General features: G+C 69.5%; 55 protein-coding genes, 1 tRNA gene and 1 pseudogene (1 of these 57 cut by a window edge). 33 read left to right on the forward strand and 24 right to left on the reverse strand.

What is annotated here, in order from left to right; all coding sequences use genetic code 11:
- From prfA to LOKHON_RS01395, 3 genes are all read right to left on the reverse strand, one after another.
- A protein-coding gene (gene prfA, locus LOKHON_RS01385) for a peptide chain release factor 1 (RefSeq protein ID WP_017929393.1) crosses the window boundary here: on the reverse strand, positions 1 to 84 show its 5' end (the start). 972 nt of this gene lie to the left of the window's left edge; 84 of the gene's 1,056 nt are visible here — the first part of the coding sequence; its start codon is at positions 82 to 84; its stop codon lies beyond the left edge, outside the window.
- Between the two features lie 42 nt (positions 85 to 126).
- On the reverse strand, positions 127 to 600 hold the full coding sequence (locus LOKHON_RS01390; protein WP_026147581.1) for a DUF1499 domain-containing protein: 474 nt from the start codon (positions 598 to 600) through the stop codon (positions 127 to 129).
- 98 nt (positions 601 to 698) lie between these two features.
- Positions 699 to 1,859 carry a M20 aminoacylase family protein gene (locus LOKHON_RS01395; RefSeq protein ID WP_017929395.1) on the reverse strand — a complete coding sequence of 387 codons (1,161 nt, stop codon included), beginning with the start codon at positions 1,857 to 1,859 and terminating at the stop codon, positions 699 to 701.
- 62 nt (positions 1,860 to 1,921) lie between these two features.
- On the opposite strand from LOKHON_RS01395, the gene mazG reads away from it, so the two are divergent.
- Positions 1,922 to 2,770 (forward strand): nucleoside triphosphate pyrophosphohydrolase, encoded by an 849-nt coding sequence (mazG, locus tag LOKHON_RS01400; protein WP_017929396.1) that lies wholly within the window; start codon positions 1,922 to 1,924, stop codon positions 2,768 to 2,770.
- Between the two features lie 75 nt (positions 2,771 to 2,845).
- Positions 2,846 to 3,847 (forward strand): Fe(3+) ABC transporter substrate-binding protein, encoded by a 1,002-nt coding sequence (locus LOKHON_RS01405; RefSeq protein ID WP_017929397.1) that lies wholly within the window; start codon positions 2,846 to 2,848, stop codon positions 3,845 to 3,847.
- A 75-nt stretch (positions 3,848 to 3,922) separates the two neighbouring features.
- On the opposite strand, the gene LOKHON_RS01410 is transcribed toward LOKHON_RS01405, so the two are convergent.
- Positions 3,923 to 5,755 carry an ABC-F family ATP-binding cassette domain-containing protein gene (locus tag LOKHON_RS01410; RefSeq protein ID WP_017929398.1) on the reverse strand — a complete coding sequence of 611 codons (1,833 nt, stop codon included), beginning with the start codon at positions 5,753 to 5,755 and terminating at the stop codon, positions 3,923 to 3,925.
- A gap of 31 nt (positions 5,756 to 5,786) precedes the next feature.
- Positions 5,787 to 6,533 (reverse strand): GNAT family N-acetyltransferase, encoded by a 747-nt coding sequence (locus LOKHON_RS01415; RefSeq protein WP_017929399.1) that lies wholly within the window; start codon positions 6,531 to 6,533, stop codon positions 5,787 to 5,789.
- A gap of 38 nt (positions 6,534 to 6,571) precedes the next feature.
- Here LOKHON_RS01415 and msrB point away from each other — a divergent pair, with 38 nt between their 5' ends.
- Complete coding sequence (gene msrB, locus LOKHON_RS01420; RefSeq protein WP_017929400.1) at positions 6,572 to 6,982, forward strand: peptide-methionine (R)-S-oxide reductase MsrB; 411 nt, start codon at positions 6,572 to 6,574, stop codon at positions 6,980 to 6,982.
- Between the two features lie 8 nt (positions 6,983 to 6,990).
- Here msrB and LOKHON_RS01425 read toward each other — a convergent pair whose 3' ends face one another.
- Complete coding sequence (locus tag LOKHON_RS01425; protein ID WP_051059665.1) at positions 6,991 to 7,461, reverse strand: outer membrane protein assembly factor BamE; 471 nt, start codon at positions 7,459 to 7,461, stop codon at positions 6,991 to 6,993.
- Between the two features lie 92 nt (positions 7,462 to 7,553).
- Here LOKHON_RS01425 and LOKHON_RS01430 point away from each other — a divergent pair, with 92 nt between their 5' ends.
- The 9 genes and pseudogenes from LOKHON_RS01430 (at position 7,554) to LOKHON_RS01465 (ending at position 12,981) form a co-directional block, all read left to right on the forward strand.
- On the forward strand, positions 7,554 to 8,117 hold the full coding sequence (locus tag LOKHON_RS01430; protein ID WP_017929402.1) for a YceD family protein: 564 nt from the start codon (positions 7,554 to 7,556) through the stop codon (positions 8,115 to 8,117).
- A 208-nt stretch (positions 8,118 to 8,325) separates the two neighbouring features.
- Positions 8,326 to 8,532 (forward strand): 50S ribosomal protein L32, encoded by a 207-nt coding sequence (gene rpmF, locus LOKHON_RS01435; protein ID WP_017929403.1) that lies wholly within the window; start codon positions 8,326 to 8,328, stop codon positions 8,530 to 8,532.
- A gap of 141 nt (positions 8,533 to 8,673) precedes the next feature.
- Entirely contained in the window at positions 8,674 to 9,738 is a 1,065-nt protein-coding gene (gene plsX / locus LOKHON_RS01440; protein ID WP_017929404.1) for a phosphate acyltransferase PlsX, read from the forward strand.
- On the forward strand, positions 9,735 to 10,706 hold the full coding sequence (locus LOKHON_RS01445; RefSeq protein ID WP_017929405.1) for a beta-ketoacyl-ACP synthase III: 972 nt from the start codon (positions 9,735 to 9,737) through the stop codon (positions 10,704 to 10,706). Before plsX ends, LOKHON_RS01445 begins: the two co-directional genes overlap by 4 nt.
- A 97-nt stretch (positions 10,707 to 10,803) precedes the next feature.
- Complete coding sequence (gene ihfA / locus LOKHON_RS01450; RefSeq protein WP_017929406.1) at positions 10,804 to 11,106, forward strand: integration host factor subunit alpha; 303 nt, start codon at positions 10,804 to 10,806, stop codon at positions 11,104 to 11,106.
- A gap of 10 nt (positions 11,107 to 11,116) precedes the next feature.
- A pseudogene (locus LOKHON_RS16410) lies at positions 11,117 to 11,290 on the forward strand (MerR family transcriptional regulator); the annotation flags it as partial.
- Positions 11,291 to 11,363: 73 nt separating this feature from the next.
- Positions 11,364 to 11,702, forward strand: a complete 339-nt coding sequence (locus LOKHON_RS16415) for a hypothetical protein (protein ID WP_036082243.1) — start codon at positions 11,364 to 11,366, stop codon at positions 11,700 to 11,702.
- 66 nt (positions 11,703 to 11,768) lie between these two features.
- Positions 11,769 to 11,845: transfer RNA gene (locus LOKHON_RS01460), tRNA-Pro, on the forward strand.
- Positions 11,846 to 11,904: 59 nt separating this feature from the next.
- Entirely contained in the window at positions 11,905 to 12,981 is a 1,077-nt protein-coding gene (locus LOKHON_RS01465; RefSeq protein WP_017929408.1) for a 2'-deoxycytidine 5'-triphosphate deaminase, read from the forward strand.
- A 57-nt stretch (positions 12,982 to 13,038) separates the two neighbouring features.
- Here the strand turns inward: LOKHON_RS01465 and scpB are convergent, their stop codons facing one another.
- The 7 genes from scpB to LOKHON_RS01500 form a co-directional block, all read right to left on the reverse strand.
- Positions 13,039 to 13,665, reverse strand: a complete 627-nt coding sequence (gene scpB, locus LOKHON_RS01470; RefSeq protein ID WP_017929409.1) for an SMC-Scp complex subunit ScpB — start codon at positions 13,663 to 13,665, stop codon at positions 13,039 to 13,041.
- Positions 13,662 to 14,477, reverse strand: a complete 816-nt coding sequence (locus LOKHON_RS01475) for a segregation and condensation protein A (protein WP_017929410.1) — start codon at positions 14,475 to 14,477, stop codon at positions 13,662 to 13,664. Before LOKHON_RS01475 ends, scpB begins: the two co-directional genes overlap by 4 nt.
- Positions 14,477 to 15,472, reverse strand: a complete 996-nt coding sequence (locus LOKHON_RS01480; RefSeq protein ID WP_017929411.1) for a glycoside hydrolase family 3 N-terminal domain-containing protein — start codon at positions 15,470 to 15,472, stop codon at positions 14,477 to 14,479. The genes LOKHON_RS01475 and LOKHON_RS01480 overlap by 1 nt, the downstream gene beginning before the upstream one ends.
- Positions 15,469 to 16,407, reverse strand: coding sequence for an SPOR domain-containing protein (locus LOKHON_RS01485; RefSeq protein WP_017929412.1), 939 nt, complete (start codon positions 16,405 to 16,407; stop codon positions 15,469 to 15,471). The genes LOKHON_RS01480 and LOKHON_RS01485 overlap by 4 nt, the downstream gene beginning before the upstream one ends.
- A 61-nt stretch (positions 16,408 to 16,468) precedes the next feature.
- A complete protein-coding gene (argS, locus tag LOKHON_RS01490) occupies positions 16,469 to 18,211 on the reverse strand; it encodes an arginine--tRNA ligase (protein ID WP_017929413.1) in 1,743 nt (580 codons plus the stop codon).
- A 337-nt stretch (positions 18,212 to 18,548) separates the two neighbouring features.
- Positions 18,549 to 20,483: a cation:proton antiporter gene (locus LOKHON_RS01495; protein WP_051059666.1), complete on the reverse strand. Its 1,935-nt coding sequence runs from the start codon at positions 20,481 to 20,483 to the stop codon at positions 18,549 to 18,551.
- A 37-nt stretch (positions 20,484 to 20,520) separates the two neighbouring features.
- Positions 20,521 to 21,705: a deoxyguanosinetriphosphate triphosphohydrolase gene (locus LOKHON_RS01500; protein WP_017929415.1), complete on the reverse strand. Its 1,185-nt coding sequence runs from the start codon at positions 21,703 to 21,705 to the stop codon at positions 20,521 to 20,523.
- Positions 21,706 to 21,832: 127 nt separating this feature from the next.
- Here LOKHON_RS01500 and LOKHON_RS01505 point away from each other — a divergent pair, with 127 nt between their 5' ends.
- The 4 genes from LOKHON_RS01505 (at position 21,833) to LOKHON_RS01520 (ending at position 26,305) form a co-directional block, all read left to right on the forward strand.
- Positions 21,833 to 22,159 (forward strand): HesB/IscA family protein, encoded by a 327-nt coding sequence (locus LOKHON_RS01505; protein WP_017929416.1) that lies wholly within the window; start codon positions 21,833 to 21,835, stop codon positions 22,157 to 22,159.
- Positions 22,160 to 22,233: 74 nt separating this feature from the next.
- Positions 22,234 to 24,684 carry a PBP1A family penicillin-binding protein gene (locus LOKHON_RS01510; RefSeq protein ID WP_017929417.1) on the forward strand — a complete coding sequence of 817 codons (2,451 nt, stop codon included), beginning with the start codon at positions 22,234 to 22,236 and terminating at the stop codon, positions 24,682 to 24,684.
- 64 nt (positions 24,685 to 24,748) lie between these two features.
- Positions 24,749 to 25,531: an exodeoxyribonuclease III gene (xth, locus tag LOKHON_RS01515; protein WP_017929418.1), complete on the forward strand. Its 783-nt coding sequence runs from the start codon at positions 24,749 to 24,751 to the stop codon at positions 25,529 to 25,531.
- Between the two features lie 441 nt (positions 25,532 to 25,972).
- Positions 25,973 to 26,305 carry a hypothetical protein gene (locus tag LOKHON_RS01520; protein WP_017929419.1) on the forward strand — a complete coding sequence of 111 codons (333 nt, stop codon included), beginning with the start codon at positions 25,973 to 25,975 and terminating at the stop codon, positions 26,303 to 26,305.
- 48 nt (positions 26,306 to 26,353) lie between these two features.
- On the opposite strand, the gene LOKHON_RS01525 is transcribed toward LOKHON_RS01520, so the two are convergent.
- Both LOKHON_RS01525 and dksA read right to left on the reverse strand, forming a co-directional pair.
- Positions 26,354 to 27,541 carry an FAD-dependent oxidoreductase gene (locus LOKHON_RS01525; RefSeq protein WP_017929420.1) on the reverse strand — a complete coding sequence of 396 codons (1,188 nt, stop codon included), beginning with the start codon at positions 27,539 to 27,541 and terminating at the stop codon, positions 26,354 to 26,356.
- A gap of 4 nt (positions 27,542 to 27,545) precedes the next feature.
- Positions 27,546 to 27,968: an RNA polymerase-binding protein DksA gene (gene dksA, locus LOKHON_RS01530; protein WP_017929421.1), complete on the reverse strand. Its 423-nt coding sequence runs from the start codon at positions 27,966 to 27,968 to the stop codon at positions 27,546 to 27,548.
- A gap of 353 nt (positions 27,969 to 28,321) precedes the next feature.
- Here dksA and LOKHON_RS16280 point away from each other — a divergent pair, with 353 nt between their 5' ends.
- A complete protein-coding gene (locus LOKHON_RS16280; protein ID WP_017929422.1) occupies positions 28,322 to 28,492 on the forward strand; it encodes a hypothetical protein in 171 nt (56 codons plus the stop codon).
- A 21-nt stretch (positions 28,493 to 28,513) separates the two neighbouring features.
- Here LOKHON_RS16280 and LOKHON_RS16030 read toward each other — a convergent pair whose 3' ends face one another.
- On the reverse strand, positions 28,514 to 28,672 hold the full coding sequence (locus tag LOKHON_RS16030; protein ID WP_017929423.1) for a hypothetical protein: 159 nt from the start codon (positions 28,670 to 28,672) through the stop codon (positions 28,514 to 28,516).
- A 169-nt stretch (positions 28,673 to 28,841) separates the two neighbouring features.
- On the opposite strand from LOKHON_RS16030, the gene LOKHON_RS01535 reads away from it, so the two are divergent.
- Complete coding sequence (locus LOKHON_RS01535) at positions 28,842 to 29,525, forward strand: M48 family metallopeptidase (protein ID WP_017929424.1); 684 nt, start codon at positions 28,842 to 28,844, stop codon at positions 29,523 to 29,525.
- Here the strand turns inward: LOKHON_RS01535 and LOKHON_RS01540 are convergent.
- On the reverse strand, positions 29,522 to 30,073 hold the full coding sequence (locus LOKHON_RS01540) for an RSP_2648 family PIN domain-containing protein (RefSeq protein ID WP_017929425.1): 552 nt from the start codon (positions 30,071 to 30,073) through the stop codon (positions 29,522 to 29,524). The genes LOKHON_RS01535 and LOKHON_RS01540 overlap by 4 nt on opposite strands.
- Entirely contained in the window at positions 30,070 to 31,278 is a 1,209-nt protein-coding gene (locus tag LOKHON_RS01545; protein WP_017929426.1) for an RSP_2647 family RNA methyltransferase, read from the reverse strand. The genes LOKHON_RS01540 and LOKHON_RS01545 overlap by 4 nt, the downstream gene beginning before the upstream one ends.
- A 179-nt stretch (positions 31,279 to 31,457) precedes the next feature.
- Between LOKHON_RS01545 and edd the strand changes: the two genes are divergently transcribed.
- Positions 31,458 to 33,260 carry a phosphogluconate dehydratase gene (edd, locus tag LOKHON_RS01550; RefSeq protein WP_017929427.1) on the forward strand — a complete coding sequence of 601 codons (1,803 nt, stop codon included), beginning with the start codon at positions 31,458 to 31,460 and terminating at the stop codon, positions 33,258 to 33,260.
- Here edd and LOKHON_RS01555 read toward each other — a convergent pair whose 3' ends face one another.
- Positions 33,261 to 33,860, reverse strand: coding sequence for a hypothetical protein (locus tag LOKHON_RS01555; RefSeq protein ID WP_017929428.1), 600 nt, complete (start codon positions 33,858 to 33,860; stop codon positions 33,261 to 33,263). It abuts the gene before it with no gap.
- A gap of 104 nt (positions 33,861 to 33,964) precedes the next feature.
- Here LOKHON_RS01555 and eda point away from each other — a divergent pair, with 104 nt between their 5' ends.
- Positions 33,965 to 34,606: a bifunctional 4-hydroxy-2-oxoglutarate aldolase/2-dehydro-3-deoxy-phosphogluconate aldolase gene (gene eda / locus LOKHON_RS01560; protein WP_017929429.1), complete on the forward strand. Its 642-nt coding sequence runs from the start codon at positions 33,965 to 33,967 to the stop codon at positions 34,604 to 34,606.
- An 18-nt stretch (positions 34,607 to 34,624) separates the two neighbouring features.
- On the opposite strand, the gene LOKHON_RS01565 is transcribed toward eda, so the two are convergent.
- Together LOKHON_RS01565 and LOKHON_RS01570 are read right to left on the reverse strand one after the other, a co-directional pair.
- Positions 34,625 to 34,891 (reverse strand): hypothetical protein, encoded by a 267-nt coding sequence (locus LOKHON_RS01565; RefSeq protein ID WP_017929430.1) that lies wholly within the window; start codon positions 34,889 to 34,891, stop codon positions 34,625 to 34,627.
- Entirely contained in the window at positions 34,888 to 37,674 is a 2,787-nt protein-coding gene (locus tag LOKHON_RS01570; protein ID WP_017929431.1) for a bifunctional [glutamate--ammonia ligase]-adenylyl-L-tyrosine phosphorylase/[glutamate--ammonia-ligase] adenylyltransferase, read from the reverse strand. The genes LOKHON_RS01565 and LOKHON_RS01570 overlap by 4 nt, the downstream gene beginning before the upstream one ends.
- 188 nt (positions 37,675 to 37,862) lie before the next feature.
- Between LOKHON_RS01570 and LOKHON_RS01575 the strand changes: the two genes are divergently transcribed.
- From LOKHON_RS01575 to LOKHON_RS01585, 3 genes are all read left to right on the forward strand, one after another.
- Positions 37,863 to 38,324: a DUF2852 domain-containing protein gene (locus LOKHON_RS01575; protein WP_017929432.1), complete on the forward strand. Its 462-nt coding sequence runs from the start codon at positions 37,863 to 37,865 to the stop codon at positions 38,322 to 38,324.
- A gap of 76 nt (positions 38,325 to 38,400) precedes the next feature.
- Positions 38,401 to 38,937, forward strand: a complete 537-nt coding sequence (locus LOKHON_RS01580) for an RDD family protein (RefSeq protein ID WP_342670083.1) — start codon at positions 38,401 to 38,403, stop codon at positions 38,935 to 38,937.
- Between the two features lie 35 nt (positions 38,938 to 38,972).
- Positions 38,973 to 39,812, forward strand: coding sequence for an arginyltransferase (locus tag LOKHON_RS01585; RefSeq protein WP_026147586.1), 840 nt, complete (start codon positions 38,973 to 38,975; stop codon positions 39,810 to 39,812).
- Between the two features lie 193 nt (positions 39,813 to 40,005).
- On the opposite strand, the gene LOKHON_RS01590 is transcribed toward LOKHON_RS01585, so the two are convergent.
- Positions 40,006 to 41,883: a PhoX family protein gene (locus LOKHON_RS01590; protein WP_017929435.1), complete on the reverse strand. Its 1,878-nt coding sequence runs from the start codon at positions 41,881 to 41,883 to the stop codon at positions 40,006 to 40,008.
- A gap of 172 nt (positions 41,884 to 42,055) precedes the next feature.
- Here LOKHON_RS01590 and LOKHON_RS01595 point away from each other — a divergent pair, with 172 nt between their 5' ends.
- From LOKHON_RS01595 to LOKHON_RS01620, 6 genes are all read left to right on the forward strand, one after another.
- A complete protein-coding gene (locus tag LOKHON_RS01595) occupies positions 42,056 to 43,003 on the forward strand; it encodes a YihY/virulence factor BrkB family protein (protein WP_017929436.1) in 948 nt (315 codons plus the stop codon).
- 288 nt (positions 43,004 to 43,291) lie between these two features.
- Positions 43,292 to 45,064 (forward strand): acetolactate synthase 3 large subunit, encoded by a 1,773-nt coding sequence (locus LOKHON_RS01600; RefSeq protein ID WP_017929437.1) that lies wholly within the window; start codon positions 43,292 to 43,294, stop codon positions 45,062 to 45,064.
- Between the two features lie 72 nt (positions 45,065 to 45,136).
- Positions 45,137 to 45,703, forward strand: coding sequence for an acetolactate synthase small subunit (gene ilvN, locus LOKHON_RS01605; protein WP_017929438.1), 567 nt, complete (start codon positions 45,137 to 45,139; stop codon positions 45,701 to 45,703).
- Between the two features lie 74 nt (positions 45,704 to 45,777).
- Positions 45,778 to 46,710, forward strand: a complete 933-nt coding sequence (locus tag LOKHON_RS01610; RefSeq protein ID WP_017929439.1) for a nucleoside hydrolase — start codon at positions 45,778 to 45,780, stop codon at positions 46,708 to 46,710.
- A 122-nt stretch (positions 46,711 to 46,832) separates the two neighbouring features.
- Positions 46,833 to 48,236, forward strand: a complete 1,404-nt coding sequence (locus LOKHON_RS01615; RefSeq protein WP_017929440.1) for a protein adenylyltransferase SelO — start codon at positions 46,833 to 46,835, stop codon at positions 48,234 to 48,236.
- Between the two features lie 73 nt (positions 48,237 to 48,309).
- A complete protein-coding gene (locus LOKHON_RS01620; protein ID WP_017929441.1) occupies positions 48,310 to 49,419 on the forward strand; it encodes a sensor histidine kinase in 1,110 nt (369 codons plus the stop codon).
- A gap of 38 nt (positions 49,420 to 49,457) precedes the next feature.
- Here LOKHON_RS01620 and LOKHON_RS01625 read toward each other — a convergent pair whose 3' ends face one another.
- Entirely contained in the window at positions 49,458 to 50,003 is a 546-nt protein-coding gene (locus tag LOKHON_RS01625) for a peptidylprolyl isomerase (protein ID WP_017929442.1), read from the reverse strand.
- On the reverse strand, positions 49,996 to 50,502 hold the full coding sequence (locus LOKHON_RS01630) for a peptidylprolyl isomerase (RefSeq protein ID WP_017929443.1): 507 nt from the start codon (positions 50,500 to 50,502) through the stop codon (positions 49,996 to 49,998). The genes LOKHON_RS01625 and LOKHON_RS01630 overlap by 8 nt, the downstream gene beginning before the upstream one ends.
- Positions 50,503 to 50,621: 119 nt before the next feature.
- On the opposite strand from LOKHON_RS01630, the gene LOKHON_RS01635 reads away from it, so the two are divergent.
- The 4 genes from LOKHON_RS01635 to LOKHON_RS01650 all read left to right on the forward strand — a co-directional run bounded on the left by LOKHON_RS01635 (position 50,622) and on the right by LOKHON_RS01650 (position 54,152).
- Positions 50,622 to 51,812, forward strand: coding sequence for a phosphoglycerate kinase (locus tag LOKHON_RS01635; protein ID WP_017929444.1), 1,191 nt, complete (start codon positions 50,622 to 50,624; stop codon positions 51,810 to 51,812).
- Complete coding sequence (locus tag LOKHON_RS01640; protein ID WP_017929445.1) at positions 51,809 to 52,636, forward strand: SDR family NAD(P)-dependent oxidoreductase; 828 nt, start codon at positions 51,809 to 51,811, stop codon at positions 52,634 to 52,636. The genes LOKHON_RS01635 and LOKHON_RS01640 overlap by 4 nt, the downstream gene beginning before the upstream one ends.
- 125 nt (positions 52,637 to 52,761) lie before the next feature.
- The gene (locus LOKHON_RS01645) at positions 52,762 to 53,691 is read left to right on the forward strand and encodes a class I fructose-bisphosphate aldolase (protein ID WP_017929446.1); all 930 of its coding nucleotides are present in this window, start codon (positions 52,762 to 52,764) and stop codon (positions 53,689 to 53,691) included.
- Between the two features lie 167 nt (positions 53,692 to 53,858).
- The gene (locus tag LOKHON_RS01650; protein WP_017929447.1) at positions 53,859 to 54,152 is read left to right on the forward strand and encodes an FtsB family cell division protein; all 294 of its coding nucleotides are present in this window, start codon (positions 53,859 to 53,861) and stop codon (positions 54,150 to 54,152) included.
- The last annotated feature ends 111 nt before the right edge of the window (positions 54,153 to 54,263 follow it).

Below are 54,263 nucleotides of genomic sequence, written 5' to 3' on the forward strand. Positions count from 1 at the left end.
GCCGCCCGAGGCCCCGGACGACATCTTGGCCTCGAGAAACTCGAAGCGGGCGGTGATCTGGTCGATCTTGTCCTGTGCGATCATGGATCACCCATCCTCCATCGCCCCGGACGCGTCAAGTGACGCTCAGCGGCGCGGCAACCGCTCGGACAGCGCCGCCATCCACGCCTCGACCCGTTTGCGATTGACGCCCATGTCCGACACGCCGAACCGGTTGCGCGCCCAGATCATCAGCGCCGCCCCCCCCGATTCAGGCACCGCCTTGACGCTGGTATAATCGGGAAACCCGATCAGGGCCGAACGCGTCACATAGGTCGCGCGCCCCTCTGCCGGGCTTTCGAACAAAAGCGTCGTGCGCGGCGTGGCGCGCGCGATTTCGTCGAAGGCCGACAGCAGCGTCGCGGGATCGGTCGCAAAGACCGGCGGCGCGGCATGGGCCGGGCCGGTGCGCACCAGCCAACCGCCCTGCTTAGGCTTCACCGGCACCTGCGCCACCTCCATGGGGTCGACATGCCAGCGATCGGCATCCGAGGGCGCGACCCGCACCCATGTCAGCGGCACGGCCGCGGCGACCAGTGCAGATACAGTCAGAATAGCCATTTTCTTCAATGCCTTGCCTATCAAACTTCCGGCGCGCCCAAGGCGCGGCTTTCCCCAGCCGAACGTCTTGGGCGACGCCGCGTTCCCACCTGCGGCGCTCAGCCGCGCGCGGGCTGCGCCCGTTCGACCAGCCGCGCGAAGAAGGACGCGCCATAAGGCGCGGTGTCGTCGTTGAAATCATATTCGGGGTGATGCACCCCGGCCGTGTCGCCATTGCCGATGAAGAGATAGGCGCCGGGCCGCGCCTCGAGCATGAAGGAAAAATCCTCGGCCCCCATGGCGCGCGGGCTGTCGGGAGCGCTGGCAAGGCCCACTTCGCCCGCCACCTCGGCCGCGAATTCTGCGCGGCCCGCGTCATTGATCGTCGCCGGGTAGCCGAGATTGTAGTCGAGATCGGCGCGCACGCCGTAGGCCATGCCCTGTCCTTCGCAGATCTCGCGCATGCGGCGCATCACCATCGCCTGCACGCCTTTATCGAAGCTGCGCACCGTGCCGTTGATCCAGGCGGTCGCGGGGATCACGTTGTCGGCGCTGCCGGTGTGGATCTGCGTGACCGAGATCACCAGATCCTCGCGCGCATCGTGGTTGCGGCTCACGATGGTCTGGATCGCGGTGACGATGCCGCAGGCGGCGACGACCGGGTCGGTCGCGTCCTGCGGCATGGCGCCATGCCCGCCCTTGCCGGTCACGGTGATGGTGAAATCATCCACCGCCGCCATGATCGCGCCGGGCGCGGTGCGAAAATGGCCCACCGGCAGGCCCGGCTCGTTGTGCAGCGCATAGACCTCGCCGATGCCGAACCGCTCCATCACGCCCTCCTCGACCATGACGCCGGCGCCGCCGCCGCCCTCTTCGGCGGGCTGGAAGATCAGCGCGACGGTCCCTGCGAAATTGCGCGTCTCGGCAAGGTATTTCGCCGCTCCGAGCAGCATGGTGGTGTGGCCGTCATGGCCGCAGCCATGCATCGCGCCGATGTTGGCCGAGGCATGCGGCAGGCCGGTCTCTTCGTCCATCGGCAGCGCGTCCATGTCGGCGCGCAGCCCGATCACCGGGCCGTCGCCGCGACCACGGATCAGCGCCACGACGCCCGATGTGGCGATGCCCTCGTGGATCTCGTCGACGCCGAACTCACGCAGCCTGGCCGCGATGAACGCCGCCGTCTCGTGGCAGTCGAACCCGACCTCGGGCGCGGCGTGAAGCTGGCGGCGCCAGCCCTGCATTTCTTGCGTGAAATCGGCGATGCGATTGACGACGGGCATGGCTGGCGCTCCGGGCTTTGAAATCCTAGCCTGCGGCTTGCCACCGACAGGAGCCACGCGCAATGCCCCAGACCGAGCCCGAGATCCTTCAGCCCGACCTTGATGCCGCTCGCGAAATCGCGCGGCTTTCGGCCATCATGCGGGCGCTGCGCGACCCCGAGCACGGCTGCCCATGGGATATCGAGCAGGATTTCGCGACCATCGCGCCCTACACGATCGAAGAGGCCTACGAGGTGGCCGACGCCATCGCGCGCGAGGATTGGCCCGAGCTGCGCGGCGAGCTGGGCGACCTGTTGCTGCAATCGGTCTACCACGCGCAGATGGCGACCGAGGCCGGGCATTTCGACCTCGCCGCCGTGGCGCGCGCGATCTCCGACAAGATGATCGCCCGCCACCCGCATGTCTTCGGCGATGAAAGCCGCGACCGCACGGCGGATGAACAGACGCAGGCCTGGGAGGCGATCAAGGCGGCCGAGCGCGCGGGCCGCGCCGAGACCGGCGTGCTCGACGGCGTGGCGCTTGGCCTGCCCGCCCTGATGCGCGCGGCCAAGCTGCAAAAACGCGCGGCACGGGTCGGATTCGACTGGCCGCAGACGGCGCAGGTGCTCGACAAGCTGGTCGAGGAGGCGCAGGAGCTGGTCGAGGCGCGCGACAGCCTGAGCCATGACGAGATCGAGGCCGAAATGGGCGACCTGTTGTTCGTCATGGCCAATCTGGCGCGGCATCTCGACGTCGATCCCGAGGCGGCCCTGCGCCGGTCCAACGATAAATTCACAAGACGCTTCAAATACATAGAGGTCGAACTTCAATCTCGCGGCAAGCATCCCTCCGAAAGCGACCTCGATGAGATGGACGCTCTGTGGAACGAGATCCGGCGCGCGGAGAAGCAGCGCGAAAAAGTTTCAAACTAAAAAACTCAGGCATTGACCCGACCAATTCGCTCGGGTTTAAGCGCCACCAATCGCAACACGCAATTGGAGCGTCCCATGACCCTTCGCCCCGTTCTCACCATCGCCGCCGCCCTGGCCGGCACCACCGCGATGGCCGATGTCAACGTCTACACCACCCGCCAGCCCGAGCTGATCCAGCCGGTGGCCGACGCCTTCACCGAAGAGACCGGCATTGCCGTCAACCTCGCCTTCGTCGAGGACGGCATCGTCGAGCGGCTGGAAGCCGAGGGCAAGCGGTCGCCCGCCGATCTGGTGATGACCGTCGACATCGCCAATCTCAGCCAGATCGTCGATGCCGGCGTCACCCAGCCGGTCGAGAGCGAGGTCCTGAACGAGTCGGTTCCGGCCAACCTGCGCGGCGAGAACGGCGACTGGTTCGGCGTCACCACCCGCGCCCGCATCGTCTATGCCAGCCAGGAGCGCGTCGCCGACGGCGAAATCACCACCTACGAGGATCTCGCCTCGGACAAGTGGGAAGGCCGGATCTGCACCCGTTCGGGCCTGCACAACTACAACCTCGCGCTGGTCTCGGCGATCATCGCCCATCACGGCGAAGACTATGCCAAGGAATGGGCGCAGGGCGTGAAGGACAACCTCGCGCGCAAGCCCGAGGGCAACGACCGCGCGCAGGTCAAGGCGATCTGGGCCGGTGAATGCGACATCTCGCTCGGCAACACCTATTACATGGGCAAGATGCTGCAGGACGAAGAGCAGACCGAGTGGGCGAACGCCGTCCGCATCACCTTCCCGACCTTCGAGAACGGCGGCACCCATGTGAACGTCTCGGGCGTCGCGCTGACCCAGTCCGCGCCGAACAAGGAAGAGGCGGTCCAGTTCATGGAATTCCTCGTCTCGCCGCAGGCGCAGGAAGTCTATGCCGAGGCGAACTTCGAATACCCCGTGCTCGACAGCGCCGAGGCCTCCGAGCTGGTGCAGGGCTGGGGCGAGTTCGAAGCCGACGAGACCGACCTGCCGACGCTGGCCGACCACCGCGCCGCCGCGCTGCGGATCATGGAAGAAGTGAACTTCGACGGCTGATCGTCACAAGCGAAAGAAAAGCCCGCCTTCATTCCGAAGGCGGGCTTTTTTCGTTTGAGGATAATGACTTAAAGATCAGGCCCCGGCCTTCTCCTCCAACTCCAGCCATTCGGTTTCAGCCGCATCCAGCGCCGATTGGCGCTCGGCCATCGCCTCGGTCGCCTTGCGGAACTTCACCGGCTCGCGGGTGAACAGCTCCGGGTCGGCGAGCAGCTCCTCAAGCTTGGCGATCTCGCGCGTCAGCCGCTCGATCACGCCGGGCAGCTCTTCGAGCCGGTGCTTTTCGGTGAAGCTGAGGCTCGGCTTCGGCGCCTCGGCCTTCGGCTTGGGCGCGCTCGGGGCGCTTGGCGCGGGCGCGCTGCCGCGCGGCGCGGGGGCATGGTTCACCGGTGCGGCGGCGTTCTTGCGCTGGCTGCGGTAATCGCTCCAGCCGCCCGCATAAAGCGTGGCGCGCCCGTCGCCCTCCATCGCGATCGTCGTGCTCGCCACCCGGTCGAGAAAATCGCGGTCGTGGCTGACCAGAAGCACGGTGCCGTCGTATTCGCCCAGGAGGTCCTGCAGCAGGTCCAGCGTCTCGATGTCGAGATCGTTGGTCGGCTCGTCGAGCACCAGCACGTTCGAGGTCTGCGCCATGATCCGCGCCAGCAACAGCCGCGCCTTTTCACCGCCCGAGAGCGACTTGACCGGCGCGCGGGCCTGGCCTTCGTCGAACAGGAACTCCTTGAGATAGCCGACCACGTGCTTGGGCGTGCCGCGCACCATCACCTGGTCCGAGGAGCCCGACACCGCCATCAGCGGATCATTAGTCAGGCTGTCCCACAGCGTCGCCTCGGGGTCGAGCCGGGCGCGGGCCTGGTCGAACACCGCGATCTCGAGGTTGGTGCCGTGCTTGATGCGGCCCTCATCAGGTTCAACCTCGCCAAGCAACATCTTGATAAGCGTCGTTTTTCCGACCCCGTTGGGGCCGACGAAGGCGATCCGGTCGCCGCGCATCACGGTCAGGTCGAAGTTATCGACGATGCGCTTGCCGGCATATTCCTTGCGCAGGCCAAAGGCTTCGACGACCTTCTTGCCCGAGGTCGGCCCTTCGCCCAATGCCATCGCCGCCGTGCCCTGGCGGCGGATCTGGCCCGCCCGCTCGGCGCGCAGCTCCTGCAGCGCCCGCACCCGGCCCTGGTTGCGCTTGCGCCGGGCCGAGATGCCCTCGACCGCCCAGCGGGCCTCGGACTTGATCTTGCGATCAAGCTTGTGGCGCGCCATGTCCTCGTCTTCCCAGGTCTTGTCGCGCCACGCCTCGAAGCCTTCGAAGCCGGTTTCCTGCCGCCGCACCGCGCCGCGGTCGATCCACAGCGTCGCGCGGGTCAGCGCCTTGAGAAAGGCGCGGTCGTGGCTGATCAGCACGAAGGCGGCGCGGGTCTGCTTCAGCTCGGCCTCGAGCCAGGCGATCGCCTCGATGTCGAGATGGTTGGTCGGCTCGTCGAGCAGCATCAGCTCGGGCGCCTCGGCCATCAGCTTGGCCAGCGCCGCGCGCCGCCGCTCGCCACCCGAGGCGGTGGCCGGATCGCGGTCGGGATCGAACTTGAGCCCCTCGGCCACGACCGAAAGCTTGTATTCCTCGCCCAGCTCGAGGTTCTGCGCGGCCCAGTCGCCCAAGCTGGCGAAGCCCGAGAAATCCGGGTCCTGCTCCATGTAGCCCACCGATGTGGCGGGCGGCACGGCGCGGATGCCGCGATCGGCCTCCACGAGACCGGCCATCACCTTCATCAAGGTGGACTTGCCAGAGCCGTTGCGGCCCACGAGCGCGACCCGGTCGCCGGTCTGGACCGCGAGCGACAGGTCGTCGAAGACCGGATCGCCGCCGAAGGTGAGGGAAATATCGGTGAGCTGGAGAAGGGGTGCGCGTGCCATGCCCGCCAGCTAGAGGGCGGCGCGCGGCTTATCAAGGCCCGAATGCGAGCGCGCGCAACGCGCGGGCGCGCGGCGCCGGGATCGCCGCGACATCGACCATGCACAGCACATGCAGCGTGTTCATCGCGCGGTCGATCACCGCGTGATCGCCCACCACGCCCCCCATGCCCAGATAGCTGCGCAACAAGGGCGGCAGCCCGGCCCGCGCCGCGCGTGGATCGGCGACGGGCCCGCCGAGCGCGACCGCCTCGCCCGCCCGGCGCCCGGGCGCGATCATGCGCGGCGCGGCATGATGCGCGCCGAGCCAGGCCAGCGCCGGGGCGTGCGGCGCGGGGTCGGTTCCGGCGAACGAGGCGCAGCCGAACAGCAAGGTCGCGCGCTGCCGCACCACGATCCGGGTCAGCGCCGCGAGCGCGAGACGCAGCGCCGCGCCGTCGCGCGCCTCGGGGGCGGTGCAGAACCGGCCGATCTCCATCAGCCGCCCCGGCCAGCCCGCCAACGGCGACAGGTCGTAGGACGCGGCACTCGCGGCCTGCGTCACCTCCGCCGGCTCGAAGACTCGCCAGCGCAGCGCGCACAGCGCCCGACCGGCCCCGTCCTCGACCAGCAAATGACGGCTCGTGGCGTCATGGCCGTCCTCGTCGCGCAGCGCCCCGCCCAGCTCCACGAAGCAGCGCGCCCTGAGCGCCATGGCGCGCGCCCGCGCGGCCCCGCGCGGCTCGAACGCGACCATCCCGGCGCGCCGCAGCATCACGCCGCGCTCTGGCGGATCGGCCATGGCTGACTACATAGGGGGGCGAGATCACGGAGGACCAGATGGACAAGATCACCAAACCCGACGCGCAATGGCGCGAGGAGCTGTCCGAGCTCGAATACAAGGTCATGCGCAAGCACGGCACCGAGCGCGCCTTCAGCCACGAGAATTTTCCCAAGGGGCCCGGCACCTTCACCTGCAAGGGCTGCGGGCGCCCGCTCTTCGATGCCGACACCAAGTTCGACAGCGGCACCGGCTGGCCCAGCTTCTACGCGCCGATCGGCCCCGACGCGGTCGGCGAAAAGACCGATCGCAGCTTTTTCATGAAGCGCACGGAGGTGCATTGCGCGGCCTGCGAATCGCATCTGGGCCACGTCTTTCCCGACGGCCCGGCGCCGACCGGGCTGCGCTACTGCATGAACGGCGTGGCGATGGAGTTCAAACCGGCCTCCACGGATGAAAGCGCGGCCTGATCGCCGCGTCATTCGTCGTTGATCAGCGCGCTCGGGTCGAAATTGCCCGCCGCCCCCGCCAGTTGCCGCAGGAAGGTGCCGCTTTCGACGCTGTCCTCGGTGACCCGGCGGGTCAGCGGCACGATGCGCCCGTCGCTGAGGTCGAACCGCTCGACATTGGCGACCCCGCCAGAGGCCGCGAAGCTGATCGCGACGACCTCGCGGCTCACTTCTTCGGGGGCGAAGAAGCCGTAATGGCGAAACACCGACCGCACGTAGTAGAGATCCTGCGCGCCGAGCGCGCCGGTGGTGGTCGGCGGGCCGGCCTTTTCGAGCACCGCCTCGCGGCTTTCGCCGAGCGAGATCGACGACAGCACGGCTTCGGCGGGCACGTATCCGTGGAACCGCTCGGTCGGGCTGCAGGCCGCGAGGAGCGCGATCCCCAGCATGGCGGCGCCGCGGCGAAACCCGCGGCCGATCTTGTCCCGGCCGGTATCCATGCCCATCTGCCCCTGCTCTTGCCTCAAGCCCTTGCGGCTTCTAAAGCCGCTTACAACAACACCAAGCCTATCTTCAAGGAAGGAAGCGGACCATGGCAGACGCGACCCCACTTCCGCGCCGGGTGATCCGCCTGGGCGAGCTGTCCGAACGCCGCGGCACCGAGGCCGTGATCGAAACCGACGCGCCCGCCCGCGCCGCCGTGGCCGCGGCCCTGGGCATCCGCGGCATCCGCAAGCTGCGCTTCGCGGCGCGGCTTTCGCCCGAGGGCAGCCGCGGCTGGCGGCTCGACGGCGATCTCGGCGCCACGGTGGTGCAGGACTGCGTGGTGACGCTCGACCCGGTGGTGACGCGGATCGACGAGACCGTGCTGCGCCGGTATCTCGCCGACGTGACCGAACCCGACGAGGCCGAGGCCGAGATGCCCGAGGACGACACGATCGAGCCGCTGCCCACCGCGGTCGATCTGGGCCAGGTGATGATCGAGGCGCTGGCGCTCGCCCTGCCCGATTACCCGCGCGCCCAAGGCGTGGGCCCCGCCGACATGAGCGCCACCGCGCCGGGCGCCGCACCGATCACCGACGAGGACGTGAAGCCGTTTGCCGGGCTCAAGGGGCTGCGCGACAAGCTTTCGGGCGGAGAAAACGACGACGCATAGCACTGCCCCCTTGCTTTTCGGCGCGGCGGCCGTATTTTCGCGGCCTCTTTCCATTCCACGGCTCGACAGCCCGCTTCTTATCGCCTAAGAGCGGCCGGACGTCGCGGGATGGATCCCCTGACCGGGGCCATGCGCCCACCCGCCAGCCGGGCCGGACCCGTTTCCGCGCCCACTTAGACTAGAGCCAGTATTACTTCGAGGTTGTGACATGGCCGTTCCGCAGAACAAGATCTCCAAGTCGCGCCGCAACCAGCGTCGGGCCCATGACGGCCTGACCGGCGCGAACCCCAATGAATGCACCAGCTGCGGGGAGCTCAAGCGCCCGCACCACGTCTGCCCGTCCTGCGGCAGCTATGCCGATCGCGAAGTGATCGCGCAGGCCGCCGAGACCGAGCTGGACGACGACGCGGCGTAAGCCCCGTTATCCGGGCTTTGGCGCGGGACGGGCTTTGGCCCGGACCGCGCCGCCCCTCGGGGCACGGCCCGGATGTCTGCAGCAGCGACACCGGCGCGCCACCACGACCGCGCCCAGAGCATCGGGGCCGCGATGACGGGCATGTCCCAAGACAGTTCCATCACGCTTTCCGTCGACGCCATGGGCGGCGATCAGGGCCCGGCCGTCGTGGCCGCAGGCGTGACGAAATTCCTTTCCTCCGATCCTTCCGCGCAGGTGATCCTGCACGGCCAGCGACAGATCCTCGAGCCGCTGTTTTCGGGCTCGGACGTCGCCGCCCGGGTCGAGATCGTCCATGCCGACGGCGTGGTGACGATGACCGACAAACCCTCCAATGTGATGCGCAGCGGCAAGTCCACCTCGATGTGGTCGGCCGTCGACGCCCTGCGCGACCGCCGCGCCGGCGCCTGCGTCAGCTGCGGCAACACCGGCGCGCTGATGGCGGTGTCGATGATCCGGCTGCGCAAGGCCGAGGGCGTCAACCGCCCCGCCATCGCCTGCCTGTGGCCCTCGCGCAACCGGCAGGGCTTCAACGTCATGCTCGATGTCGGCGCCGATATCCGCGCCGATCAGGACGATCTTCTGGCCTATGCCATGATGGGCGCCTCCTATGCGCGCAACGGGCTCGGGCTGGAGCGGCCGCGGATCGGGCTGCTCAATGTCGGCACCGAGGAGCACAAGGGCCGGGCCGAGCTGAAGGTCGCCTCCGACATGATCGGCGCCGCCGCCGGGAACGGCGATTTCGACTATGTCGGCTTCGTCGAGGGCGGCGACATCCCCTCGGACCGGGTCGACGTGATCGTCACCGACGGCTTCACCGGCAATGTCGCGCTCAAGACCGGCGAAGGCACCGCCACGCTGATCTCGGGGCTCTTGCGCGAGGCGTTCCTGTCCTCCACCATCTCCAAGCTCGCGGCGCTGCTGTCGCGTGGCGCGATGGGCCGGCTGAAATCCCGGATCGATCCGCGCCAGGTCAATGGCGGCGTGTTTCTCGGGCTGGGCGGCATCGTGGTGAAAAGCCACGGCTCGGCCGACGCCACCGGCGTCGCCGCCGCACTGAGCCTTGCCGCGCGGCTTGCGCGGTCCGATTTTTCCGAAAGGCTGGCGCATCGCATCGCCGGTGTTTCGGCCCTGCATCAGGACGCACCCAAGGAGATCAAGGCATGACCATTCGCGCGGTCGTCACGGGTGTCGGGCACTACCTCCCCGAACGGGTCATGGAAAACGCCGAGTTCGAGGCCTTCGTCGAGACCTCCGACGAATGGATCCGCTCGCGCTCGGGGATCGAGCGGCGCCACATCGCCGCCGAGGGACAGGCCACCTCCGATCTCGCCGCCCGCGCCGCCCGCGCGGCACTGGCCGATGCCGGTGCGGACACCGACGGGGTCGATGCGATCATCCTCGCCACCTCGACCCCCGATTTCACCTTCCCCTCCGCCGCCACCATGGTGCAGCGCGAGCTGGGCATGACGCATGGATTCGCCTTCGACGTGCAGGCGGTCTGCGCCGGATTCGTCTACGCGCTGGCCACCGCCAACGCGATGATCCTCACCGGCCAGGCGAAACGCGTGCTGGTGATCGGCGCCGAGACCTTCAGCCGGATCATCGACTGGACCGACCGCGCGACCTGCGTGCTGTTCGGCGACGGCGCCGGCGCGCTGGTGCTCGAAGCCGCCGAGGGCGAGGGCCTGTCCTCCGACCGCGGCATCCTGTCGGCCGATCTCAACTCCGACGGCCGCCACAAGGACATCCTGCATGTCGATGGCGGCGTCTCGACCGGCGCCACCGGCCATCTGCGCATGGAGGGCCGCGAGGTGTTCCGCCACGCCGTTGAAAAGCTGGCGCAAACCGCGCATCTGTCGCTCGACAAGGCGGGGCTCGGCCCCGACGATGTCGACTGGGTCGTGCCGCATCAGGCGAATATCCGCATCATCCAGGCCACGGCCAAGAAGCTCGGCCTCGGCATGGACAAGGTGGTGACCACGGTCCAGGACCATGGCAACACATCGGCCGCCTCGATCCCGCTGGCGCTCTCCGTCGGGCAGGCCAACGGCCAGATCAAGAAGGGCGATCTCGTGGTGACGGAGGCGATCGGCGGCGGCCTCGCATGGGGGTCGGTCGTGCTGCGCTGGTGACCCCGCGTGACCTCGCTGCAACTGTGACTTCCATCCACTTGAGATTGACTTGAAATTGCCGTCGGCCTTAAAGTTGCGGCAGAGCAGGGAGATCGAGATGGCGGACAAGACATTGACCCGGATGGATCTTGCCGAGGCGGTGCATGAGGAGCTGGGGCTGTCGCGCAACGACAGCGCCGAGCTGGTCGAAGCGGTCCTGGGGCATATCTCGGATGCGCTGGTGGCCGGCGAGCAGGTCAAGATCAGCTCCTTCGGCACGTTTTCGGTACGCGACAAGGCGGCGCGGATCGGCCGCAACCCCAAGACAGGCGAAGAGGTGCCGATCCATCCGCGGCGGGTGCTGACCTTCCGCTCCTCGCACCTGATGAAGGACAAGGTCGCCGCGGGCAACCGGAGCTGAGGCGGCCCGGATGGTGAAATCGGCTCAAGCATTCCGCACCATCGGCGAGGTGTCCGAGGCGCTCGACACGCCTGCGCATGTGCTGCGATTCTGGGAAAGCAAGTTCGCGCAGGTCCGGCCGGTGAAACGCGCCGGTGGGCGGCGCTACTACCGCCCCGAGGATCTCGACCTGCTCTGCGGCATCAAGATGCTGCTGCACGACCGGGGCATGACCATCAAGGGCGTGCAGAAGCTCCTGCGCGAAAAGGGCGTACGCCATGTCGCGGGCGAAGGCCGCAACGCCGATACCGCCCCCGGCACCCCCCGCCGCGCCCCGCCCGGCGCCGCGCCCGGCGGTCGAGGATGCGGTGCTCCTGCTCGACCCCGATTCCGATCTCGGGCCGGGCGCCGAAACCGCCTCGCAATCGCGCCCCGCCGCCGCCCCCGCCCCAAGCCCGGCCCCAAGCTTGGCCCCAACCCCGCAGGCCCCGCTGGCGCTTTTGCATGCCGCCGGTTCCGCCTGCCTGAATGCCCGCGCCGCCCGGATCGCGCCGCTGGTCGCCCGGATCGAGCGGCTGCGCGCGCGGATGATCGATGCCCGCGACGGCAAGCGCTGATTTCGCGATTTTTTTACGCAAACCGGCTTGCCCCCACCCGCCACATAAGGCATTAGCAGCCTCAGTCGGGCTATAGCGCAGCCTGGTAGCGCGTCCGTCTGGGGGACGGAAGGTCGCAGGTTCGAGTCCTGCTAGCCCGACCATTTATGACCGCCCGCCGCCTCAAAGCGGCGGGCGTCGTCATGTCAGGAGGAGCCGTCGCGTGACCGGAGTTCTGCCCCGCCAGGGGATCGCCCAGCTGATCGAAAGCGGCGCGATTCGCGCCGACACCCCGATCCGCCCCGAACAGATCCAGCCCGCCAGCCTCGACCTCAGGCTCGGCCGCGTGGCCTACAGGGTGCGCGCCTCCTTCCTTGCGGGCGATGGCCGCCGGGTCGAGGACCGGCTGGCAGAATTCGAGATGCACCGCATCGATCTCGACCAAGGCGCGGTGCTGGAAAAGGGCTGCGTCTACGTCGTGCCGCTTATGGAGCGGCTCGCCCTGCCCGACGGCATCCAGGCCGTGGCCAACGCCAAAAGCTCGACCGGCAGGCTCGACCTGCTGACCCGGCTGATCGCCGATGGCGGCACCGAGTTCGACCGCATCGCGCCGGGCCATGACGGCCCGCTCTATGCCGAGATCTGCCCGCGCAGCTTTTCGGTGCTGGTGCGGCCCGGCATGCGGCTCAACCAGATCCGGTTTCGCGCCGGGCAAGCCGTGCTCGACGATGCCGCGCTGGCCGATCTGCACGCGCGCGAGCCGCTGGTCGACGGCGAGGCGCTGATTTCCGAGGGCCTGGGCTTTTCGGTCGACCTGTCGCCCGCCCTTGCCGCCTGCGCGGGCTTTCGCGCCAAGCCGCATGCCGGGGTGATCGATCTCGACCGGATCGGCCATTACGAGGTGTCCGAATTCTGGGAAGCTGTGCCGAGCCCCAAGGGCCGCGTCATCCTCGATCCCGGCGCCTTCTACATCCTCGTCAGCCGCGAGGCGGTGACCATCCCGCCCGCCTATGCCGCCGAAATGGCGCCCTATCTTGCCATGGCAGGCGAATTCCGGGTGCATTACGCGGGGTTTTTCGACCCCGGCTTCGGCCATGCCTCGGCGCGGGGCAAGGGGTCGCGCGGCGTGCTCGAGGTGCGCTGCCACGAGGCGCCCTTCGTGCTCGAACACGGGCAGGTGGTCGGACGGCTCGTCTATGAAAAGATGGCCGAGATCCCCGACCAGCTCTACGGCGCCGGGATCGCCTCGAATTACCAGGGCCAGGGGCTCAAGCTCTCCAAGCAGTTCCGCGCGCCCTGATGCGCCACCGGGGCGCTGGGGCGGCCCCGTGGGGCCGCGCCTTGCCGCCGATGGGGCTCAGGCCCCGAACAGGCTGTCCTGCGCCTGTGCGTCCTCTTCCTCGCCGCCCTGCCCCGGCGGCGGCCGGTTGTCGAGCAGCCCCGCTGCGCGCAGCTCGCGCAGGCCGGGCAGGTCGCGCGGGCTCGACAGCCCGAAATGGTCGAGAAAGCCTTCGGTGACCACGAAGGTCACGGGCCGCCCCGGCGTCATCTTGCGCCGCCCCAGCCGGACCCAGCCCATGTCGATCAGCTGATCGACCGTGCCGCGGCTGACGGAGACGCCGCGGATCTCCTCGATCTCGGCGCGGGTGACGGGCTGGTGATAGGCGATGATCGCCAGCGTTTCGGTCGCCGCGCGGCTGAGCTTGCGGGTCTCGACCGCGTGGCGCTCCAGAAGGTGGCCCAGATCCGGCGCGGTGCGAAACGCCCAGGAATCGCCGCTGCGGCGCAGCTCCACGCCCCGCCCCTCGTAGCGCGCGCGCAGATCGTCGAGCGCGCGGGCCAGATCCGTTCCCTCGGGCAGGCGCCGCGCCAGCTCGGCGGTGGCGACCGGCTCGGCGCTGGCGAACAAGAGCGCCTCGACCATCCGCTCGGCCTCGGCGCGCGAGGCGGCGTCGAACTGCGCGGTTTCGGGTTGGTCGGTCATGCGGTGTCCTTCCGGCGGATCTCGATCGGGGCGAAGATGTCGCCCTGACGGATCTCGATGCGGCCTTCCTTGGCCAGTTCGAGAGAGGCCGCGAAGGTCGCGGCGGTGGCCGAGCGGCGTCGGCGCGGCGCGGCCTGCCAGTCCTCGGGGAAATAGGCCGAAATGTCGGCCCAGTCGGCGGCCTCGCCCACCATGGCGCGCAGCCGGTCGAGCGCCTGCTCCATGGTCATCAAATCGCGCCGGTCCATGACGAAGGGACGGAATTCGTCGCGCGTCTTGACCCGCGCATAGGCCTGCATGAGATCGAGCAGGCTCGCGTGGTGCACGGTCGAACGATGCACCGTGACCGCCTCCTCGGCGCCGCGCGCGAACACGTCGCGCCCCAGCCGGGGGCGCGCCATCAGCTGTGCCGAGGCCTCGCGCATCGCCTGCAATCGCTCCAGCTGGAACGCCAGATGCGCGGCGAGATCCTCGCCCGAAGGTTCCTCCGTGGCCGGGTCCGGCGGCAGCAGCAGCCGCGATTTCAGGAAGGCCAGCCACGCCGCCATGACGAGATAATCGGCGGCCAGCTCGATCCTGAGCACGCGGGCCTTCTCGACGAAGCCGAGATATTGCTCGGCCAGCGCGAGGATCGAGATCTGCCGCAGATCGACCTTCTGGGTGCGCGACAGCGTCAGCAAGAGATCGAGCGGCCCCTCGAAGCCCTCGACATCGACGATCAGCGCCTCGGCGGCCCGGCGATCCGCGACCGTGGCGTGGCCGGCATTCGGGCCGGTGTCGGCGCCGCGGGCGACATCCTGTCCGCCATCCATCACGCATCCTCCCCGGTAAGCGCGCCAAGCTCGTCGCGCAGCGCCTCGATATCCGCCAGCTCCGGCGCCCGGCGCTGCGCCAGCGCGGCTTCGGCGCGGCGCGTGGCCTCGGCGCCCATCACCCCGCAGGCGGCGATCACATCCGCCATCTCGGCCCGCTCGCCATTGCAGTGCAGCACCACGTCGCAGCCCGCCGCGATGCTGGCGCCCGCGCGTTCGCCGATGCCGCCCGACAGCGCCTCCATCGACAGATCGTCGGTCATGATCAGACCGTCGAACCCGATTTCCTCGCGGATCATCCGCATCGCGGCGGGCGAGGTGGTGGCAGGCCGCTCGGGATCGATCGCCTCGAGCACGATATGCGCGGTCATGCCCATCGCCATGTCCGACAGCGCCGCGAAGGGCGCGAAATCGCGGGCGCGCAGCTCGTCGAGCCCGACCGCCACGCGCGGCAGCGCCTTGTGGCTGTCGACCCGCGCCCGGCCATAGCCGGGAATGTGCTTGAGCACCGGCAGCACGCCCCCCGCCAGGAGCCCCTCGGCGGCGATACGGGCGGCGGCGACCACGCCGTCGACCGTGTCGCCATAAAGCCGGTTGCGCAGGATGTGATGCGTCTGCGGCTCCACCAGATCGGCGAGCGGCGCGCAGTTCACGTCGATGCCGACCTCGTGCAGCTCGGCCGCGATCAGCCGGTGGCGCAGCCATTGCGCGCGCAACGGATCGGAGGCCCGCGCCATCTGGTCGAGCGCGGGCAGATAGGCGCGCCAATGCGGCGGACGCATCCGCTGCACCCGCCCGCCTTCCTGGTCGATCAGGATCGGGGCGTCGCGGCCCAGGGCCGCGCGCAGCTCATGGGTCAGGCGGCGCAGCTGGTCGGGCGTCTCGACATTGCGCGCGAACAGGATGAAGCCCCACGGATCGGCGTCGCGAAAGAACGCCGCCTCGTCGGCGCCAAGGCGCGCCCCTTCGGGCCCGAGGATCGCGGCGGCGGTCATCGCACCACCACCGGGATGCAGGCGGCGTCCTCGGCCACCAGCGCCGAGCAGAAGCGCCGCGCCTCGGCCAGGTCGGCAAAGCCGGTGGCGCGCAGCCGGAAAAAGGTGCGCCCGCCGCTCATCGCCTGCTGCACCAGACGCTCGCGCCCGGCCAGGAGCTCGCCGAAGCGGCCGTTGAGCCGGGCCCATTCGCGCCCGGCCACCTCGGGGCTGTCGAAGGCCCCGAGCTGCACGAGGCTGGTGCCCGGCGCGATCTTGCGGGTGTCGACCCGCACCGGGTCCAGCTCGGGTTCGGGATCGGGCGCGGCGGCGGCGGCCATCGCCGTGGCGGGGCGCAACGCGGTGGGGCGCAGCGCCGGGCGCGCGGGCGGGGCCGGGCCGGCCTGCGCCGCCTGCGGTTCGGCTGCCGCGATGACCGAGGCGTCCGGCCCCGCCACGGTGCCCGGAACGGCCTCGACGGGCAGGCCCGCCTCAGCGGCGATGCGATCGGCGAGATCGGCGATGTCGCTGGCCGACATCGGGCGGTCGGGGTCGAAGACCGGCGCCGCCCCGGCGAGATCCTCATCCGGGCGCAGCTCGCCCGCTTCGGCGGTCGGCTGGACCATCAGGTCCTCCTCTGTGAGACCGGGCGCCTGCGGGGCGAGCACCAGCCGTTCCTCGGGACCGGCGGCCTCGCCCATCGCGGCGATGTCGTTGACGGCGAGCCCCTTGTGCAGCGCGATCTCGCCGCCGGGGTTCTCGGGCGCCTCGCGCATCGGGCCCTGCATGGCGCGCACCACCGGGATGCCGGTCACGTCGCGCACCCACAGCTTGTAGCCCCACACGGCGATGCCCAGCACCAGCGCCAGAGACAGGATGGCCCCCGCATAGCGGAAGACCAGCGCCAGCCCGGCGGCCAGCCGCCCGGGCCCCTGCGGATCGCTCGGTTGTGCCATCTCAGCCTCTCTGCCCCGGGGGGTGCGCGCCCCTCTCTGCCTTGCCCGACCGCCAGCGCGCTCAGCGCATCTCCTCGACCGGGGTGACGCCAAGGATACCAAGCCCCTCCGCGATCACAACGCCGACCGCCCGCGCGAGCGAAATCTTGCTCTGGGTCGTGGCGGCATCGCCCTCCTGCACGAAGCGCAGGCCCGGCTCGTCATTGCCGCGGTTCCACAGCGCGTGGAAGGCCGAGGCGAGGTCGTACAGATAGAACGCGACCCGGTGCGGCTCGTGGCCCTTGGCGGCGATCTCCACGAGGCGCGGCCATTCGGCAAGGCTGCGCATCAGCGCCAGCTCCGCCTCGTGGTCGAGCGCCGCGAGATCCGCCCCCGCCAGCGTCGCGTCATCGACCGCGATGCCCATCGCTTCGGCCTTGCGCAGCACCGAGCTGATGCGCGCATTGGCGTATTGCACGTAGAAGACCGGATTCTCGCGGCTCTGCTCCAGCACCTTGTCGAAATCGAAATCGAGCGGCGCGTCGTTCTTGCGGGTCAGCATGTGGAACCGCGCCGCGTCCGGGCCGACCTGGTCGACGAGATCGCGCAGCGTGATGAAATTGCCCGCGCGCTTGGACATCTTGAACGGCTCGCCGTTCTTCCACAGCTTCACCAGCTGGATCAGCTTGACGTCGAGCGGCACCTTTCCCTCGGACAGCGCCGAGACGGCGGCCTTCATCCGCTTGACGTAACCGCCGTGATCGGCGCCGAACACGTCGATCAGCTGGGTGAAGCCACGGTCGATCTTGTCGTAGTGATAGGCGATGTCGGGCGCGAAATAGGTCCATGCGCCGTCCGATTTCATGATCGGCCGGTCGACATCGTCGCCATGCGCGGTGGAGCGGAACAGCGTCTGCTCGCGCGGCTCCCAATCCTCGGGGGTCTTGCCCTTGGGCGGCTCCAGCGTGCCGCGATAGATCAGCTCGCGCGCGCGCAGCTCCTCGATCGCCGCCTCGATCCGGCCGGTGCCGTAAAGCGCCTTTTCCGAAAAGAACACGTCCATGGTGACGCCCAGCGCGGCGAGATCGTCGCGGATCATCTCCATCATCGCCTCGGTCGCGATCTCGCGCGCCTCGTCGAGCCAGTCGCTTTCGGGCGCGTTCAGCATCCGCTCGCCCCAGCGCTCTTTCAGCATCTCGCCCACCGGCACGAGGTAATCGCCCGGATAGAGCCCCTCGCCGATCTCGGGCGTCATGCCGCAGGCCTCGCGGTAGCGTTCGAAGGAGGACCGCGCCAGAACGTCGACCTGCGCGCCGCCGTCATTGACGTAGTATTCCTTGGTCACGTCATGGCCCGCGTAATCCAGCAGCCGCGCCAGCGCGTCGCCGAACACCGCGCCGCGGGCGTGGCCGACATGCATCGGCCCCGTGGGGTTGGCCGAGACGTATTCGACATTGACCTTTTCGCCCTGCCCCATGGTCGAGCGTCCGAAACCGGTCTCGGTCAGCGCGGCGCGCACGATGCCCTGCCACAGCGCGGGCGCGAGCCGCAGGTTGATGAAGCCGGGCCCGGCCACCTCGGCATGAGCGATGCGGTCGTCGGCGGCCAGCCGCGCGGCCAGATCCTCGGCGATGTCGCGCGGCTTTTTCCCGGCGGGCTTGGCCAGCACCATCGCGGCGTTGGTCGCCATGTCGCCATGCGCCGGATCGCGCGGCGGCTCCACCGTCACGGCGCCGGTCTGCAGCGCCTCGGGGATCGCCCCGTCGCGCGCCATGGCATCAAGCGTGTCGAGCACAAGCGCCCGGATGTCGGTGAAGAGGTTCATGCGCAGTCCTTTCGGCCTAGTCGTGCCGCGAGATCGGCCCGCGACCCTTTACCATGGCGGTGCCGCGCGTCAACGCGCGCTGCGTTGCCCGTCGCCCGGAACGGGCGCTCACGGCGATGCCCGGAACGGGCGCGTTTGCTCGGACCGGAACGGGCGCGCTTATCCAGACCGGAACGGGCGCTCGGGCGCAATGCCCGGAACGGGCGCTTGGGGAAATGCCAAGCACCGCGGCCTGCGGCAAAGCGCGAACCGGACGCATCTGTCGAAACCCGGCGCCTGCGTCTGGATCGAAACCCGAACCGGGCACCGGGATCGGCTCCCGGCGCCCGGACCCGGATCAGGCGGCGCGGGGCCGCTTGCCGCGCGGCTTGCGGCGGCCCGCGATCGACCATGCCGCACCGGGTCCGGCCTTGGGGCCGGTCTTCGGCCCGCCGCCGGGCTTGGTCGGCTTGTTCTTGGCGGCCTGCCTGGCGATCTCGTGGCCCGCCTCGGGGTCGGTGCCCTTCTCCTCGCCCGGCGGCAGCATCGAGATGATCCGCACGTCGGGCGCGGGGCGGATTTCCTCGTCCTCGCGGATGAACTCGGTGGTGCCCTGCGGCCCGACCCGCGCCACGACCTTGGCGTGCGGCCGCTTGGCGCGCCACTCCTCCAGCCCGTATTCCTCGGTCAGCCGGGTGACGCGGAAGCTCCAGCCATCGCGCATCAGCTGCTCCAGCCCGTTATAGCCCTCCTCGGGGCCGAAGGCGCGCCCGGTCAGGCTCGAGGACAGCGCGTGGCGCGCGCTCTCGTTCTTCTGCCGGGTGATCTGGTAGACGTTGTCGCGGCCGAATTCCGGGCCAAGATCGGTGGCGACCAGCGTGTTGTAGGCGTCGTTCTCGGTCGCCGCGACCACCACGTCATAGCTCACCAGCTCGAGGAAATGTTCGGCCGATTCCGACAGGATGTCGCCCGAATAGGTCGTGATGCCCTCCGAACGGGCGGCACGCAGGTTGTTGTGGTTGGGATCGGCCATCAGCACCGGCACCTCGACCTTGCGCAGCGCCTCGGCCAGCCCGCGGGTAAAGCGCGACCCGCCGATCAAGAGCACGCCCGGCACCACCCCGCCCGACAGGCCCAGCGCGCGGGCAAAGGGCACGAGGGTGAAGCCGTGCACCACCACCGTGAAGGCCACCAGCACGAAGGCCAGCGGCGCCACGACATGGCCGTCGGGCACGCCCAGATCGGCCAGCCGCTCGCCGAACAGGCCCGCCACCGCGACCAGCACCACGCCGCGCGGCCCGGTCAGCGCCACTAGAAGCTGCTCGCGCCACGGCACGCCCGCGCCCAGGAGCGACAGGTAGACGGTGAGCGGGCGCACCACCAGCACCACCGCCAGCACGAAGACCACCGCGCGCCAGTCGAGCGCGGCCAGCGTCTCGAATTCGACCGCCGCGGCCAGAAGGATGAACACCCCCGACACCAGAAGGATCGTCGCGTGCTCCTTGAAACGGCGCAGCTCGGTGTAGGAGGGCAGATCGGCATTGGCGATGCCGATGCCCATCACCGTCACCGCCAAGAGCCCGCTTTCATGCAGCACCGTGTCGGAGACCGCGAAGACCGCCAGCAGAAGCGAGAACAGCACCGGCACCTTCATGTATTCCGGCACCCGCCCCTTGCGAAAGCCCCAGGCGACGATCCCCGCCCCGGCCGCGCCCAGCGCCAGCGCCACGCCGATGCCCAGCGCCAGCTCCCACACCGCGCTGCCGACGGTGACGGCGGTGCGCAGCACCAGCACCACCTCGAAGGCCAGCACGGCGGCGAGCGCGCCGATCGGGTCGTTGACGATCGCCTCCCATTGCAAAAGCGAGGCCGGGCGCCGCGACAGCCGCGCGGTGCGCAACAGCGGCGCGATCACGGTCGGGCCGGTGACGATCATGATGCCGCCGAACACGGTCGCGCTTTCCCAGCTCAGCCCCGCGCCGTAGCGCAGCGCCAGCGCCGAGAACAGCCAGCCCAGCGGCGCGCCGATGAAGACCAGGCGGCTCACCCCCTTGGCCTCGTCGCGCAAGGAACGGAAATTGAGCGTCAGCCCGCCTTCGAACAGGATGATCGCCACCGCGATCGAGATCATCGGCCGGACCAGATCGCCGATGTCGCGCGCCGGCACGAACCAGCCAAGGCCCGGACCGATGGCAAGGCCCGCCGCCAGCATCAGCACGATGGCCGGCAGCCGCAGCCGCCATGCCAGCCATTGCGACCCGACGCCGATCGCGCCGACCAGCGCGAAGGCCATGATCGGGCTCAGCGCCGCCGCGCTGTCCGTCGCTGTTTCAATCGCCACTCCAGGCCCCCGCAACATTGGTCTTTTCCAGAATGTCCGAGCCGGTCAGCCGCGCATGTTCCTGAAGCGCGAAACGGTCGGTCATCCCGGCGATGTAGTCCGCCACGATCCGCGCCAAGGCGATTTCGCCCTGCGCCTCGGCCACGTCCTTGCGCCATTGCTTGGGCAGATGCTCGGGATGGGCCATGAACAGCGGGAACAGGTCGTGGATCACCCCCGTGACCCGTTCGCGCATCACCACCACCTCGGGGGCGCGGTACATGCGATGGAACAGGAACTCGCGCAGCACCTTGAGATCAGCCCAGAGGCCGGGGGTGAAGCGCACCATCATCCGCCCCGCCGCGCGCACCTCGCGCGCCGATTTCGGGTCGGCCTCGGCGAGATTGGCGCGCGCCACGCCGATCACGTCCTCGACCAGCACGCCGAAGAAGCGGCGCAGCGCCTCGTGCCGGCGGCGATAGTAGTTGAGACCGGGATAGAGCCGGTCGACCTCGGCGAAGCAGCCATCGAGGATCGGCAGCTCGGCCAGCTCGTCGGTCGAGAACAGCTCGGCCCGAAGCCCGTCATGCAGGTCGTGATGGCTGTAGGCGATGTCGTCGGCCAGCGCCGCCACCTGCGCCTCTGCGCTGGCATGGGTGTGCAGCTCCAGATCGTGACGGGCGACGTAATCCGCGAGCGCGTAGGGGATCTCGCCGGTCACCGGACCGTTATGCTTGGCGATGCCCTCCAGCGTCTCCCATGTCAGGTTCAGCCCGTCGAAATCGGCATAGTGCCGCTCCAGCGAGGTGACGATGCGGATCGCCTGCGCGTTGTGATCGAACCCGCCATAAGGTGCCATCAGCGCGTCGAGCGCGTCCTCGCCGGTATGGCCGAAGGGCGGATGGCCGAGATCATGCGCCAGCGCCACCGCCTCGGTCAGCTCGGTGTTGAGCCCGAGCACGCCCGAGATCGTCCGCGCCACCTGCGCCACCTCGATCGAATGGGTGAGCCGGGTGCGGAAATAATCGCCCTCATGCTCGATGAAGACCTGCGTCTTGTGCTTGAGGCGGCGAAACGCGCTCGCATGGATGATGCGGTCTCGGTCGCGTTGAAAGGGGGAGCGGAAGGCGCTTTCCTCCTCGGGGTGGAGCCTGCCGCGCGTCGCGCGCGGGTCGGAGGCGTAGGGAGCCATCATGTCGTCCGCCAGCTTGTCGTCACTTGTTCCCTTACCTATATGGGGCAAAAGGCCGCCCGGACAGGGAATTCGCTTGGATTTCCCGGCCCGGCGACCGTCAATGACCCGGCCCGAGATAGGTTCCACCATGCTGACGCTGCCCCCCAAGGTCACCCCCCGCGCCTGGGAGCGCCTGTCCGAAATCGGCGCGCAGGCGCAGGGCAAGGCGCTGCGCATCGCCGTCGAGGGCGGCGGCTGCTCCGGCTTTCAATACGAGATCGCGCTCGACGACCCCAAGGAGGATGATCTCGTGCTCGAAGGGTCGGGCGAGAAGGTCGTGGTCGACAGCGTTTCGCTGCCCTTTCTCGCCGACGCGGTGATCGATTTCGCCGACGAGCTGATCGGCGCGCGCTTCGTGATCGAAAACCCGAACGCCACCTCCTCCTGCGGCTGCGGCACCAGCTTTTCGATCTGACCGGCTGCGACCGCTTGACGCGGTCGGGCCCGCGCCTACCCTCCGGGTGCTGACAGCACCGGAACCCGATATCCATGACCGACGACAAGACGCCCGACCGCCCTGATCACGCCACTGACGGGGCCGGGGCGGAGCCTCTTGCCGCGCCGCGCGGCGACACTGCCCCCGCGCCGCAGGATGCCGACCTGTCGCAGGCGGCGCGGGCCTTTTGGGCGGCGCTGATGCGGGCGCTGGGCCGGGGTGGCCGGGGCCTTGGCCGCGCCGCGTCGACCGGCATCGGCCAGGGCGGCGCGGCGCTGCGCGGCCTGTCCTCCCGCGCGGCCCGAACCGGCACCGCCGCCGTCGACAAGCTGCGCGCCCAACGCGAAACGGCCCGGTCGTCGGGCGGCGATGCCGGGCCCGAGACCCAAGGCGGATCGCAGGACACGGCCCAATCCGCCGCCCCGCGCCTCTCTCTCGGCGCGCGCGCCGTGCAAGGCTGGCGCAACGCCACCGCCCGCCGTCGCGCCCGGCTCGACCAGCGCAAGCTGCGCCCCGCCGCCACGGTGCGGGCGACGCGCTGGGTCTGGCGCACGGTGTTCGGGCTGGCCTTCCTCTTGCTTCTGGGCATCGTGCTTGCGGGTGGCGTGCTGGTCTGGGCGGTGCGCGACCTGCCGCTCGCCGACATGCTGCCCCCGCTCGAAGAGCCGACGCTCACCGTCGAGGATGAGGCGGGCGACACGCTGTTCACCCGCGGCGCCTACCGCGCGGGCTACGTGCCGCTCGACGAGATGCCCGGCCACCTGCCGCAGGCGGTCTCGGCGATCGAGGATCGGCGCTTCCGGGAGCATCCCGGCGTCGACATCGAGGGCATCGGCCGCGCCATGTGGCGCAACATCTCGTCGGGCGGCGTGGTCGAGGGCGGCTCGACCATCACCCAGCAGCTGGTGAAGGTGCTCTATCTCGACCCCGAGCGCACCTACAAACGCAAGCTGCAGGAAATGGTCCTCGCGCTGGGGCTGGAGCGCCAGCTCGGCAAGGACCGGATCATGGAGCTGTATCTCAACTCCACCTATCTCGGCGCGGGGGCCTGGGGCATGCCCGCCGCCGCCCAGCTTTATTTCGACAAGCCGGTGCAGGAGCTGAGCCTCGCGCAGTCGGCGATCCTCGCCGCGACGATCCGCGCGCCATCGGCCATCAACCCCGAGTCCGATCTCGACCGCGCCCGCGAACGCGCAGAGGTGGTGCTGTCGGTGATGCGCGACCTGGAATGGATCGACGCCGCCGCATTCGAGAGCGCCAGCGCCGAGCTGGCGACATTGGAGCCCACGCCGCCCCCGGCCCGCGCGGGCAGCTATTTCGCCGACTGGGTGCTCGACGAGGCGCAGGAGCTGTCGGGCGCCGTCGACGGCCCTCTCAACGTCACCGCCACGCTCGACATGGAGCTTCAGGCCAAGGCCGAGAAGATCCTGCGCGACGCCATCGCCGGCCGCGGCGCCGAAGCCGGGGCCAGCCAGGGCGCGATCGTCGCCATGACCCCGGACGGGCGGGTGCGCGCCATGGTCGGCGGCGTCGATTACGAGACCAGCCAGTTCAACCGCGCCACCGACGCGATGCGCCAGCCCGGATCGACCTTCAAGCTGCCGGTCTATCTCGCCGCGCTGGTCATGGGCGCCGATCCCGACACCCGCCTGCCCGACGAGCCGATCGACATCGACGGCTATGCGCCCGAGAACTTCAACGGCCGATACGCCGGCATGGTCACGCTGCGCGAGGCCTTCACCCGATCGCTCAACGCGGCGACGGTGCGGCTGGCGCAAGAGGTCGGCATCGAGCAGGTGATCGAGGTGTCGCGCCAGCTCGGCATCGAAAGCGATCTCACGCCGACGCCGAGCCTCGCGCTGGGCTCGTCGGAGGTGTCGCTGCTCGACATGACCGAAGCCTATGCCGCGATCCTCGCGGGCCGCGCCCCGATCGCCGCCACCGGCATCGCCAGCCTCAAGCTCGGCGATACCGGGGTCGCGCTGTCGGTGTCGGGCTCGGACCCGAACGCGGTCAAGCTCAACCGCACCCGCAAGCCGATGCTGTCGATGCTGCGCGACGTGGTGCAGAACGGCACCGGCAAACGCGCCGCGATCGACGGCTTTGCCGCCGGAAAGACCGGCACCAGCCAGAACAGCCGCGACGCGTGGTTCATCGGCTTCACCGACCGGCTCGTGGTCGGCGTCTGGGTCGGCAATGACGACAATTCGCCGATGAACGACGTCACCGGCGGCGGTCTTCCGACCGAGATCTGGCGCGAGGTGGTGCTCGCCGCGGGCGGCGCAGGCGCGGCGCGCGCGCCCTCGGCCGAAAGCCAGACGCCGGTGCGGGTGCGCCGCGGCACCGATGTCACATCGACCAATGCCGACCGGCTGCGCCGCACCGCCGCGCAGGAGCAGCCCAATTGCAACGTGCGCGCCTGTTCGCGCGCCTACCGGTCGTTCCGCGCCTCCGACTGCAGCTTCCAGCCCTATTCGGGCCCGCGCAAGCTGTGCACCCGCTAGGCGGCTTGCCCGCCGGGGTTCGCCTGTTACAAACCCGGACGCAAGGTTGCCCAAGGATGCGCGCATGAAACTCGCCACGTTCAACATCAACGGCGTCAAGGCGCGGATCGGCGCGCTGTCGGACTGGCTCGGGGACAAGCGCCCCGACGTGGCGCTGCTGCAGGAGATCAAGTCGGTCGACGAGGCCTTCCCGCGCCAGCATTTCGAGGACATGGGATATACCGTCGAAACCCACGGGCAAAAGGGCTTCAACGGCGTCGCGATCCTGTCGCGCCTGCCGCTCGAGGACATCACCCGCGGCCTGCCCGGCGACGACACGGACGAACAGGCCCGCTACATCGAGGCGACCGTGATGGGCGAAACCCGCGCCGTGCGCGTGGGCTGCCTCTACCTGCCCAACGGCAACCCGGCGCCGGGGCCGAAATACGACTACAAGCTCGGCTGGATGGCGCGGCTGCACGACCGGGCGCGCGCGCTTCTGGCGCAGGAGGAGCCCGCCCTGCTCGCGGGCGACTGGAACGTGATCCCGCAGCCCGAGGACGCCGCCCGCCCCGCGGCCTGGGTCGAGGACGCGCTGTTTCGCCCCGAGACCCGCGCCGCGTTCCGCCGGATCGAGCATCTCGGCTTCACCGACGCGTTCCGCGCGCGGGTGCGCGGGCCGGGGCATTATTCCTTCTGGGACTACCAGGCCAATTCGTGGGAGCGCGACAACGGCATCCGCATCGACCACCTGATGCTGGCCCCGCAGGCCGCCGATCTGCTGCGCGATGCGTGGATCGACCGCGAGGTGCGGGGCCGCGACAAGCCCTCGGACCACGTTCCGGTCTGGATCGAGCTCGACGCCTGACCGATCACACTCTCGCGAGCACGGCATGAGGGGCGCGCGGCGAAATCCGCGCGCCCCTTGTTTGCAAGGACCGGGACGACCCCGAAAATATCGAGGCGAAACAAGGCTGCCCACGCGCACAGACAGGGCCGCGCCGGTGCACACACTGAACTGTTCAGTTCAACGATCATCACCCCTATCTCCCGGTCATCGCAACGAGACACGGCCCGGAGGCCACCATGCACCACGCAACGACACTTCATCTCGACGGCCTGCCCGGCCTTGCCGGGACGATGTTGTCGCAACGTGTCGCAGGGCTCCGTGCTGCGACGACCGGCGACACACCCGCCATGGCCGCACGCCGCGACGGGCCGTAACTCTCTTGCAAGGCGCGCCTGCATGGCCGCCGCGATGACACTTCGCCCCACCCTCCCCGGGGCACCACACCAAAGGAAAAGACCCATGAAAAACCTCATCCTCGCCGCTTTCGTCACCGCCACCGCCGCCCCGGCCCTCGCCGCCACCGACGGCTTCAGCAACCAGCGCAGCGTCGAGAGCGCCGGCTTCGTCGAGCTGGACCTCGTGCGCACCGAGACCGGCGGCCGCGTCGAGATCCTCGACGGCACCAGCCTGACCAACGCCCTGCCGCTGGGCAGCGAAGAGGTCCGCGCCGGTCTCGAAAGCGATGTCCGCGTGAAGCTCGACCACGCGCCGCACCGCAGCAACGTGCTCGCCGTGCTCTACGATGCCGATGGCGAAGTCACCGCGACCCGTCAGCTGCGCGTCCGCGACTGACCCCGGTCTGTTGATGCGGGTTCCCGATCCGGGAGCCCGCCACCTCCCTCAGGAGGTCGGCCCGTCGTCCCCCGTGGCGGCGGGCCTTTCGCGTGTCACGTCATGCGCGTGCAGCCATGCCATGCGCGCCGTGAACCGCGCCGGGGCGATCCGCCCGATCGCGCCGAGCCCGGCATGCGCCACAACCCGCGCCGGGCCCGAAAGGTGATAATTGCGGGCATTGGCCTGCGCCGCCGCGATCGCGCGACGCACGCGCGGCGCCCGCGCCTGCCCGTAACGCTCCAGCGCCGCGTCGAGCCCACCGGGCGCGTCGAGCATCCGCGCCAGAACCCAGCCATCCTCGATCGCGAGATTGGCCCCCTGCGCCAGAAACGGCAGCGTTGGATGCGCCGCATCCCCCAAAAGCGCCAGCCGCCCCGCATGCCAGCGCGCCGGCACCGGGTGACGAAACAGCCCCCAGAGCCGCACCTGTTCGATGCGTCCCAGGATGTCACGCAGATCGGGCGCGGCATCGCCGAACACCGCGCGCAGCCGCGCCGGATCGTCGGCATGGTCCCAGCCCTCGGGCGCCCAGTCCGCCTGTTCGCGCACCGCCACGAGATTGAGCCGCCCCCCCGGTAGCGGATAGGTCACGACATGCCGCCCCGGCAGCATCCAGATCCGCGCCTCGGGCGGGGCCTGGAAATCGTCGATCACGGCGCGCCACGCAACCTGCCCGGTAAACGCCGGCGCGCCCGGCGCGATCAGCGGGCGCAGGACCGAGCGCAGCCCGTCGGCGGCGACGATCAGCTCCGCCTCGACCGGCGGCCCGGCATCGACATCGAGCCGCCCCCGCGCGGGGTCCGCCCCGGTCACGCGGCACCCGGTGACGATCCGCGCGCCCGCCGCCTGCGCGGCCTCGGCCAGCAAATCGACCAGGGCGGCGCGATGCATGAAACGATAGGGATAGGATCCGCCATCCAGCGCGAAACGCGCGATGGCCCGGCCCGAACGCCCGTCGGTGGGGCACACCGCATGGGCGCGGATCGCCGCAGCATCGAGCGCCGGGCCAAGCCCCATGCGTTCGAGCACCGCGGCGCCGTTCGGCGTGATCTGGAGCCCCGCGCCGATCTCGCGCAGCGCGGGCGCCCGTTCGTAAATGGTGACGTCGTGCCCGGCCCGCGCGAGACAGAGCGCCGCGGTCAGGCCGCCGATCCCGGCGCCCGCAACCGCGATCCGCCGGGGCAGGCCGGTCACGGGGTCAATCGTCGCGGTGAACGCGTTCGCGGCGCTCGTGGCGCTCCTGCGCCTCGAGGCTCATCGTGGCGATCGGCCGGGCGTCGAGACGGCGCAGCGAGATCGGCTCCCCGGTGATCTCGCAATAGCCGTATTCGCCCTCTTCGATCCGCCGCAGCGCGGAATCGATCTTGGACACCAGCTTGCGCTGCCGGTCGCGGGTGCGCAGCTCGAGCGCGCGATCGGTTTCCTCGCTGGCGCGGTCCGCGATGTCGGGAATGTTGCGCGTCGCGTCTTTCATTCCCTCGATCGTGTCGCGGCTGTCCGACAGAAGCTCGGCCTTCCAGGCCAGAAGCTTGCGGCGGAAATATTCGAGCTGACGCTCGTTCATGAACGGCTCGTCTTCGGCGGGCCGGTACGTGTCTGAAAGGAAGGACTCGGCTTTCATGTGTGCTCCCGTTGAAGGGCCAGCGCCGGGTCCCCAATCCACCCCGCTACCGGCGTACCCTCTTATGCCGCTCTCCTACCCCTTGCGTCTTCTCCTGTCACCCCTGTTTCTGATGCGTCGTGTCGCGGCGGCAACGCGCACGTCCGCTTTAAAAACAGGGTTTTCGAGAATTCGGGCGCACGCGCCGGAATTGTCGGCACATTAACACGTCTCGCGCTCAGGATGAAGAGCGCGCGACCGCCGCATCGCCGCGACGCCGCGCCGCGGCGGCGGGCGCTGGACAGCCGCCGCGGGCGCGCGCTACTGCGGCCCCTGCGGCCAGCCCCGGCCGCGGCTCATGCGGAGACGTTGCAATGATCCTTCCCCTGACCGGCCTCGTGATCGGCGCCATCCTGGGCGCGTGGCGCGCGCGCCGTCATGGCGGCGGCGCCGCCGACATGGCCCAATGGGGGGCGGCGCATGGCGTGGCGCTCGGAGTGGTGGGGCTGTTCGTGCTGCTGCTGCTGAGCCGGCTTGCCGGCTGATCCGGTACGGGCGGGCCGGTTTCAGCCCGCCCGCTCCTCTGACGACCGCTCGGCCGGCTTGGCCGGCCCGCTCAGCTGTTCGAGCAGTTGGCGCAGACGATCCGGTGTGGCCTGTTCGACCGGAAACGCCCGTTGCATCGCGGCATCCCGGACCTGCTTGTCGAATTGCTCGTAGTTCATGGTTGCCTCGTTTTGTTGGACAACCCCCCTGACACCGGAACAAGATATTTCACCGGGTTTTTGTTCCCGCCCGAACCGTCACGATTGACGCAACCTGTGGCGTTCGAGCCGCAGCCGACCCCCAGCGACGGTGCTTGCCGCGCCCCGCGCGCGTCACCATATTGCGGTCATGCTGAAGTTCTCACCGATCCTTCTGGCGCTGCTTTACGGCTTTGCCGTCTACCAGGTCTCGGCCTGGCGCACGCGCCGCGCGCTCGACACGCAATCGACCGAGCTGGCCGAGCCGCGGCTGCGCAAGGTCTGCGACGCGCTGGCCCGCGCGCTCGACCTGCCGCGGATCAAGGTGCATGTCTATGAAATCGCGCCGGTCAACGGCCTCGCCGCGCCGGATGGGCGGATCTTCCTGACCCGCGGCTTCGTGCAGCGCTTTGCCTCCGGCGAGGTCACGGCCGAGGAGATCGCCAGCGTCGTGGCGCATGAGCTGGGCCACGTGGCGCTCGGGCATTCGCGTCGGCGGATGGTCGATTTCTCGGCCCAGAACGCGCTGCGCACGGCGCTCGCGGCGGTGCTGTCGCGGATCATTCCGGGTGTCGGCGGGCTGATCGCGGGCGGCTTGGCGCGGCTGGTGGCCGCGCGGATCAGCCGGGTCGACGAATACGAGGCCGACGCCTACGCCTCGGCGCTGATGATCAAGGCGGGCTTCGGCACCGGGCCGCAGAAATCGCTGCTCTCCAAGCTCGACACGCTGGCGGGCGTCGGCGGCGCCACCCCCGCATGGCTGATGAGCCACCCCAAGACCGAGGCGCGGCTCAAGGCGATCGAGGCGAACGAGGCGAAGTGGCTCGGCACCTAGCCCGCCGCCGCCTCCACCGCCTTGCCGAACCGGTTCAGCCGCGCCTTCTTGAACAGCTTGCGCGGCGCCCAGGCCTCGCCCGACAGCCGCGTGGCCTCGGCCACCACGGAGGCCGCCACCTCGCCCACCGGGCCGGGGCTGGCCTCGAACAGCCCGAGCAGGAAATTGTCCGGGTCGGCCCGGCTCAGCCCCTCTTCGGCCAGAACATCGCGCGGGAAATCCTTGGCGTTCATGGTGACGATCACGTCGCAATGCCCGGCCACCGCGCTCGCCAGCACGTGGATGTCGCCCGCATCGGGCAGCCAGAGTCGCCGCTCCAGATCCGGGCTGGCCGCCACCTCGGCGCGCGGAAAGGCCGAGCCGAGCATCGCGATCTCGCCCCGCGCGATCGCCTCGCTCTCCGGCCCCAGCCGTGCCGCCGCCCGCGCCCATTCCTCCGAGATCCGCGCGCTCCAGCGCGGCTCGTAGAGCCCCTTGGCGGCGCAGCCCAGAAGCAGCTCGCGCATCACCGTCGGATAAAGGACGCAGGCGTCGAGCAGGCCCCTCACAGCCGGAACACGAGCGCCTTGAGATAGCCGCCCTCGGCCAGCTGCGGCAGCACCGGGTGATCGGCGCCCGCGAAACCGGTGTAGCAGATCGCCCCCTTGCGGCCCGCCTTGCCGATGCCGCGCGCCGAAGCGGCGCGGAATTTCGCAAGATCCGCGGCGTGGCTGCACGAGCACAGCACGAGGTAGCCGCCCTCTTCGACCAGCGGCGCGGCCAGCCGCGCGATCCGCTCATAGGCCCGAAGCCCCGCCTCCAGCGTCGGCTTGGACGGCGCGAAGGCGGGCGGATCGCAGATCACCAGCTCGAAGCGGCGCCCCTCGCGGTCGAGCGCGGCCAGCGTGTCGAAGGCATCGCCCTGCCGCGTCTCGAACCGCTCCGCCAGCCCGGACGCCTCGGCGCCCTTCTGCGCCAGATCGAGCGCGGGCGCCGAGCCGTCGACCGCCAGCGCCGAAGCCGCGCCGTTCGCCAAGGCGGCGAGACCGAAGCCGCCGACATGGGAGAACACGTCGAGCACCCGCGCGTCACGCGCCAGCCCGGCGGCAAAGGCGTGGTTCGGGCGCTGGTCGTAGAACAGCCCGGTCTTCTGCCCGCCCATCAGGTCAGCCATGTAGGTGGCCCCATTCATCGGCACCTCGACCGGCCCTTCGGGCGCGTCGCCGCGCAGCATCCGCATCTCTTCGCCAAGCCCTTCGAGCCCGCGCGCGCGCCCCGAGCCGTTCAGCACGACCCGGCGGATGCCGGTCGCCGCCAAGAGCGCGTCGGCGATGGTCTCGGCCCCGGCATCGGCCCATGCGGCGTTGGGCTGCAGCACCGCGATATCGCCGAAGCGGTCGATCACCACGCCCGGCAGCCCATCGGCCTCGGCATGCACCAGCCGGTAGAAGGGCGCATCGTAAAGCGCCTCGCGGTGACGCAGCGCGCGGGCGAGCTTTTCGGCGATCCAGTCGCCGTCGATCACCGCTTCGGGGTCGCGATCGAGCACCCGCGCCGCGATCTTGGAGCCGGGGTTCATCGTGACCACCGCCATCGGGCGGCGCTCGGCGTCCTCGAGCACCGCCAGAGATCCGGGCGCGAGCGCCTTGGTGCGGCGGTCGAGAACCATCTCGTTGGCAAAGGCCCAAGGAAAGCCGTGGCGGATCGCGCGGGCATCGGCCTTGGGGGTGAGCCGGACGGTGGGATAGGGCGGGAGGTGCGGAAACGGTGTCATGCGCCCTCCTACCCCGCCCCGCGCGCCACGAAAAGCCACCACGCGCGAAACCATGCGCCGCCCGGCCCCGTTTGGACGCAAGGGCATTCCCGCGCCCGGCCCGCCCGCCAGAAAGGTTGTTAGCGCTAACGAACCATGCTAACGCCGGGCCGACACCGATTTTCGACAGGAGCTGCCAGATGGCCCTCAACCGCACGCTCGAAGCCGTGACCGACCGGATCCGCGCCCGCAGCGAAGGCCCGCGCCGGACCTATCTCGACACCATGGCCGCCGCCGCCGCCGAAGGGCCGCGCCGCGCGCACCTGACCTGCGGCAACCAGGCCCATGCCTATGCCGCGACCGGAGAGGACAAGGACGCGCTGGCCACGGGCCGGGCCCCGAATATCGGCATCATCACCGCCTATAACGACATGCTCTCGGCGCATCAGCCGTTCGAGACCTATCCCGCGCAGATCCGCGAGGCCGCGCGCAAGGCGGGCGCGACCGCGCAGGTCGCGGGCGGGGTGCCCGCGATGTGCGACGGCGTCACCCAGGGCCAGACCGGGATGGAGCTGTCGCTGTTCTCGCGCGACGTGATCGCCATGGCCGCCGCCGTCGGCCTGTCGCACAACGTGTTCGACAGCTCGGTCTACTTGGGCGTCTGCGACAAGATCGTGCCCGGCCTCGTCATGGCCGCCGCGACCTTCGGCTACATCCCGGCGGTGTTCCTGCCCGCCGGTCCGATGACCTCCGGCCTGCCCAACGACGAAAAGGCCCGCGTGCGCCAGCAATTCGCCGCAGGCGAGGTGGGCCGCGACGCGCTGATGGCCGCCGAGATGGCGTCCTATCACGGGCCGGGCACCTGCACCTTCTACGGCACCGCCAACTCCAACCAGATGCTGATGGAGTTCATGGGGCTGCACCTGCCGGGCGCGAGCTTCGTCAATCCGGGCACGCCGCTGCGCGACGCGCTCACCGTCGCGGGCACCGAGCGGGCGGCGCAGATCACCGCTCTGGGCAATGAATTCACCCCCGTTTCGGACGTGCTCGACGAACGCGCCTTCGTCAACGGCATCGTCGGGCTGATGGCCACGGGCGGCTCGACCAACCTCGTGCTGCACCTGCCCGCCATGGCCAAGGCGGCGGGCGTGATCCTCGATCTGGAGGATTTCGCCGAGCTGTCGACCATCACCCCGATGATGGCCAAGGTCTATCCCAACGGGCTCGCCGACGTGAACCATTTCCACGCCGCCGGTGGCCTTGGCTACATGATCGGCGAGCTTCTGAACGCGGGCCTTCTGCACCCCGACACCCGCACCGTCGCGGGCGAGGGGCTCGAGCTTTACACGCAGGAACCCAAGCTGTCCGAGGGCCGCGTCACCTATGCCAAGGGCTCGGGCGAGACGCTCAACGACAAGATCCTGCGCCCGGTCTCCGACCCGTTCCAGAAGACCGGCGGGCTGCGCCAGCTGTCGGGCAATATCGGCCGCGCCGTCATCAAGACCTCGGCGGTGGCGCCCGAGCGCCACGTGATCGAGGCCAAGGCCCGCGTCTTCCACGATCAGGAAGCGGTCAAGACCGCCTTCCGCAACGACGAGTTCAAGGAAGACACCATCGTCGTCGTCCGCTACCAGGGTCCGAAATCCAACGGCATGCCGGAGCTGCACAACCTGACGCCGACGCTCGCCGTGCTTCAGGACCGGGGCCTGAAGGTGGCGCTTGTCACCGATGGCCGGATGTCGGGCGCGTCGGGCAAGGTTCCGGCGGCGATCCACGTGACGCCCGAGGCCGCCGATGGCGGCGCCATCGCGCTGATCCGCGACGGCGACATGGTCCGGCTCGACGCGCCCGCGGGCACGCTCGAAGTGCTCGAAAACCTCGATGGCCGCGACCCCGCCCCGGCGGATCTCGCGGGCAATGGCAACGGCGTGGGCCGCGAGCTGTTCGAAACCTTCCGCCGGACTGTCGGCGGCGCGGCCTACGGCGCGGCGGTGGTCGTCTGATCAATCGGTGGTCGCGTGAAACCGTCCCGTCAGGACATGCGGCTGATCGGTGAAGGGCGCGGTGAGGATCGTGCCCGACACCGGCCCGGCCATCGCGCGCCCGCCCGGCCCGCGCAGCGCGGTTTCGATGCCGATGTCGAGACGGCGGTTTTCCCCCGCCAGCGGCAGCTCGGCGCCGAACCCCGCCTCGATCCGGCCCCGCCGCTGCGCGCCGTCGCGGGTCAGCACCAGACGCCCCTGCCCGGGCAGCAGCGGCAGATCGTCGATCCGTACCGGCGCGCCGAGAAATTCGCCCTCGATGTCGTGCAGGCGCCCTTCGATCGGCAAGGTCGCATTGCGATCGGCGAAATCGAGATCGAGCGTCACGCCCCCCGCGATCCGGCCGCTCGGCGTCACATCCGCCTGCCGGATATCGGCGACGAAGCCCCCATCATAGCGGGCGCTGCCGCCCCGTGGCAGGTCGGTGGCCGCGTGGCGCGCGGACAGCCTGTCGAACATCGCCCAGTCGAAGACGGGCGGCGGGTCCGCATCCGTTCCGCCGCCGCCGCATCCGGCCAGAACGATCGCGCCCGCGAGAACCACAGTGCCGCCACGCGCCATTGCCTTCCTCCTCCAGCCATCACAGCGTGGCGCGGAAGGGTTAATCGCACGTTAATGGCGATCAATTCCCAAAAAATTCACCTCAAAGAAGACAGGATCCCGAGATGACACCCGAACATGCCTCCGAACTCACCGCCAAGGTCTGCGCGCTCGCCCCGGTCGTCCCGGTGCTGGTGGTCGAGGACGCGGCCCATGCCGCCGATCTCGCCCGCGCGCTGGTCAAGGGCGGGCTGCCCGCGCTCGAGGTGACGCTGCGCACGCCCTCCGCGCTCGACGTGATCCGGGAAATGGCCACGGTGGATGGCGGCGTCGTCGGCGCGGGCACGCTGCTGTCGGCCAGGGATGTCGAGGCCGCCAAGGAGGCCGGCGCCACCTTCGGCGTCTGCCCCGGCGCGACCGACCGCATTCTCGACGCCTGCGAGGCCAACGACCTGCCGCTGCTGCCCGCCGCCGCCACCGCGTCGGAGGTGCTGCGCCTGCTCGATCGCGGCTACACGGTGCAGAAATTCTTCCCCGCCGAGGTCAATGGCGGCGTGCCCGCGCTCAAGGCGATCGGCGCGCCGATCCCGCAGGTGAAGTTCTGCCCGACCGGCGGCGTCAGCCTCAGGAACGCGCCCGATTACCTCGCGCTGTCGAACACGCTGTGCGTCGGCGGCAGCTGGGTCGCGCCCAAGGAAATGGTGGCCTCCGGCAACTGGGACGGGATCACCAGCCTTGCCGCCGAAGCCGCGGCGCTGCCGCGCTGACCCGCTGCGCGCGGCGGCCTAGCCCGCCGCGCGACCGGCCCGCCCGCCGCGCCGGCGCGGCGGCTGCGCGACATCGAGCCCCTCGACCAGCACGGCGGTCATCGGATGGCCTTCGGGCGCGGTGGCGTGGCGCTCCAGAAGCCGCCGGATCGCCATGCCGCTCTCGGCCCCCTCGGGCAGCGACAGCGCCCAGTCGAGAAAGATCGACCGGCATTCGCCGATCGTGATGCCCTCGATCCTGTAGGCTTCGCGCACCAGCCCCTTGGGGTCGATTTCGTCCGTCATCGCGTCTCTCCCGCCTCTGCGCCCCGCAGGGCCTGTGCGATCACCCCCTCTGCCCGCGCGCTCGCCGCGTCAAGAGCGCGGCGCAGGTCGTCGAGCGTGTCGCAGCCGCTTTCGCGCAGCAACAGCCGCGCGCCGCCCTCGGCCGGGGTCTCGGGCAACGGCCCGCCCCCGGTGAGCAGCCGCGCCACGCATTGCACCCGGCGCAACAGGTCCCCCGTCTCGGTCAGCACCGCGGCACCCTCCTCGTCGATCAGCCCGGCCCCGTGCCCGGCCGCGATCTGCGCGGGCACCTCGCGCGCCGCCGACCCGGCGCGCAGCGCGAGGCTCTGGGCGAACAGCTCCACGTCCTGAAGCCGCCCCGGCCCGTCGCGCAGGTTCCACCCCTCGCCGCCGGGCCGCGCCTCGGCCAGCCGCGCCCGCATCGCCGCGAGATCGGCGGCCACCGTGTCGCCGCCCGCCTTCTGCGCGATCAATTCGCGCCGGAACGTCTCGATCTCCGCGCCAAGCCCCGGCTCGCCCGCCACCGCCCTAGCGCGGGTGAGCGCGAGATGCTCCCAGGTCCAGGCCTCGTCCTGCTGATAGGCGCGAAACGCCGGCAGCGCGGTCGCCACCGGCCCCTGCCGCCCCGAGGGGCGCAGCCGCATGTCGACCTCGTAGAGACGGCCATCGGGCATCGGCGCGGTCAGCGCGGTGATCAGCCCTTGGGTGAACCGCGCATACCATGTCCGCGCCGCCAGCGGGCGCGGGCCTTCCGACGCTTCGACCCCGCCCGCGTCATAGATCACGATCAGGTCGAGATCCGAGGACGAGCCCAGCCGCCCCGCCCCGAGCGATCCCATCGCCAGCACCGACAACCCGCGGCCCGGCGGCGGGCCGTGGCGGCGCGCGATCTCGTCGATCACCACCGGCACCAGCGCCGAGACGACCGCCTCGGCCAGCTCGGCATATTCGCGCCCCGCCGTGGCGGCATCGATCAGCCCGCGCAAATGGTGCACGCCGATGCGGAAATGGATCTCCTTGGCCCAGACCCGCGCCGCGCCAAGCCGCGCCTCGTGGTCGGGCTGGCGCGCCAGCCGGTCGGCCAGGTCCGAGCGCAGCGCCGCGACGCCGGGCCAGTCGGCGAAGAACCCGCCGCCGATCACCGCGTCGAGCACGCCCGAATTGCGCGACAGGTACTGCGCCAGCCCCGGCGCGGTGGCGCAGATATCGACCAGAAGCCGCGTCAGCTGCGGGTTGGCCTCGAACAATGAAAACAGCTGCACCCCCGCCGGAAGCCCGGCGAGAAACGCGTCGAACTGCGCCAGCGCCTCGTCGGGGCGCGCCGCCTCGCCCAGCGTCTTGAGGATCTCGGGCCGCAGCCGGTCGAAGATCTCGACCGCGCGGTCGGATCGAAGCGCCGGGTAGCCGGGCCAGCGCGCCGTCACCTCGCGCCCGAAATCGGGCACGGTGCTCTCGGTATGGCCGGGCGCGAAGAAATCCTCGGTCAGCGCGTGCACCTGCTCGAACCGCTCGGTCAGCTCGGATTTCAGATCCGCCTCGTCGCGATCCATGAAGGCCGCGAGCCGCGCGAAGCCCTCCTCCGAGCTGGGCAGCTTGTGGGTCTGCTGGTCGCCGACCATCTGCACCCGGTGTTCGACCTCGCGATGCGCGCGGTAATGCCGGCTCAGCGCCTCTGCGGTCCCGGTCTCGATCCAGCCCGCCTGCGCCAGCCGGTCGAGCCCCTCGATGGTGCCGCGCAGCCGCAGGCTCGCATCGCGCCCGCCCGAGATGAGCTGCCGGGTCTGGGTGAAGAACTCGATCTCGCGGATGCCGCCCCGGCCCAGCTTCACGTCGTGGCCCGGCAATTGCAGCGCCCCGCCGAGCCCCTTGTGATCGCGGATCTTGAGCCGCATGTCATGCGCGTCGCGGATCGCGTGGAAATCGAGATGGCGGCGCCAGACGAAGGGGCGCAGCGTGTCGACGAAGCGCGCCCCCGCCGACAGGTCGCCCGCGCAGGGCCGCGCCTTGATCCAGGCGGCACGCTCCCATGTGCGGCCGACGCTTTCGTAATACTGCTCGGCGGCGGCCATCGACAGGCAGACCGGCGTGACGGCGGCGTCGGGGCGCAGCCGCAGATCGGTGCGAAAGACATAGCCTTCATCGGTGATGTCGCCGATCAGCCCCGCCAGCTTGCGCGTCACCCGCACCAGCACGGCGCGCGCCTCGTGCTGGTCGGCGCCTTCGTAGCGGGTTTCGTCATAAAGACAGATCAGGTCGATATCCGAGGAGTAATTCAGCTCGAACGCGCCCATCTTGCCCATCGCGAAGATCGCCATGCCCGCGCCCGTGGCGATGTCGTCCTCGCCCATGCCCGGCAGCTTGCCGCGCGCGATCTCGGGCGCGATCAACGCCTCGAGCCCGGCCTGAAGCGCCGCATCGGCCAGCCGCGTCAGGCTGCCGGTCACCTGTTCGAGCGGCCAGGCCCCGCCCAGATCCGCCAGCGCCGCGATCAGCGCCACGCGCCGCTTGGCCCGGCGCAGCCGCGGGCCCAGCGCCTTGGCGTCGAGACCGGCAAAACCGGCAAGCTCGGCCTCGACCATGCTTTCGGGATCGGCGCAGGCCGCCTCCAGCCAGCCGCTTTCATGCGACATCAGGTTGGCCAGATAGGGGCTGCACCCGGCGGTGCCGCCGATCAGCTCGGCGGTGGCCGGGTCGGCCCAGCCGCACAGGGCGCGGGCCTCGGCGGCCTTGTCGGGATCGAAGGGGCGCGGGGCGCGGCGCAGGCGCGAGGCGAGATCGGTCATGACCGGACCGTGGCGCGCCGCGCAGACAGCGTCAATCGCCGCCGCGGCCCCGATCCGCGCAAAAAATGTTAATCAAGTTCACATCACCCCTTGAAGCACCGCGTCACCTCCCCCATCTGCGGTAATGTGAAACACATTCACATTCACCCCGGCCCGGCAGACGGGCCCTTCCGCGAAGGAGTTCCTCGATGTCCACGACCGACATGCCCCTGACCCATCGCCCCGGGCGCTCCGGCCTCAAGGACTGGTTCGTCCGCGCCGAGGCCTGGCTCGACGCCCGCGGCAAGCCCGCATGGATCGCCGCCATGGTCTTGGGTTTCATCGCCTTCTGGCCGGTCGGCCTCGCCATTCTCGCCTACATGATCTGGAGCAATCGCATGTTCAGCAAATCCTGCAGCACCCGCAGCAAGCGCGTCACCCCCTTCACCGCGATGCGCTCCTCGGGCAACACCGCCTTCGACGCCTACAAGGCCGAGACGCTGCGCCGCCTCGAAGAAGAACAGCGCGCCTTCCAGGGCTTCCTCGAGCGGCTGCGCGAAGCCAAGGACAAGGCCGAGTTCGACCAGTTTATGGACGACCGCGCCGCCAAGGCCCGCGACGCCGGCGCCAAGGCCGAGGACGACGACGACAACGGCAAGGACGCGGCCTGATCCGCGGCCATCGGGGCGGCCCCTGTCGGGGGCCGTCTCTCTTGTTCCCCCCCGTTTCGCATGAAAGGATCGCGACATGACCGCCGCACCGACATTCGCCGCCCGCCTGCGTGGCCTGCCCGACCCCGAGACCAGCCCCGAATGCTACGACGGCACCGCCTTCAAGCGGGCGCTGGCCTGGACGGTCGACGTCATGGTGATCGCGGTGATCTGCGCGCTGCTGGTGCCGTTCACCGCCTTTCTGGGGCTGTTCTTCTTTCCGCTGATGATGATGGTGGTGGGGTTTTTCTACCGCTGGGCCACGATCACGGCCGGGTCGGCCACCTGGGGCATGCGGCTGATGGCGATCGAGCTGCGCGATGGCGACGACCGGCCGCTCGACGCGACGCAGGCCTTCTTGCACACGGCGGGCTATGCCGTTTCGGTCGCGATCTTTCCGCTGCAGCTGGTGTCGATGGCGATGATGCTGCTGACCCCCGCATGGGCAGGGCCTGACCGACAGCGTTCTGGCGACCACGGCGCTGCGCCGCCGCCGCTGAGAGGCGCGCCGGGCGGGCGGCGCCCCGCCGCCCGGCCCCGAGGGGGGCTTGGCAGAGGCCCGGTCGGGCGCTAGCTTTCCTCGGGACGCCCAGCCCGAGTTCGAGCCTCATGCGCCATACTTTGCCCTTCGCGCCGCAATTCTACGTGACGGCCCCCCAGCCCTGCCCGTATCTCGCGGACCGGATGGAGCGGAAACTGTTCACCGCGCTGCAGGGCGACCAGGCCGAAAAGCTCAACGACGCGCTGTCGAAACAGGGCTTCCGCCGCAGCCAGAACGTGCTCTATCGCCCCTCCTGCGCCGAATGCACCGCCTGCCTCTCGGCCCGGATCGACGTGACCCGCTTCACCGCCTCGCGCAGCCAGAACCGGGTGCTGCGCCGCAACCGCGACCTCGCGCGCCGCGCCACCTCGCCCTGGGCCACCGAAGAACAATACGCGCTGTTTCGCGACTATCTCGACAGCCGCCACGCGGCGGGCGGCATGGCCGACATGGACATGTTCGAATTCGCCGCCATGGTCGAGGAGACGCCCGTGCGCTCGCGGCTGGTGGAATACACCGACCCCGCCGCCACCCACGATCCGCGCCACGGGCTGCGCGCGGTCTGCCTGACCGACATTCTCGATGACGGGCTGTCGATGGTCTATTCCTTCTTCGACCCCGGCGAGGAACGCCGCTCGCTCGGCACCCATGTCATCCTCGACCATGTGCGCATCGCGCAGGAAATGGGCCTGCCTTACGTCTATCTGGGCTACTGGGTGCCCGGCAGCCCCAAGATGGACTACAAGGCCCGCTTCAACGCGCTGGAACTCTATCGCGGCGGGCGCTGGCAGCCGATGGGCGACCGCGACGATTATTCCGCCGAGACGCATCCGCTTTCGGTCGCGCCGATCTCCGAACAGGTGGCGCGCATCACCCTGCCCGACACAAGGCCCGTCACCACGGGCTAGCCCCCGGCATCTCGCGGCCCGAGGCGGCCCGACAGATGGCCTGTGCGCCGGGTTTCGGAATCCTTCCCGACCGGGCCACCGGCGGCCCGAAGGGGGGCGTCACCCCGTCTTGCGGCGCGCCATGCGGCCAGAACAAGAACAGGGGCGGCCCGGATCGCTCCGGGCCGCCCCCATGCTACAACGATCCGCCGGATCAGCCGATCTCGGCGCCGTCGGTGCGCCGGATCGCGACGATCGAGGAGCGCGGCAGCGCCTGCGGGTCGGGGAAGTTCTCGGGGTGCTGGATGCCCACGAACATGGTCCTGCGATCCGCCGAGAAGGTGGCGCCGGTCACCTCCGACCCCTTGGGCCCGGTCATGAAGCGCGCGATCTCGCCGGTTTCGGGGTCGCCGCAGAGCATCTGGTTGTTGCCCATGCCCGCGAAATCGCCCTCGTTGCTGTCATCGCCATCGGTCTGGATCCACAGCATGCCGCGGCTGTCGAAGGCCATCCCGTCGGGCGAATTGAACAGGTTGCCGGGCGTCACGTTGTCCGAGCCCGCATAGGCGTCCGAATGCACCTCCGGGTTGCCCGCCATCACGTAGAGATCCCATGCAAAGACGTCGGCGGCGTGGTCTTCGCCCTCGGGCCGCCAGCGCACGATCTGGCCGTAATTGTTCTCGGCCCGCGGGTTGGGGCCGCCCACGGGGGTTTCGTCGCCGCCCGCGTTGGGCTTCACCGCGCGGTTCTTGTTGTTGGTGAGCGCGCAGTAGGCTTCGGCCCGCACCGGGTTGACCGCGACCCATTCGGGCCGGTCCATCGTGGTCGCGCCCACCGCCGAGCCCGCCTGGCGGGTGTGGATGTGGATCATCGCGCGATCCATGCCGGTCGTCTCCGGCGTCAGCGCCAGCCATTCGCCGCGCCCATCCTCGTGGAACTTCGCGACATAAAGCTGGCCCGCATCGAGCAGCCCGGAGGTGTCGCCGCCTTCGACATAGACGTCGTCGGAGACGTAGCGATAGAGGAACTCGCCGCGCTCGTCATCGCCCAGATAGACCACGACCCGGCCATCGGCCGCCAGCGTCACCTCGGCGTTCTCGTGCTTGAAGCGGCCCAGCGCGGTGCGCTTCACCGGGGTCGAGGACGCGTCAGAGGGGTCGATCTCCACGACATAGCCCGCCCGGTTCGGCTCGTTCGGCTCGGCCGCGAGGTCAAAGCGCGCGTCGAACTGCTCGTAGGCATAGCGCGACGCATGGCCGATGCCGTAGCGGTCGAACCCTTCGGGCAGCGCCAGTTCGGCGTCGGTGGAGCCGAAATAGCCGTTGAAGTTCTCTTCGCAGGTCAGATAGGTGCCCCACGGCGTGCGGCCCGCGCCGCAATTGTTGAAGGTGCCCAGGGCCTGCGTGCCCGACGGATCGGCCGAGGTCCGCAACAGCGCGTGACCGGCGGCGGGGCCGGTGATCCGCATCGGCGTGCGATGCGTGATGCGGCGGTTATAGGGGCTGTCGAGCACGACCTCGTAGCCGGCGCCGTTGTCCTTGACCTCGAACACCGCGACGCCCTGGCTGTCCTGCACCTGCCGGATGTCCTCGACCGAGGCGGGCTGGCCTTCGTCGTTGTCGGGCAGGTTGATCTCGAGATTGGCGTATTCGTGGTTCACCGCGATCACCTCGCGGCCATCGATCGCGAAAAGATGCATGCCGTCGGTGTTCTCGCCCACCGCGCGGGCCTGCCCCTCATGGGTGGTGCCGCGGGCCGGGTCGAAGGCGGGCGCGTCGGAAAACAGCGGGTCGCCCCAGCTTGTCAGAACCTTCCATTCGTACCCTTCGGGCACATGCACGGTGAAATCGGTCGCGATCGGGATCGGCGTGAAGCCGAAACGCGACACGGCATGCGCGCGGGCGCTGGTCGCCCCCATGACCCCCGACCCCATCACCGCGGCGCCCGAGCCAAAGGCCACCAGCCCCGACAGAAAGCCCCGGCGCGACACCGCGCCCGCGACGACGCGGTCGAAATCGGTGGTCTCGGCGGTCGGGCGGCGGCGCTCGTCCCAGTCGTCCCAGCTCAATGCGTTGAGTTGCTTGCGATCCATGGCTCGTTCCCTCGTTGCGCAGGTCTTGCTGGCGTCGTGCTAGATGCTGCGCGTGACGGTCATGCGACATGGAGGTGAGGGTTTTGTTAAACCCCGCGCCGGTGCGCATCGGCGGAACGCAGCCGCCGCTTGCGGTGTTGCCCCTACGATGGACAGGCAGCGGAGGTCACCGATGGCGCAGCACCGAAACCCGGACGCCCATCCGGGCGACATCAACAAGCCCGGCTGGTTCGCCACGCTCAAACGCGTCTATTCCGAGATCGGCGACGACCATGTCAGCCTGATCGCCGCCGGTTGCGCCTTTTACGGGCTGCTCGCGATCTTTCCCGGCATCGTCGCCGCCATGGCCATCGCCGGGCTGTTCTTCGACCCCGCCACCGTGGTCGGCCAGCTCGAAAGCCTGTCGGGCTTCCTGCCGCAGCAGGCCGCCGAGATCGTGCTCGGCCAGGCCAAGGAGGTCGCGGGCTCCGAGCAAGGCGGGCTCGGCCTCGCCGCGGTGTTCGGCATCCTCGTGGCGATCTACTCGGCCTCCAAGGGCGTGCAGTCGCTGGTCGAAGGTCTGAACGTCGCCTTCGAGGCCGAGGAAAGCCGCGGTCTCGTCTCCTATTACCTGCAGGTTCTGGCGCTGACGCTGGGCATGATCCTGGGCTTTTTGCTGATCGTCGCGGTGGCGGCGGGGCTTCCGGCGCTCCTGGGCGTGCTGCCCTGGGAGGGCACGACCGAGCTGATCCTCATCGTGGTGCGCTGGCCGGTGCTGCTCGCGCTGGTGGCGCTGGGGCTTGCGATTCTCTATCGCTACGGCCCCGACCGGGCCGAGCGCAAATGGCGCTGGATCACCCCCGGCGCGGCGCTGGCCTGCCTGCTGTGGCTGGTCGGATCGCTCGGCTTCGCCTTCTACGTCCGCAATTTCGGCGGCTACAACGAAACCTTCGGCGCGCTGGGCGGCGTGATCGTGCTCTTGATGTGGCTGTGGCTGTCCTCCTTCATCGTGCTGCTGGGGGCCGAGTTCGACAGCGAGATGGAGCGCCAGGCCAAGCACGATCCAAAGCCCGACGACGCGGAGAACGACCCGCTGATGCAGGACGCCAAGGACGAGTCGGGCAAGCCGGTGGCGCAATGAGCATGCCGGATCGACCCCGGGCACCCCTCTTCTGGAAATAATGTTGCCGTTACTGCCGAATCCACGACACTTTATCCGCCGTTTGCGGTTGACGCTCTCGCCCGCCCGTGCATATCTGCGCGGGCGGAGCATCAAAGGACCGGAGAGCATGGATCTTCTCCTCGTAATCGGTGAGGTAGGGCGCGTGGGCCGGTGACGGCAGGGACCATGACGGTCGACCATGCGCCCCCGGATCACCGGGGGCTTTTTTGTACGCAGGGCGCGGCAGACAGACAGGACACGGGCACGATGACAGGGCAGACGGAGCAAACGGGCGGACAGATGACCGGCGCGAAGATGGTCGTCCAGGCGCTGAGGGATCAGGGCGTCGACACGGTGTTCGGCTATCCCGGCGGCGCGGTGCTGCCGATCTATGACGAGCTGTTCCAGCAAAACGACATCCGCCACGTGCTCGTGCGCCACGAACAGGGCGCGATCCACGCCGCCGAAGGCTATGCCCGCTCCACCGGCAAGCCGGGCGTCGCCATCGTCACCTCCGGCCCCGGCGCCACCAACGCCGTCACCGGGCTGACCGACGCGCTTTTGGATTCCATCCCGATCGTCGTGCTGTCGGGGCAGGTGCCGACCTTCATGATCGGCTCGGACGCGTTCCAGGAGGCCGACACGGTCGGCATCACCCGCCCCTGCACCAAGCACAACTGGCTGGTCAAGGAGACCGACCGCCTCGGCGCGACGCTGCACGAGGCGTTCCACGTCGCCACCGCCGGCCGCCCCGGCCCGGTGCTGATCGACATCCCCAAGGACGTGCAGTTCGCCACCGGCACCTATGGCGGCAAGGAAACCCGCCCGACCCGCTACGCCCCGCCCGTCAAGGGCGACCCGGCGGCGATCGAGGCGCTGGCGCGGGCCATGGAAACCGCCAAGCGCCCGGTCTTCTATACCGGCGGCGGCGTCATCAATTCCGGCCCCGAGGCGAGCAAGCTTTTGCGCGATCTGGTCGCGGCGACCGGCTTTCCGATCACCTCGACGCTGATGGGCCTCGGCGCCTACCCCGCGAGCGGAGAGCAGTGGCTCGGCATGCTCGGCATGCACGGGCTTTACGAAGCCAACATGGCGATGCATGGCTGCGACCTGCTGATCTGCATCGGCGCGCGCTTCGACGACCGCATCACCGGGCGCATCGACGCGTTTTCGCCCAACTCCGTGCGCGCGCATATCGACATCGACCCCTCCTCGCTCAACAAGGTGATCCGCACCGACATCCCGATCATCGGCGACGTCGCCAACGTGCTCGGCGACCTGATGGCGGCATGGAGCGCGCGCGGCCGCAAGACCGACCGCGAGGGGCTGGCGCAGTGGCAGGCGCAGATCGGCGAATGGCGCGCGCGCGACTGCCTGTCCTTCCGCAACTCCGACAAGGTGATCAAGCCGCAATACGCGCTGCAACGGCTCGAGGCGCTGACCAAGGACCGCGACCGCTACATCACCACCGAGGTCGGCCAGCACCAGATGTGGGCCGCGCAATATCTCGGCTTCGAGGATCCGAACCGCTGGATGACCTCCGGCGGCCTCGGGACCATGGGCTACGGTTTCCCGGCCTCGGTCGGCGTGCAGATGGCGCATCCCGACAGCCTCGTGATCAACGTCGCGGGCGAAGCCTCGTGGCTGATGAACATGCAGGAGATGGGCACCGCCGTGCAATACCGCCTGCCGGTCAAGCAGTTCATCCTCAACAACGAACGCCTCGGCATGGTGCGCCAGTGGCAGGAGCTCTTGCATGGCGAGCGCTATTCGCAAAGCTGGTCCGAGGCGCTGCCGGATTTCGTCAAGCTCGCGGAGGCCTTCGGCGCCAAGGGGATCCTGTGCAAGGATCCCGCCGATCTCGACGACGCGATCATGGAGATGCTCGACTATGACGGCCCCGTCATCTTCGACTGCCTCGTCGAAAAGCACGAGAACTGCTTCCCGATGATCCCGTCTGGCAAGGCGCATAACGAGATGCTGATGGGCGAGGTCTCGACCGCGCATGCCATCGAGGCCGGCGGCGCGGTGCTGGTGTAACCGCGTTTCCTTCCAAGGAAACGCCCGGAAAATTGCAATTTTCCGGCCCAGCGCCGGACAGGGAGCGACCCCATGCTGAACATCAAGGAAGGCTCGACCAGCCACTCCGCCTACAACCTCCGCTCGGTCTATTCCGACATCGAGGAACGCCACACCCTCGCCGTGATCGTCGAGAACGAACCCGGCGTGCTGGCCCGCGTCATCGGCCTGTTCTCGGGCCGCGGCTACAACATCGAAAGCCTCACCGTGGCCGAGATCGACCACACCGGCCACATGTCGCGCATCACCCTCGTCACCTCCGGCACGCCGCAGGTGATCGAACAGATCAAGGCGCAACTGGGCCGCATCGTGCCGGTCCACGAGGTGCATGACCTTACCGTCGAAGGCCCCACGGTCGAACGCGAACTGGCGCTGTTCAAGGTGCGCGGCGAAGGCGATCACCGGGTCGAGGCGCTGCGCCTCGCCGACATCTTTCGCGCCAACGTGGTCGACTCGACGCTCGAAAGCTTCGTGTTCGAGATCACCGGCACGCCCGAAAAGATCGACGCCTTCGCCGACCTGATGCGCCCGCTCGGGCTCACCGAGCTGGCCCGCACCGGCGTCGCCGCCCTGTCGCGCGGCCCCGAGGCGCGCGTCTGAGCCGCTGACGCCGCGCGAGGCTTGCCCCCGCGCGGCGTTCCTGCCTTCCTGTGATCTTCACGAGGGAGGACCACATGGCCGCGCAGAAGATCATCATCGACACCGATCCCGGTCAGGACGACGCCGTCGCCATCCTGCTCGCCCTCGCCTCGCCCGAGCTTCAGGTGCTCGGCCTCACCGCCGTCGCCGGCAACGTGCCGCTCGACCTGACCCAGCGCAACGCGCGCCAGGTGGTCGAACTGGCGGGCCGCGACACGCCGGTCTTCGCGGGCTGCGCAGCCCCCATCGCCCGCCCGCTCGTCACCGCCGAACACGTGCACGGCAAGACCGGGCTCGACGGCATCACCCTGCCCGATCCCAGCCTGCCGCTTCAGGAGCAGGACGGCGTCGATTTCATCATCGACACGCTGCGCCGCGAGCCGGAGAACACCGTCACGCTCTGCCCGCTCGGGCCGCTCACCAACATCGCCACCGCCTTTCGCCGCGCCCCCGACATCGTCGCGCGCGTGCAGCGCATAGTGCTGATGGGCGGCGGCTTCTTCGAAGGCGGCAACATCACCCCGGCGGCCGAGTTCAACATCTATGTCGATCCCGAGGCCGCGAGCGAGGTCTTCGCCTGCGGCCGCCCCATCACCGTCCTGCCGCTCGATGCCACGCACAAGGCGCTCACCTCCAAGGACTGGATCGCCAGGATGCGCGGCATGGGGCGGATCGGCGAGGTGGTCGCGAGCTGGACCGATTTCTTCGAACGCTTCGACACCGAGAAATACGGCTCCGAAGGCGCGCCGCTGCATGATCCTTGCGTCATCGCGTGGCTGCTGCGCCCGGATCTCTTCTCGGGTCGCGAGATCAATGTCGAGATCGAAACCGGATCGGAGCTGACGCTGGGCATGACCGTGGCCGATTGGTGGGGCGTGACCGACCGGCCCAGGAACGCGCTGTTTCTCGGCGATGTCGACCGCGACGGGCTCTTCGATCTGCTGAGCGAGCGGATCGAGCGGCTCTGACCGGGACCATGGCGCGGGCCGAGGCCGGTGGATTTGCGTATTTTGGGAACAAAGTGGCCGGTTTCGCGGAATTTCGGGCCCGCCACGCTTGGCGCAGGCCGCGCAGGGCATAGATCGAAGCCATGAGCCTGCATATCCCCTTCGACAACAGCTACGCCCGCCTGCCCGACCGCCTGTTCACCCGGCAGGCGCCGGTGCCGGTGGCCAGCCCCGGCTGGATCGCGCTGAACGACCGCCTCGCGCGCGATCTCGACCTCGATGCGCAGGCGCTGCGCTCGGATGAAGGGCTGCGCGTCTTTGCCGGCAACGCCGTGCCCGACGGGGCGGCGCCGCTGGCCCAGCTTTATGCCGGGCACCAGTTCGGCCAGTGGAACCCGCAGCTCGGCGATGGGCGGGCGATCCTTCTGGGCGAAATCCTCGGCCCCGACGGCATCCGCCGCGACATCGCGCTCAAGGGGTCGGGGCGCACACCCTATTCCCGCATGGGCGACGGGCGGGCCTGGCTCGGGCCGGTGATCCGCGAATACATCATGAGCGAGGCGATGCATGCGCTCGGCGTGCCGACCACCCGCGCGCTCGCCGCCGTCACCACCGGCGAAGAGGTGATCCGCGAGACCGTCCTGCCCGGCGCGGTGCTGACCCGCGTCGCGCAAAGCCATATCCGCGTCGGCACCTTCCAGATCCTCACCGCGCGCGGCGATCATGACGGGCTGCGCGCGCTGGCCGATCACACCATGGCGCGGCACTACCCCGACGCGGGCAGCGTGCCGGAGATGCTGGCGCAGATGGTGGCCCGGCAGGCCGATCTGATCGCCCGATGGATGAGCCTCGGCTTCATCCACGGCGTGATGAACACCGACAATTGTTCGGTCGCGGGCGAAACCATCGATTACGGCCCCTGCGCCTTCATGGACGGCTACCATCCGGGCCGGGTCTTTTCCTCGATCGACGCGCATGGCCGCTACGCCTATGGCAACCAGCCGCAGGTGGCGCTGTGGAACATCGCGCAATTCGCCACCGCGCTGGTGCCGCTGATGCCCAATCAGGACCGCGCGGTCGAGGATTTCACCGCCATCATCAACCGCTTTGCCGATCTCTACCAATCCGCATGGCTCGACCGTTTCGGCGCCAAGATCGGGCTGGCCGAACCCACCCCCGAAGATCGCGCGCTGATCGAGGCGCTGCTCACCGCCATGAGCGCGGCGGGCACCGATTTCACCAACGGCTTCAGGGCACTGGCCGAGGATGCGCCCGAGCGCAGCGGCGCGGATGCCGACTGGATCGCCCGCTGGCGGGCGCGCGGGCCGGACCTGTCCGTCGCGGCGGCGGCCAACCCGGTCGTGGTGCCGCGGCTGCACCGCATCGAAGCCACCATCACCGCCGCCATGGCGGGCGATCTTTCCGTGTTCGACGACATGCTCACGGTGGTGACCGCGCCCTTCGAGCCGGATCCGGCGCTGGCCAAAATCCATGTTGCGCCGCCAGCCGGGCATGAGAAAGTCGACAAGACCTTCTGCGGCACTTAAGAGCGGTGGAACCGCGCGGCCGATTTGCGAATGACCGCCATGCACGCGGTGGTACCGGTAAGAAAGTGAGCCTGTGAGAGACGTCTTCGACCATACGAGCGAACGCCGGGCCGAAGCGATCCGGTCGCTGGGAATCATGGACAGCGAAGACGAGGCCGATTTCGACGAGATCACCAGCTATGCCGCGGAGATCTGCGAAGCGCCGATCTCGCTGGTCACGCTGGTCAACGACGAACGTCAATGGGCGAAATCGGCCTTCGGCACGCAGCAGCGCGATTACACGATGGACGAGTCGATCTGCGCGCACGGGCTCTCCGGTCCCGATTTTCTCGAAATCGAGGACACCGCCGCCGACCCGCGCACCCGCGACAACCCGCTGGTCACCGGCCCCGACCCGATCCGCTATTACGGCGGCGCGATTCTCAAGCTGGGCGACACCACGCCGATCGGCGCGCTGTGCATTCTCGACCGCAAGCCGCGCCGGCTTTCGGACGCCACCAAGCGGCTCCTGATCATCCTCGCGCGGCAGGTGACGCGCCGGATGGAGCTGCGCCGCGCGCTGGCGGCGCAGGAAACGCTGGCCAGCGAGGTCGATCACAGGGTCAAGAATTCGCTGCAGATGGTGACCGCCCTGGTCCGCATCCAGCGCGCGCAGGCCCGCAGCGACGAAACCCGCGAGGCGCTGTCCGAAACCATCGACCGGCTCTCGGCGATCTCGCTTCTGCACGCGGAGCTGCACAAGGTGTCGGCCCGCAACGAGATCGCCCTGCACCAGTTCCTGCCGGACATCATCCGGCATCTCGAAACCACCCTGCCCCCGAACGTCGCGATCCGCCACCGGCTGGTGCCGCTGATGGTGCGCTCCGAGGTCGCGGCCTCGCTGGCGCTGCTGCTCAACGAAGCCGTGGCCAACGCCGCCAAGCACGCCTTTCCCGAAGGCCGCGACGGCCGGATCGACGTGGCGCTGGAGCTGGCGGGCGGCGAAGCCCGCCTGTCGGTCGTCGATGACGGCGTCGGCAGCGACCGGCTCGAAGCCGCCCCCGAACGCGGCAGCGGCCTTGGCCGGCAGATCATCGACGCCTCGGTGGCGCGGGTGAATGGCGAGATCTTCCGCCGCAGCGGCGCGGAAGGCACCCGGATCGAGATCCGCTTTCCGGCGCCGCGGCTGCTGCCCGACGCCTGAGGGATTGCCGCGGCCCGCCGGGGCCGCGGCAGGCGGCGTCACTCGGTGACGCGCACCTCGCGCATCACGTCCGGCGCGCCGATCACGGCGCCGTTCGCCCCCTCGCCGCGCTTGATCGCGTCGAGCACGTCGAGCCCGTCGGTCACCTCGCCCACGACCGTGTACTGGCCGTTGAGGAAATCGCCCGGCGCGAACATGATGAAGAACTGGCTGTTGGCCGAATTCGGGTCCTGGCTGCGGGCCATGCCCACGGTGCCGCGCTCGAACGGCCTGTCCGAGAACTCCTGCACGAGATCGTCGCGCTCGGAGCCGCCCATGCCGGCCATCGACATGTCGCCGCCCGTCCGGCCGAACTCCACGTCGCCGGTCTGCGCCATGAAGCCGTCGATCACGCGGTGGAACACCACGCCGTCATAGGCGCCGTCGCCCGCCAGCGCGGTGATCTGCTCGACATGGTTGGGCGCGACATCCTCGAACAGGTCGATGCTGATCGTGCCCTCGGCCTCGCCGGCGACGTCGATCTCGATCCCGGTGGCGGCGGCGGGCGACGCGGCGAGCGCGAGAAGAACCGCGAGCTTACGCATCGGCGGCCACCTTGACGCTGATCATCCGGTCGGGGTTCGCGGGCGGCTCGCCCTTGGTGATCTTGTCGACATGCTCCATCCCCTCGATCACGCGGCCATAGACCGTGTATTGCTTGTTGAGGAAATGGTTGTTGCTGAAATTGATGAAGAACTGGCTGTTGGCCGAGTTCGGGTTGGCCGAACGCGCCGCCCCCAGCGTGCCCCGGTCATGCGGCACGTTGGAAAACTCCGCCGGAAGATCCGGCTTGTCCGACCCGCCGGTGCCGGCGCGGCGCGGGTTGTAGTCCTTTTCCATGTTGGCGTGCTCCACGTCGCCGGTCTGCGCCATGAAGCCGTCGATCACGCGGTGGAAGGCGACGTTGTCATAGGCACCGGCGCGGGCCAGCTCCTTCATCCGCTCGGCATGCTTGGGCGCCACGTCGGGCAGAAGCTCGATCACCACCGGGCCGTCCTTGAGCTCGATGATGATGGTGTTCTCGGGGTCCTTGATCTCGGCCATTGCCGGTCCTCCTGCTGCTTTGCCCCCGACATAAGGCGGCGCCGCGCGTAAGCCAATGGCTTGAGAGCCCCGGCCCCGGGCGCTACCTATTCGCCAAGCAGAAACGGAAAGGACGGCGCATGGGCTGGAAGACGATCGACGAGTTGGATCTCGCGGGCAAACGGGTCCTCGTGAGAGTGGACGTGAACGTGCCCGTCGAGGCGGGCCGCGTCACCGACGCCACCCGGATCGCGCGCATCGTGCCGACCGTGACCGACATCGCCGAAAAAGGCGGGCGGGTGATCCTGCTGGCGCATTTCGACCGGCCCAAGGGCCGCGTCGTCCCCGACATGTCGCTCAAACAGATCCTGCCCGCGCTCGAAGAGAAACTCGGCCGCAAGGTCGCCTTCGCCGCGGATTGCATCGGCGAGGATGCGCAGGCGGCGGTCGACGCGCTCGCCGATGGCGAGGTGCTGCTTCTGGAAAACACCCGCTTTCACGCGGGCGAAGAGGCCAATGACGGCGATTTCGCCGAAAAGCTGGCGCATCTGGGCGATGTCTACGTCAACGACGCCTTCTCGGCGGCGCACCGCGCCCACGCCTCGACCGAGGCGCTGGCGCGGCTGCTGCCCTGCGCCGCGGGCCGGCTGATGGCCGAGGAGCTGCAGGCCCTGGAAAAGGCGCTCGGCACGCCCGACCGTCCCGTCGTCGCCGTGGTCGGCGGCGCGAAGGTGTCGACCAAGCTCGACCTGCTGTCGAACCTCGTCGAAAAGGTTGACACGCTGGTGATCGGCGGCGGCATGGCCAACACCTTTCTTGCCGCCCAGGGCCTGGACGTCGGCAAATCGCTGTGCGAGCACGACCTGACCGGCACCGCCCGCGACATCGCCGCCAAGGCCGCCGAAAAAGGCTGCACCATCCTGCTGCCGCGCGACGTCGTGGTGGCGCGCGAGTTCAAGGCGGGCGCCGAAAGCGAGGTCGTCAAGGCCGAGGACACGCCATCCGACGCGATGATCCTCGACGCCGGGCCCGACAGCGTCGCGCATGTCGAGATGGCGCTGGAAAACGCCAAGACGCTGGTCTGGAACGGGCCGCTCGGGGCCTTCGAGATCGCGCCCTTCGACCGCGGCACCGTGACGGCGGCGAAAAAAGCCGCCGAGCTGACCCGCGCGGGCAAGCTCGTCTCCGTGGCGGGCGGCGGCGACACCGTCGCCGCGCTCAACGCCGCGGGCGTCGCGGAGGATTTCTCCTATGTCTCGACCGCCGGGGGGGCGTTTCTGGAATGGATGGAAGGCAAGGTGCTGCCGGGCGTGAAGGCGCTGGGCGCATGAGCGGCAACACCCAGATGCAATCCGCCCGCACCGATCTCGTCCCGCAAAGCCGCGGCTGGACGCTCATCACCGGGGCCTCGTCGGGCCTCGGCGAAGAATTCGCCCGCATCGCGGCCCGTGGCGGTCGCCGCCTGATCCTCTCGGCCCGTTCCGAGGACAAGCTCGAGGCGCTGGCCGCCGAGCTGCGCCAGCGGGTCGAGGTCGTCGTGATCCCCGCCGATCTCGCCCGCCCCGGCGGCGCCGAGCGGCTGTGGCGCGAGGCCTCCGAGGGCCGCCGCATCGAGATCCTCGTCAACAATGCCGGTCTCGGGCTCAACCGCCGCTTCGGCGATGGCGGCACCGATGAGGCCGAGCGCCTCGTCGCGGTCAACGTCACGGCGGCGACCGTGCTGATGCAGGCCGCCATCGGCCACATGCGCCACAATGGCGAGGGCCACGTGCTCAACGTCGCTTCGGTCGCGGCCTTCGTGCCCGGCCCCGGCATGGCGGTCTACCACGCGACCAAGGCCTATCTTCTGTCGCTGTCGGACGCCGTCACCGCCGAGCTGGAGGCCGAGGACAGCGAGGTGTCGGTCACCGCGCTCTGCCCCGGCCCGGTCGAGACCGGCTTCTTCGACGCCGCCGGCATGTCCGCCGACGGCCCCTCCGGCCCGATGCGGCCCGCCCGCGCGCGCGACGTTGCGCAGGCGGGATGGGAGGCGATGCTGGCGCGGCGCCAGACGGTCGTGCCCGGCGGCATGACGCGACTCGCCGCCTTTGCGGGCCGGGTGCTGCCGCGCGGCCTCTCCGCCCGGCTGGCCGGCCGGGCCTATGGCCGGGCCTGATTTCCCAAGCCTCTGAGATCACGGGGCTTTGGTGGCGCTAACAGTGCCGCCCGGTGGCGCTAACAGGATTGTGAGCCACCGGGCGGCGCCCTAGGTTTGCGGCAACGCAAACCGAAAGGCTCCCCATGCAGACCACCGACACCGTCCGCGACATCCTTCGCAACTACGAGGGCGAGACCCCCGGCGTGAAGGCGAACCTCGCCCGGATGCTGATGGCCGGCAAGCTGGGCGGCACCGGCAAGATGATCATCCTGCCCGTCGACCAGGGCTTCGAGCACGGCCCCGCCCGCAGCTTCGCGCCCAACCCCGAAGGCTACGACCCGCATTACCACTACCAGCTGGCGATCGATGCGGGGCTGAACGCCTTCGCCGCGCCTCTGGGCATGATCGAGGCGGGCGCCGACAGCTTCGCGGGCCAGATCCCCACCATCCTCAAATGCAACAGCGCCAACTCGCTGATGTCCGGCACCGCCGGCAAGAACCAGGCCGTGACGGCGAGCGTGGACGACGCGCTGCGGCTGGGCTGCTCGGCGATCGGCTTCACCATCTATCCCGGCTCCGACTGCGCGCTCGACATGTTCGAGGAGATCGTCGAGATGCGCAAGGAAGCCGCCGCCAAGGGCGTGGCGACCGTGATCTGGTCCTACCCGCGCGGCGAGGCGCTCGACAAGGACGGCGAAACGGCGATCGACATCGCCGCCTATGCCGCGCAGATCGCCGCCCTGATCGGCGCGCATGTGATCAAGATCAAGCTGTCGACCGACCACCTGTCGCTGCCTGAGGCCAAGAAGGTCTACGAGGCCGAGAACATCGACATCTCGACTCAGGCGGCGCGGGTGAAGCATTGCGTGCAGTCGGCCTTTGGCGGGCGGCGCATCATGGTGTTCTCCGGCGGCGCCAAGAAGGGCGCGGATTCGGTCTATGACGACGCCCGCGCGATCCGCGACGGCGGCGGCAACGGCTCGATCATCGGCCGCAACTCGTTCCAGCGCCCGCGCGAAGAGGCGCTGGAGATGCTCGGCAAGCTGCAGGACATCTATCTCGGCCGCGGCTGAGCCGCGCAGGCCGGACCGGGGTCGCGGCGAAACCGCGGCAAACCGGTCACGGTGACCGGCGACAACACGCCAAGGCGGCGCGAACGCGATGTTCGCGCCGCCTTTTTCGTGGCATGATATTTTCAGCCGCCCGAAAAAGAGGTGGCACACGAGGCAAGACAGCAGTGATGAAACGCACCCCTTCTCTGGGCCCGGCCCTCTACCTGATCGGCATGCTGCTGATCGGACTCTACTTCACCTTCGCCGCGGTGCAGGGCGATTACGGCGTGTTCCGGCGCGCCGAGGTGGAGGCCGAGGCCCGTGGCCTGGAGAAGGAACTCGCCAGCCTGCGCGGCGAAGTGGCGCGCATGGAGAATCTGACCCGGCGCCTGTCGGACGACTATCTCGATCTCGACCTTCTCGACGCCCGCGCGCGCGAGGTGCTCGGCATGATCCGCGCCGACGAGATCGTCATCCGCTGACGTAGCGGCACCCTCAAGACCCTTTTTCGCAAGCGCCGCGTTCTCCTTGGGGGGCGCGGCGCTTTGCATTCCGGCCATGTCGAGTTTGCCCTGTTGCATCCCGCCCAACTT

Origin of the sequence: Limimaricola hongkongensis DSM 17492 (assembly GCF_000600975.2) — a bacterium.
Taxonomy (GTDB): domain Bacteria; phylum Pseudomonadota; class Alphaproteobacteria; order Rhodobacterales; family Rhodobacteraceae; genus Limimaricola; species Limimaricola hongkongensis.

What these genes read in the sequence shown, in the direction of transcription:
- LOKHON_RS01480 (WP_017929411.1), bottom strand. Translation starts at nt 15,472, where the DNA reads ATGACCGCCGCCGCGATCCTCGGGCCCGAAGGGGCGCGCCTTGGCGCC.
- LOKHON_RS01475 (WP_017929410.1), bottom strand. Translation starts at nt 14,477, where the DNA reads ATGGATGGCGGACAGGATGTCGCCCGCGGCGCCGACACCGGCCCGAAT.
- rpmF (WP_017929403.1), top strand. Translation starts at nt 8,326, where the DNA reads ATGGCCGTTCCGCAGAACAAGATCTCCAAGTCGCGCCGCAACCAGCGT.
- LOKHON_RS01395 (WP_017929395.1), bottom strand. Translation starts at nt 1,859, where the DNA reads ATGCCCGTCGTCAATCGCATCGCCGATTTCACGCAAGAAATGCAGGGC.
- LOKHON_RS01650 (WP_017929447.1), top strand. Translation starts at nt 53,859, where the DNA reads ATGAAACGCACCCCTTCTCTGGGCCCGGCCCTCTACCTGATCGGCATG.
- scpB (WP_017929409.1), bottom strand. Translation starts at nt 13,665, where the DNA reads ATGACCGACCAACCCGAAACCGCGCAGTTCGACGCCGCCTCGCGCGCC.
- LOKHON_RS01555 (WP_017929428.1), bottom strand. Translation starts at nt 33,860, where the DNA reads ATGGCGCGTGGCGGCACTGTGGTTCTCGCGGGCGCGATCGTTCTGGCC.
- LOKHON_RS01485 (WP_017929412.1), bottom strand. Translation starts at nt 16,407, where the DNA reads ATGGCACAACCGAGCGATCCGCAGGGGCCCGGGCGGCTGGCCGCCGGG.
- LOKHON_RS01630 (WP_017929443.1), bottom strand. Translation starts at nt 50,502, where the DNA reads ATGGCCGAGATCAAGGACCCCGAGAACACCATCATCATCGAGCTCAAG.
- LOKHON_RS01580 (WP_342670083.1), top strand. Translation starts at nt 38,401, where the DNA reads ATGACCGCCGCACCGACATTCGCCGCCCGCCTGCGTGGCCTGCCCGAC.
- LOKHON_RS01510 (WP_017929417.1), top strand. Translation starts at nt 22,234, where the DNA reads ATGACCGACGACAAGACGCCCGACCGCCCTGATCACGCCACTGACGGG.
- ilvN (WP_017929438.1), top strand. Translation starts at nt 45,137, where the DNA reads ATGCTGAACATCAAGGAAGGCTCGACCAGCCACTCCGCCTACAACCTC.
- LOKHON_RS01585 (WP_026147586.1), top strand. Translation starts at nt 38,973, where the DNA reads ATGCGCCATACTTTGCCCTTCGCGCCGCAATTCTACGTGACGGCCCCC.
- LOKHON_RS01545 (WP_017929426.1), bottom strand. Translation starts at nt 31,278, where the DNA reads ATGACACCGTTTCCGCACCTCCCGCCCTATCCCACCGTCCGGCTCACC.
- msrB (WP_017929400.1), top strand. Translation starts at nt 6,572, where the DNA reads ATGGACAAGATCACCAAACCCGACGCGCAATGGCGCGAGGAGCTGTCC.
- LOKHON_RS01430 (WP_017929402.1), top strand. Translation starts at nt 7,554, where the DNA reads ATGGCAGACGCGACCCCACTTCCGCGCCGGGTGATCCGCCTGGGCGAG.
- LOKHON_RS01390 (WP_026147581.1), bottom strand. Translation starts at nt 600, where the DNA reads ATGGCTATTCTGACTGTATCTGCACTGGTCGCCGCGGCCGTGCCGCTG.
- LOKHON_RS01575 (WP_017929432.1), top strand. Translation starts at nt 37,863, where the DNA reads ATGTCCACGACCGACATGCCCCTGACCCATCGCCCCGGGCGCTCCGGC.
- LOKHON_RS01565 (WP_017929430.1), bottom strand. Translation starts at nt 34,891, where the DNA reads ATGACGGACGAAATCGACCCCAAGGGGCTGGTGCGCGAAGCCTACAGG.
- LOKHON_RS01500 (WP_017929415.1), bottom strand. Translation starts at nt 21,705, where the DNA reads ATGATGGCTCCCTACGCCTCCGACCCGCGCGCGACGCGCGGCAGGCTC.
- LOKHON_RS01625 (WP_017929442.1), bottom strand. Translation starts at nt 50,003, where the DNA reads ATGCGTAAGCTCGCGGTTCTTCTCGCGCTCGCCGCGTCGCCCGCCGCC.
- LOKHON_RS01645 (WP_017929446.1), top strand. Translation starts at nt 52,762, where the DNA reads ATGCAGACCACCGACACCGTCCGCGACATCCTTCGCAACTACGAGGGC.
- LOKHON_RS16415 (WP_036082243.1), top strand. Translation starts at nt 11,364, where the DNA reads ATGTCGCGGGCGAAGGCCGCAACGCCGATACCGCCCCCGGCACCCCCC.
- LOKHON_RS01445 (WP_017929405.1), top strand. Translation starts at nt 9,735, where the DNA reads ATGACCATTCGCGCGGTCGTCACGGGTGTCGGGCACTACCTCCCCGAA.
- LOKHON_RS01505 (WP_017929416.1), top strand. Translation starts at nt 21,833, where the DNA reads ATGCTGACGCTGCCCCCCAAGGTCACCCCCCGCGCCTGGGAGCGCCTG.
- LOKHON_RS01415 (WP_017929399.1), bottom strand. Translation starts at nt 6,533, where the DNA reads ATGGCCGATCCGCCAGAGCGCGGCGTGATGCTGCGGCGCGCCGGGATG.
- LOKHON_RS01535 (WP_017929424.1), top strand. Translation starts at nt 28,842, where the DNA reads ATGCTGAAGTTCTCACCGATCCTTCTGGCGCTGCTTTACGGCTTTGCC.
- edd (WP_017929427.1), top strand. Translation starts at nt 31,458, where the DNA reads ATGGCCCTCAACCGCACGCTCGAAGCCGTGACCGACCGGATCCGCGCC.
- mazG (WP_017929396.1), top strand. Translation starts at nt 1,922, where the DNA reads ATGCCCCAGACCGAGCCCGAGATCCTTCAGCCCGACCTTGATGCCGCT.
- eda (WP_017929429.1), top strand. Translation starts at nt 33,965, where the DNA reads ATGACACCCGAACATGCCTCCGAACTCACCGCCAAGGTCTGCGCGCTC.
- LOKHON_RS01610 (WP_017929439.1), top strand. Translation starts at nt 45,778, where the DNA reads ATGGCCGCGCAGAAGATCATCATCGACACCGATCCCGGTCAGGACGAC.
- xth (WP_017929418.1), top strand. Translation starts at nt 24,749, where the DNA reads ATGAAACTCGCCACGTTCAACATCAACGGCGTCAAGGCGCGGATCGGC.
- LOKHON_RS01410 (WP_017929398.1), bottom strand. Translation starts at nt 5,755, where the DNA reads ATGGCACGCGCACCCCTTCTCCAGCTCACCGATATTTCCCTCACCTTC.
- ihfA (WP_017929406.1), top strand. Translation starts at nt 10,804, where the DNA reads ATGGCGGACAAGACATTGACCCGGATGGATCTTGCCGAGGCGGTGCAT.
- LOKHON_RS01595 (WP_017929436.1), top strand. Translation starts at nt 42,056, where the DNA reads ATGGCGCAGCACCGAAACCCGGACGCCCATCCGGGCGACATCAACAAG.
- LOKHON_RS01635 (WP_017929444.1), top strand. Translation starts at nt 50,622, where the DNA reads ATGGGCTGGAAGACGATCGACGAGTTGGATCTCGCGGGCAAACGGGTC.
- LOKHON_RS16280 (WP_017929422.1), top strand. Translation starts at nt 28,322, where the DNA reads ATGATCCTTCCCCTGACCGGCCTCGTGATCGGCGCCATCCTGGGCGCG.
- LOKHON_RS01495 (WP_051059666.1), bottom strand. Translation starts at nt 20,483, where the DNA reads ATGGCCTTCGCGCTGGTCGGCGCGATCGGCGTCGGGTCGCAATGGCTG.
- argS (WP_017929413.1), bottom strand. Translation starts at nt 18,211, where the DNA reads ATGAACCTCTTCACCGACATCCGGGCGCTTGTGCTCGACACGCTTGAT.
- LOKHON_RS01405 (WP_017929397.1), top strand. Translation starts at nt 2,846, where the DNA reads ATGACCCTTCGCCCCGTTCTCACCATCGCCGCCGCCCTGGCCGGCACC.
- LOKHON_RS01640 (WP_017929445.1), top strand. Translation starts at nt 51,809, where the DNA reads ATGAGCGGCAACACCCAGATGCAATCCGCCCGCACCGATCTCGTCCCG.
- LOKHON_RS01590 (WP_017929435.1), bottom strand. Translation starts at nt 41,883, where the DNA reads ATGGATCGCAAGCAACTCAACGCATTGAGCTGGGACGACTGGGACGAG.
- LOKHON_RS16030 (WP_017929423.1), bottom strand. Translation starts at nt 28,672, where the DNA reads ATGAACTACGAGCAATTCGACAAGCAGGTCCGGGATGCCGCGATGCAA.
- LOKHON_RS01615 (WP_017929440.1), top strand. Translation starts at nt 46,833, where the DNA reads ATGAGCCTGCATATCCCCTTCGACAACAGCTACGCCCGCCTGCCCGAC.
- LOKHON_RS01570 (WP_017929431.1), bottom strand. Translation starts at nt 37,674, where the DNA reads ATGACCGATCTCGCCTCGCGCCTGCGCCGCGCCCCGCGCCCCTTCGAT.
- LOKHON_RS01600 (WP_017929437.1), top strand. Translation starts at nt 43,292, where the DNA reads ATGACAGGGCAGACGGAGCAAACGGGCGGACAGATGACCGGCGCGAAG.
- LOKHON_RS01425 (WP_051059665.1), bottom strand. Translation starts at nt 7,461, where the DNA reads ATGGATACCGGCCGGGACAAGATCGGCCGCGGGTTTCGCCGCGGCGCC.
- plsX (WP_017929404.1), top strand. Translation starts at nt 8,674, where the DNA reads ATGTCCCAAGACAGTTCCATCACGCTTTCCGTCGACGCCATGGGCGGC.
- dksA (WP_017929421.1), bottom strand. Translation starts at nt 27,968, where the DNA reads ATGAAAGCCGAGTCCTTCCTTTCAGACACGTACCGGCCCGCCGAAGAC.
- LOKHON_RS01520 (WP_017929419.1), top strand. Translation starts at nt 25,973, where the DNA reads ATGAAAAACCTCATCCTCGCCGCTTTCGTCACCGCCACCGCCGCCCCG.